Source organism: Algoriphagus chordae, from assembly GCF_003254055.1.
GTDB classification, from domain to species: domain Bacteria; phylum Bacteroidota; class Bacteroidia; order Cytophagales; family Cyclobacteriaceae; genus Algoriphagus; species Algoriphagus chordae.
In genome coordinates this window covers 1-57671 of record NZ_QKZT01000017.1, presented here as the reverse complement: position 1 = coordinate 57671, position 57671 = coordinate 1, and the positions used below count along the sequence as shown (strand labels likewise).

Annotated in this window: 48 protein-coding genes, 1 tRNA gene and 1 other RNA gene (1 of these 50 running past the window's edge); 13 read left to right on the top strand and 37 right to left on the bottom strand. The window is 40.6% G+C overall.

All coding sequences use genetic code 11. The annotated features are described in order from the left end of the window. The 6 genes from LV85_RS16850 to trxA form a co-directional block, all read right to left on the bottom strand. Window positions 1-692, bottom strand: partial view of an acyl-[acyl-carrier-protein] thioesterase gene (locus tag LV85_RS16850; protein ID WP_111321579.1) — the 5' portion only. It extends 25 nt beyond the left edge of the window; 692 of the gene's 717 nt are visible here — the first part of the coding sequence; it begins with the start codon at window positions 690-692; the stop codon falls past the left edge of the window. Next, entirely contained in the window at window positions 689-1864 is a 1176-nt protein-coding gene (locus LV85_RS16845; protein WP_111321577.1) for an MFS transporter, read from the bottom strand. Before LV85_RS16845 ends, LV85_RS16850 begins: the two co-directional genes overlap by 4 nt. A gap of 253 nt (window positions 1865-2117) precedes the next feature. Beyond that, window positions 2118-2603, bottom strand: coding sequence for a DUF6691 family protein (locus tag LV85_RS16840; RefSeq protein WP_111321575.1), 486 nt, complete (start codon window positions 2601-2603; stop codon window positions 2118-2120). 10 nt (window positions 2604-2613) lie between these two features. Next, window positions 2614-3195, bottom strand: a complete 582-nt coding sequence (locus tag LV85_RS16835; protein WP_111321573.1) for a YeeE/YedE family protein — start codon at window positions 3193-3195, stop codon at window positions 2614-2616. Window positions 3196-3334: 139 nt separating this feature from the next. After that, window positions 3335-4756 (bottom strand): MBL fold metallo-hydrolase, encoded by a 1422-nt coding sequence (locus LV85_RS16830; RefSeq protein WP_111321571.1) that lies wholly within the window; start codon window positions 4754-4756, stop codon window positions 3335-3337. 94 nt (window positions 4757-4850) lie between these two features. Beyond that, window positions 4851-5162, bottom strand: coding sequence for a thioredoxin (gene trxA / locus LV85_RS16825; RefSeq protein WP_111321569.1), 312 nt, complete (start codon window positions 5160-5162; stop codon window positions 4851-4853). 168 nt (window positions 5163-5330) lie between these two features. Between trxA and LV85_RS16820 the strand changes: the two genes are divergently transcribed. From LV85_RS16820 to LV85_RS16805, 4 genes are all read left to right on the top strand, one after another. Further along, a complete protein-coding gene (locus LV85_RS16820) occupies window positions 5331-8312 on the top strand; it encodes a glycosyltransferase family 117 protein (protein WP_111321567.1) in 2982 nt (993 codons plus the stop codon). 501 nt (window positions 8313-8813) lie between these two features. Further along, window positions 8814-9641, top strand: a complete 828-nt coding sequence (locus LV85_RS16815; RefSeq protein ID WP_111321565.1) for an AraC family transcriptional regulator — start codon at window positions 8814-8816, stop codon at window positions 9639-9641. 200 nt (window positions 9642-9841) lie between these two features. Beyond that, on the top strand, window positions 9842-11203 hold the full coding sequence (locus LV85_RS16810; protein ID WP_158531197.1) for a vanadium-dependent haloperoxidase: 1362 nt from the start codon (window positions 9842-9844) through the stop codon (window positions 11201-11203). Between the two features lie 327 nt (window positions 11204-11530). Then, entirely contained in the window at window positions 11531-12514 is a 984-nt protein-coding gene (locus LV85_RS16805; protein WP_111321561.1) for a hypothetical protein, read from the top strand. A 23-nt stretch (window positions 12515-12537) separates the two neighbouring features. Here LV85_RS16805 and LV85_RS16800 read toward each other — a convergent pair whose 3' ends face one another. The 21 genes from LV85_RS16800 to LV85_RS16700 all read right to left on the bottom strand — a co-directional run bounded on the left by LV85_RS16800 (window position 12538) and on the right by LV85_RS16700 (window position 39737). Next, window positions 12538-12738 carry a DUF6728 family protein gene (locus tag LV85_RS16800; protein WP_111321559.1) on the bottom strand — a complete coding sequence of 67 codons (201 nt, stop codon included), beginning with the start codon at window positions 12736-12738 and terminating at the stop codon, window positions 12538-12540. Window positions 12739-13173: 435 nt separating this feature from the next. Further along, window positions 13174-15156: a (E)-4-hydroxy-3-methylbut-2-enyl-diphosphate synthase gene (gene ispG / locus LV85_RS16795; protein ID WP_111321556.1), complete on the bottom strand. Its 1983-nt coding sequence runs from the start codon at window positions 15154-15156 to the stop codon at window positions 13174-13176. Between the two features lie 5 nt (window positions 15157-15161). After that, the gene (locus tag LV85_RS16790; protein ID WP_111321554.1) at window positions 15162-15866 is read right to left on the bottom strand and encodes an SDR family oxidoreductase; all 705 of its coding nucleotides are present in this window, start codon (window positions 15864-15866) and stop codon (window positions 15162-15164) included. Window positions 15867-15929: 63 nt separating this feature from the next. Beyond that, a complete protein-coding gene (locus tag LV85_RS16785) occupies window positions 15930-19400 on the bottom strand; it encodes a hypothetical protein (protein ID WP_245942356.1) in 3471 nt (1156 codons plus the stop codon). A 40-nt stretch (window positions 19401-19440) separates the two neighbouring features. Further along, on the bottom strand, window positions 19441-23145 hold the full coding sequence (locus LV85_RS16780; protein WP_111321552.1) for a sensor histidine kinase: 3705 nt from the start codon (window positions 23143-23145) through the stop codon (window positions 19441-19443). A gap of 56 nt (window positions 23146-23201) precedes the next feature. Then, window positions 23202-23453, bottom strand: a complete 252-nt coding sequence (locus tag LV85_RS16775; RefSeq protein WP_111321550.1) for a hypothetical protein — start codon at window positions 23451-23453, stop codon at window positions 23202-23204. Window positions 23454-23487: 34 nt separating this feature from the next. Then, window positions 23488-24042: a DUF420 domain-containing protein gene (locus LV85_RS16770; RefSeq protein WP_111321548.1), complete on the bottom strand. Its 555-nt coding sequence runs from the start codon at window positions 24040-24042 to the stop codon at window positions 23488-23490. Continuing rightward, complete coding sequence (locus LV85_RS16765) at window positions 24023-24697, bottom strand: SCO family protein (protein ID WP_111321546.1); 675 nt, start codon at window positions 24695-24697, stop codon at window positions 24023-24025. Before LV85_RS16765 ends, LV85_RS16770 begins: the two co-directional genes overlap by 20 nt. Window positions 24698-24772: 75 nt before the next feature. Next, complete coding sequence (locus LV85_RS16760) at window positions 24773-25105, bottom strand: cytochrome C oxidase subunit IV family protein (protein WP_111321544.1); 333 nt, start codon at window positions 25103-25105, stop codon at window positions 24773-24775. Between the two features lie 18 nt (window positions 25106-25123). Further along, window positions 25124-25900: a cytochrome c oxidase subunit 3 gene (locus LV85_RS16755; protein WP_111321542.1), complete on the bottom strand. Its 777-nt coding sequence runs from the start codon at window positions 25898-25900 to the stop codon at window positions 25124-25126. Window positions 25901-25927: 27 nt separating this feature from the next. Next, the gene (locus LV85_RS16750) at window positions 25928-26509 is read right to left on the bottom strand and encodes a cytochrome c oxidase subunit 3 (RefSeq protein ID WP_111321540.1); all 582 of its coding nucleotides are present in this window, start codon (window positions 26507-26509) and stop codon (window positions 25928-25930) included. 2 nt (window positions 26510-26511) lie between these two features. Next, the gene (gene cyoE / locus LV85_RS16745) at window positions 26512-27414 is read right to left on the bottom strand and encodes a heme o synthase (RefSeq protein ID WP_111321538.1); all 903 of its coding nucleotides are present in this window, start codon (window positions 27412-27414) and stop codon (window positions 26512-26514) included. Between the two features lie 2 nt (window positions 27415-27416). Beyond that, window positions 27417-28493, bottom strand: a complete 1077-nt coding sequence (locus LV85_RS16740) for a COX15/CtaA family protein (protein WP_111321536.1) — start codon at window positions 28491-28493, stop codon at window positions 27417-27419. After that, a complete protein-coding gene (locus LV85_RS16735) occupies window positions 28477-30360 on the bottom strand; it encodes a cytochrome c oxidase subunit I (RefSeq protein WP_111321534.1) in 1884 nt (627 codons plus the stop codon). Before LV85_RS16735 ends, LV85_RS16740 begins: the two co-directional genes overlap by 17 nt. Window positions 30361-30393: 33 nt before the next feature. Further along, entirely contained in the window at window positions 30394-31410 is a 1017-nt protein-coding gene (locus tag LV85_RS16730) for a cytochrome c oxidase subunit II (RefSeq protein WP_111321532.1), read from the bottom strand. A gap of 22 nt (window positions 31411-31432) precedes the next feature. Beyond that, window positions 31433-32725 (bottom strand): quinol:cytochrome C oxidoreductase, encoded by a 1293-nt coding sequence (locus LV85_RS16725; RefSeq protein WP_111321530.1) that lies wholly within the window; start codon window positions 32723-32725, stop codon window positions 31433-31435. Between the two features lie 2 nt (window positions 32726-32727). Further along, complete coding sequence (locus LV85_RS16720) at window positions 32728-33426, bottom strand: c-type cytochrome (protein ID WP_111321528.1); 699 nt, start codon at window positions 33424-33426, stop codon at window positions 32728-32730. A gap of 13 nt (window positions 33427-33439) precedes the next feature. After that, a complete protein-coding gene (locus LV85_RS16715; protein WP_111321526.1) occupies window positions 33440-33970 on the bottom strand; it encodes a DUF3341 domain-containing protein in 531 nt (176 codons plus the stop codon). 2 nt (window positions 33971-33972) lie between these two features. Further along, window positions 33973-35337, bottom strand: coding sequence for an NrfD/PsrC family molybdoenzyme membrane anchor subunit (gene nrfD, locus LV85_RS16710; RefSeq protein ID WP_111321524.1), 1365 nt, complete (start codon window positions 35335-35337; stop codon window positions 33973-33975). Between the two features lie 17 nt (window positions 35338-35354). After that, window positions 35355-38438, bottom strand: a complete 3084-nt coding sequence (locus LV85_RS16705) for a TAT-variant-translocated molybdopterin oxidoreductase (RefSeq protein WP_111321522.1) — start codon at window positions 38436-38438, stop codon at window positions 35355-35357. Window positions 38439-38474: 36 nt separating this feature from the next. Then, window positions 38475-39737, bottom strand: coding sequence for a c-type cytochrome (locus LV85_RS16700; RefSeq protein WP_111321520.1), 1263 nt, complete (start codon window positions 39735-39737; stop codon window positions 38475-38477). A gap of 365 nt (window positions 39738-40102) precedes the next feature. On the opposite strand from LV85_RS16700, the gene LV85_RS16695 reads away from it, so the two are divergent. After that, a tRNA-Cys gene (locus LV85_RS16695) sits at window positions 40103-40173 on the top strand. 192 nt (window positions 40174-40365) lie between these two features. Here LV85_RS16695 and LV85_RS16690 read toward each other — a convergent pair. Next, complete coding sequence (locus tag LV85_RS16690) at window positions 40366-40959, bottom strand: outer membrane beta-barrel protein (protein WP_111321518.1); 594 nt, start codon at window positions 40957-40959, stop codon at window positions 40366-40368. Window positions 40960-41226: 267 nt separating this feature from the next. Further along, a complete protein-coding gene (gene rpsA / locus LV85_RS16685) occupies window positions 41227-43005 on the bottom strand; it encodes a 30S ribosomal protein S1 (protein WP_111321516.1) in 1779 nt (592 codons plus the stop codon). Between the two features lie 391 nt (window positions 43006-43396). Between rpsA and LV85_RS16680 the strand changes: the two genes are divergently transcribed. Beyond that, window positions 43397-44497: a TolB-like 6-bladed beta-propeller domain-containing protein gene (locus LV85_RS16680; RefSeq protein ID WP_146260492.1), complete on the top strand. Its 1101-nt coding sequence runs from the start codon at window positions 43397-43399 to the stop codon at window positions 44495-44497. 115 nt (window positions 44498-44612) lie between these two features. On the opposite strand, the gene aroF is transcribed toward LV85_RS16680, so the two are convergent. The 8 genes from aroF to LV85_RS16640 all read right to left on the bottom strand — a co-directional run bounded on the left by aroF (window position 44613) and on the right by LV85_RS16640 (window position 52857). Beyond that, window positions 44613-45632 carry a 3-deoxy-7-phosphoheptulonate synthase gene (gene aroF, locus LV85_RS16675; protein ID WP_111321512.1) on the bottom strand — a complete coding sequence of 340 codons (1020 nt, stop codon included), beginning with the start codon at window positions 45630-45632 and terminating at the stop codon, window positions 44613-44615. A gap of 117 nt (window positions 45633-45749) precedes the next feature. Further along, window positions 45750-46523 (bottom strand): tryptophan synthase subunit alpha, encoded by a 774-nt coding sequence (gene trpA / locus LV85_RS16670; RefSeq protein ID WP_111321510.1) that lies wholly within the window; start codon window positions 46521-46523, stop codon window positions 45750-45752. Between the two features lie 396 nt (window positions 46524-46919). Next, entirely contained in the window at window positions 46920-48098 is a 1179-nt protein-coding gene (gene trpB, locus LV85_RS16665; RefSeq protein ID WP_111321508.1) for a tryptophan synthase subunit beta, read from the bottom strand. A gap of 33 nt (window positions 48099-48131) precedes the next feature. Then, window positions 48132-48755, bottom strand: a complete 624-nt coding sequence (locus tag LV85_RS16660) for a phosphoribosylanthranilate isomerase (RefSeq protein WP_111321506.1) — start codon at window positions 48753-48755, stop codon at window positions 48132-48134. Window positions 48756-48801: 46 nt separating this feature from the next. Next, the gene (gene trpC, locus LV85_RS16655; protein WP_111321504.1) at window positions 48802-49602 is read right to left on the bottom strand and encodes an indole-3-glycerol phosphate synthase TrpC; all 801 of its coding nucleotides are present in this window, start codon (window positions 49600-49602) and stop codon (window positions 48802-48804) included. Window positions 49603-49607: 5 nt separating this feature from the next. After that, window positions 49608-50618, bottom strand: coding sequence for an anthranilate phosphoribosyltransferase (gene trpD / locus LV85_RS16650; RefSeq protein WP_111321502.1), 1011 nt, complete (start codon window positions 50616-50618; stop codon window positions 49608-49610). 32 nt (window positions 50619-50650) lie between these two features. Continuing rightward, window positions 50651-51217 (bottom strand): anthranilate synthase component II, encoded by a 567-nt coding sequence (locus tag LV85_RS16645; protein ID WP_111321500.1) that lies wholly within the window; start codon window positions 51215-51217, stop codon window positions 50651-50653. A gap of 227 nt (window positions 51218-51444) precedes the next feature. Then, window positions 51445-52857, bottom strand: a complete 1413-nt coding sequence (locus LV85_RS16640; protein WP_111321498.1) for an anthranilate synthase component I family protein — start codon at window positions 52855-52857, stop codon at window positions 51445-51447. Window positions 52858-53105: 248 nt separating this feature from the next. Here LV85_RS16640 and LV85_RS16635 point away from each other — a divergent pair, with 248 nt between their 5' ends. The 7 genes from LV85_RS16635 (at window position 53106) to LV85_RS16605 (ending at window position 57263) form a co-directional block, all read left to right on the top strand. After that, the gene (locus LV85_RS16635; RefSeq protein ID WP_111321685.1) at window positions 53106-53336 is read left to right on the top strand and encodes a hypothetical protein; all 231 of its coding nucleotides are present in this window, start codon (window positions 53106-53108) and stop codon (window positions 53334-53336) included. A gap of 112 nt (window positions 53337-53448) precedes the next feature. Further along, window positions 53449-53534: signal recognition particle sRNA small type (gene ffs / locus LV85_RS16630), an RNA gene on the top strand. 304 nt (window positions 53535-53838) lie between these two features. Next, window positions 53839-54498, top strand: coding sequence for a fructose-6-phosphate aldolase (gene fsa / locus LV85_RS16625; RefSeq protein WP_111321496.1), 660 nt, complete (start codon window positions 53839-53841; stop codon window positions 54496-54498). A gap of 45 nt (window positions 54499-54543) precedes the next feature. Next, entirely contained in the window at window positions 54544-54747 is a 204-nt protein-coding gene (locus LV85_RS16620) for a fructose-6-phosphate aldolase (RefSeq protein WP_111321494.1), read from the top strand. A gap of 2 nt (window positions 54748-54749) precedes the next feature. Beyond that, window positions 54750-55460: a cell division ATP-binding protein FtsE gene (locus LV85_RS16615; RefSeq protein ID WP_111321492.1), complete on the top strand. Its 711-nt coding sequence runs from the start codon at window positions 54750-54752 to the stop codon at window positions 55458-55460. Window positions 55461-55532: 72 nt separating this feature from the next. Continuing rightward, window positions 55533-56930 (top strand): S41 family peptidase, encoded by a 1398-nt coding sequence (locus LV85_RS16610; protein WP_111321490.1) that lies wholly within the window; start codon window positions 55533-55535, stop codon window positions 56928-56930. Between the two features lie 120 nt (window positions 56931-57050). Beyond that, complete coding sequence (locus tag LV85_RS16605; protein WP_111321488.1) at window positions 57051-57263, top strand: hypothetical protein; 213 nt, start codon at window positions 57051-57053, stop codon at window positions 57261-57263. Window positions 57264-57671: the final 408 nt, after the last annotated feature.

Genomic DNA, 57671 nt, shown 5'->3' with positions numbered 1-57671 from the left:
TGCTTGTCTGCCACTAGTCCTTCTACAATAAAATGTGCCTCTTGCTGGTACAAATGAATAGTCAACTCATCTCCCATACCGCATTCTGCTAGGTAATTAATCAAAAACGGAAGTGTATGGCAGTCATTTTCCCGAAGGATATTTTCCACCCAGCGTACATAGCTGGTATTATTTACATGATTATTCAGATCAAGATCCGAATACCTAACTTTCAATTTCTCGCTTTTTAGCAATTCCCCTTTCAATCGAATCTTTTTGGGTTGCCAATCTGGCTTTTCTTGTGGGTCAAAAAGCTCAGGAGGCAGTGCATTTTCTGGCCTAAATATTCTTTTGCTCTGCACATTCATTAGCACCCAAGAACTCATTGCTCTGGCAAGGACTTCTCCCTCAGGATTGGTAACCAAAAACTCACGAAAAGCAAAAACCTTATCTACTCCTCTCCCAGCAGTATAGACTTTGATCGAATCTCCCCAAGAAGGCAAATTCTCACAGCTAATATCTATTCTTGCCAAAATCCATGACAAATTTTGCTCTTGCAAATTTCTCCCGAAATCAGCAGAATCAGCATGTCTCCAGGCTATTTCCTGAAACAAATTGGACAAGGCTGTCAAGCTCAACTTCCCATCAGGATCGACCTGATAGGAGCGAACTTCAAAATCTTTGTGATACTGAAATGAAGCAGTAGAACTCATTTAACTCGGTTAGGTGAAGCTTTGACTGGAATAAGGAAAACTGCCTTCCTGATACTTGAAAGTACAGTAATTCCCAGGCCACTCACAGCAATTAGCGCAAAAGAGACTTTTAAATTAAATAATTCTGCGATAAATCCGATCAAAGGAGGTCCAAGCAAAAATCCAAAAAAGGAAATAGTAGAAACCAAGGCCAAAGCGACACTCGGAGAATACAACTTAGATCTGCCGGCAATACTATAAGAAAGTGGAATAATCGAGGCTACGCCTAGCCCCACCAGTAAAAATCCAAGTGTAGCAGCCGCTACTGTTGGGAATATTACAGCAATACTCAAGCCTATGAAAATCAAAACTCCACTCACCTGGATCACTTCCACTTTGGTGTATCTAGCAGCTACTTTATCCGTAATAAATCTGCCCGAAGCCATGGCTCCCATAAAAGCAACGTAGCCCAGAGCTATCAAGGATGGATCTGATTGTATCACTTTCTTGAAATAAACCCCAGACCAATCAAACATACATCCTTCAGCCATCATGCCTAGAAATGCAATCAGACTTATCCTTAATAAGAGCGCATCAGGTTTTTTCATCACTAGTCCGCCTCCCCCTTCAGAGACTTTCTTGTCTTTGATAATATACCTCTGAGCAGAAAGAATAATTACTATTGAAATAGCCATTACCACGAAGTAATGTTGGGCTGGAGAAAATCCAAAAAATATCAACAATGCCCCTAGGCCAGCGCCAGAGAACCCTGCCAAACTCCACAAACCATGAAATGAAGCCAGAATACTTTTTCCCATCTCATCTTCCAATCCCAACGCCTGTGTATTCAGCGAGATATTCATCACATTCCCGAGCATCCCATAAAGAATCAATACGGGGATCAAAAACCAGGTAGTAGGGGCCAGACCTATCAAAGGCAAAGTCATGGCATAAGCAAAGGCTCCGAACATAACTACCGTACGGCTGCCAAACTGGTGCACCGCCCAACCTGCAATAGGCAAGCCTATGACAGAGCCCAAAGGCAAGAACAATAACAAGGTTCCCAATTGACCTTCAGACAGATCAAACTTGGCTTGGATATCTGGAATCCTAGCTGCCCATGAGGCAAAGCAAAGCCCGACGAAAAAGAAAAAAGCCCCTAGGGCAACTCGTCTTTTGGAAAGTGTATTCATTTAAATAGGTGGTTTAAGAGGCACACAAAAGTAGGGAACATTCACCCAAAATCATGCGGGATCAAGAACATTGCCTCTGAAAACTAGTTACCTTAGTGGAACAAAATTTACCAAAATAGTCATGGAACTGGTCATAGCAGGAGCCGTAATCGTTACCGCCATATTTATCGTGCGCTTTATAATTAAAAAAATATTTGACTAAAAAAGCCACTCCCTGTTTAGAAAGTGGCTTTAAAAATCAACTTTTTGCGCTTTAACTCGGAAGTTTATCCGAAAACTTGCCATACACCCAGGTCCCAGCAATGGCCGAAAGTAGCGTTACGATCACCACGGTAAACCCAGATCCAATCTGCGCAAATAAAGGCCCTGGACAGGCTCCTGTAATCGCCCAGCCTAATCCGAAGATAAATCCTCCGATCACATTACCCTTAGTGAATTTCTTGGTAGGGATTATGATTTCCTCACCGGCAACAGATTTGATTTTCATCCGCTTGATCAACTGAATGGAAATGATCCCAGTTACGATCGCCGAACCGATCACTCCATACATGTGAAATGAATCCAAACGGAACATTTCCTGAATTCTAAACCAAGAGATTATCTCAGCTTTCACAAACACGATTCCGAACAAAATACCCAGAATCAAATACTTTACTAAGGCCATGCCTCTTTCTCCTGACTCTTGAGAATTTGGCGCATCACAAACCGCCTCCGATATATTGCTTTCTACTTCTTTCATTTTCTTACGATTAAAACCCTACCAATTTCATTAAAGGAGCTAAAAACACCTGCGTCATCAGAAATCCACCAAGCATAAAGAAAATAGTAGCGACTAAGGATGGCCATTGCAGAGAACTGATCCCCATAATCGCATGGCCTGAGGTACATCCGCCTGCGTATCTAGTACCAAAACCAACCAGAAATCCTCCTAAAACAAAGAATACAAATCCTTTTGCGGTAAATAGGTTTTCCCAAGAGAAAATATCCGATGGCATTAGGCCAGAGAAATCAGTAATACCCAAAGCAGCTAAATCAGCTTGTGTTTTTGTAGCAATGACAATTTCATCCGGATTTGACAACAATGAAGTGGCGACAAATCCTCCTACCAACACTCCTAGCACAAATACCAGATTCCACATTTCCTTCCTCCAGTTGTATTGAAAGAAAGGGATTTTGGCAGGAATACACATCGCACAGACATGGCGAAGGGAAGATGAAATCCCAAAGCTCTTATTTCCCAAAATGAGAAGGGATGGCACGGTAAGGCCGATCATAGGGCCAGCCACATACCAAGGCCAGGGCTGGGAAACCCAGTCTATTAATTGATTCATATATTTTGTGTTTGGGTAATTATAAAACAAGTGGTATGTGGGGACACAGACCACGGAGGAAAGACACAGACCAGGGCTTTACCACTATTCTAGATTCTAATGTCTTGAATCTAAGGTCTTATGTTTTGATACTTACTACTTATAATAAAGTAGTTGGACAAACAAATTCTGAAATCTTAAAATCTCCTGATTCCTTAATGTCCTTGAAACCACCTTTAACATCGATCAAATTATCAAAGCCTCTAGCTCTCAGGATAGAATTGAAAACCATAGATCGGTAGCCACCTGCACAATGCACGTAATAGGTTTTATCCTTGTCTATCTTCGTCATGCTTTCATTGATGTAATCAAGGGGAGTGTTTTCTGCATTGAGCACATGCTCAGATTGAAATTCACTTTCTTTCCTCACATCCAAAATGGAAATATCAGGATTTGATTTTTGAATGTCGGAAAGCTCATCTGCACCAATGGACTTGATTTGATCTATCTGTTCACCTGATTTCGCCCAAGACGCAAAACCACCTTTCAAATAGCCAATAGCATAGTCATAGCCCACTCTTGCTAACCTAGTAACTACTTCTTCCTCTCTTCCCTCTTCTGCTACCACCAAAATTTGCTGCTTCAAATCTGGGATCATCGCTCCTACCCATACGGCAAAGCTTCCGTCGATTCCTATATTGATTGAATTTGGCACAAAGCCTTTGGCAAAAACCTGCGGAGCTCTTGTATCCAAGATCAATGCACCTGTCTCATTCGCTGCAGCTTCAAATTCTTTTGGACTTAATGGTTTCACTCCTCTTTCCAGCACCGCATCAATGCTGTCATATCCCTCGATATTCATCATGACGTTTTGAGGGAAATAAGCCGGTGGTGGAGTCAAGCCAGTGATCAGCTGCTTAGTGAATTCTTCCTTACTCATCTCTTGCAATGCATAGTTCGTTTTCTTCTGGTTACCCAAAGAATCGGAAGTCTCCTTACTCATATTTTTGCCGCAGGCAGATCCTGCTCCATGCGCTGGATAGACGATCAAGTCATCCGCAAGAGGCATTATTTTATTACGAAGGGAATCATACAAGTGGCCTGCAAGAATCTCCTGAGTCAAATCAGCAACTACTTTCTGTGCCAAATCCGGTCTTCCCACATCTCCTATAAACAAGGTATCACCGGTGAAGATCGCTTCTTCTTTTCCTTCTTCGTTGAAAAGCAAATAGCAAGAACTCTCCATGGTGTGACCAGGAGTATGTATCAATTTGATTTTGGCTTTGCCGATCTGGAATTCTTCACCGTCTTGCCCGATATGCGCGTCAAAACCTAACTTCATATCCGTAGGCCCATAGACTATTTCAGCACCAGTTTTCTTTGCCAAATCAATATGCCCAGAGACAAAGTCTGCATGGAAATGCGTTTCAAACACGTATTTGATTTTAGCATTTCTGCGCTCAGCCTTTTCGATGTATGGCTGAACTTCTCTTAGCGGATCGATTACCGCTGCTTCTCCGTCCGACTCAATGTAATAAGCTCCTTGCGCTAAGCATCCTGTATATATCTGTTCGATTTTCATATCTCTGTTATCTATTTTCCTTTTAATCTTACCCCAAAAGTACGAATTTGAGTTTTAGCCCTGAATGACTTTTGTCACAGAAGGATTATGCCGTTTATTCAATTGAAGCATTAAGCGTTTTCACCAACTGATGAGCTGGCACCACCCCAGACTCTCTCCAGAGAATTTTTCCTTTTTGGAAAAGAATCAAAGTTGGCACACCACGAACTTGGAATTTACTAGCTGCTAATTGGTTTTTGTCCACATCTACTTTCAAAATCCGCACTTTATCTCCCAGTTGCTTGGCAGTATCCTCCAGAATGGGTTGCATCATTTTACATGGACCGCACCAAGTGGCAAAGAAATCCACCAATACTGCTTGGTCTCCGTCTATTAGTTCTTGGAATGTTTTGGTTTTTGTAGGCATGATTTCCGATTTTTTTGTCAGAACAAAAGTATAGGCAAATTCAGTTCAACTCGGTAATTATTATCACATAGGAATGAACACGAACTCAGCAAAAGTTTTAAAATACCTAAAATCACCCTATTTGGTATTTATTTTTTTTATTTTCGCCAGTCAAATTCTACTTATTAAATGCTCAATTACAAGCAAATCAATAATCTGACCGGTTGGGTCGTTTTTGCGGTAGCTACTCTGGTTTACGTTCTTACGGTCGAACAAACGGCTAGTTTCTGGGATCCAGGAGAGTTTATAGCCGTAGCATACAAGCTACAAGTACCTCACCCTCCGGGAGCTCCATTCTTTCTTTTGGTGTATCGCATGTTCAGTTTTTTCGCTTTCGGGGATCCCCTACAGGTGGCATATTGGATGAATATCGGTAGTGCACTATTCTCTGGTTTCTCGATTTTATTCCTATTCTGGTCCATTACGCTATTTGGAAAAAGACTTTTCAAAGTAAAGGAAGGCCAGGAAAGCAAGGGCGAAACCATCACTTTGATGGGGGCTGGGATCGTTGGAGCACTGGTTTATACCTTCTCAGATAGTTTCTGGTATTCTGCTGTAGAGTCGGAAGTTTATGCCATGTCTTCCTTCTTTACTGCTATTGTGATTTGGGCATTCTTGAAGTGGGATGTGATCAAAGATCCTCGTGAAGAAAATAAGTGGATGATTTTCATCGCTTATTTGGTAGGACTTTCCATTGGTGTTCACTTGCTGAACTTGGTGACTTTGCCAGCTTTGGCACTGATCTACTATTTCAAAAAGTACGAAAACCCTACTTTCAAAGGAGGTATTTTCGCAATGTTCCTCGGTGGCGTTGCGCTGATTATTATCAACAATTTGATTATTCCTGGACTGCCAAGTTTGGCTGGTTCCATGGAGATTTTCTTCGTGAATAGCATTGGCCTTCCTTTTGGATCAGGCATCGTAGTATTTATGCTGTTGTTTTTCGCAGGGGTATTTTATGCTTATAAGTATTCTCGCAAAAAGGGAAATGCCATTCTCAACACAGCGCTTTTATCCTTCATTTTTATTCTAATCGGCTATACGAGTTATGCACTGATTGTAGTGCGTGCAAACCAGGATCCGATTATCAATGAGAATGCGCCAAAAGACATTATAAGCTATGTGTCATACTTGAAGCGTGAGCAATACGGTTACAGACCTTTGCTTCATGGGCAATATTTCACTGCACAATTAGTCTCTCAAGAAGAGGGTGCTCCAGTCTATATGAAGGGCAAGGATAAATACGAGATCGTAGACTATTCTTTGGAAAACACTTACGATCCGACTAAGACAACTATTCTCCCAAGGATATATTCTACGCAGGAAAGTCACAAGAGGCTTTACCGGCAGAAGCTAGGCCTGAGAGAAGGTCAGGATCCTACTTTCGGAGACAATATTTACTTTATGTTCTCGCATCAGTTGGGCAAAATGTACTGGCGTTATTTCATGTGGAATTTCTCTGGCAAAGAATCTGATTTCAGCGATGCTCCATGGGTAGGAATTACAGATGCTTTCAAAGATTACCCTGATTACATTACGGAGAACAAAGGCCATAATAATTATCTAATGCTTCCTCTCTTGCTGGGAATCATAGGTTTATTCTTTCAGGCTAAGGTTGACCCGAAGTCTTTCTATGTGAACTTAATGCTATTCCTGATGATGGGTGTAGTACTAGTCCTCTACCTCAATTCCCCTCCGGTTGAGCCGCGAGAACGTGATTACATCTATGTAGGTAGTTTCTATGCCTTTGCTATTTGGATCGGAATAGGCGTAATGGCAATCGCACATATGATAGGCCGTGCGACAAAGAACCTTGCTACTGCAGGGATTATAGCTACGCTTCTTACTATGCCTGTAGCTGGAATGATGGCTAGCCAAAACTGGAATGACCACAACAGAAAAGGAAGGTATTTCTCAGTAGATTCTGCGAGAAACTTCCTAGCCTCCTGTGCTCCAAACGCCATCCTATTCACCGGTGGCGATAATGATACTTTCCCACTTTGGTATGTACAGGAAGTCGAAGGATTCCGTACCGACGTCAGAGTGATTGTATTGAGTTACTTCGATACGGATTGGTATGTGGAGCAAATGACCAGGCCAGTCAATGAATCTGAAGCATTGCCATTCAGCTTGGATGCTAACCGTTACCAAAAAGGCACTAATGACGTCCTTTATGTGATGGAAAGAGAAGGCTTGAATGCGATCTCTGTCAAAGAATACTTGAAATTGCTCAATTCAGGATCTGACCTTCTGAAGATGGAAACTGGCGGAAAATCTGTCGCCAATATGGTTCCTTCTAGAAATCTAATCCTGGAGGTTGACAGTGCATCTGTAGCAAATAAGGATATTATTCCTACCGAATTCACTCCTCTATTTGCTCCTCAAATGAACCTGCAAGTCAAAGGAAACTATGTCACTAAAGGAACCTTGATGCTGCTAGATCTGATCGCTTCTAATAACTGGGAGCGTCCGATATACTTCAACAATACTTCTCTGGCCTCAATTGGTCTAAATATCCAAGACCATGTCGTGATGGAAGGCTTGACCTACCGCTTATTGCCGGTGCAGAAGCCTGAATATATCCGTGATGAATTGGTAAATTCGGATCTGGCTTACGAGAATTACATGACCAAGTTTGCATTCCGTGGTATGAACGATCCGGATGCCTACTTAGATGAGGAATACAGAAGATTTGCTTCCAATCACCGATCCGCACTCAACAGCATTGTTATTGCTTTGCTAGACAAAGGCGATATGGAAAAAGCTGCTACGCTACTTAACTATGGCTTGGAAATAATGCCAAACGAAGCGATTCCTTATGATCTGTCCAGTGGCCAGTCAGTTCCACTCTTCTTCGAAGTAGGAGAAGATGAGAAAGCGCTAGATATCATCGACAAAGTCTCTAAGAAGTCTCTAGACATGATCGAATTCTATACCAGTGAAAACAGGGAATATGATCGGGAAATGATGATCTCGGTGGAGATGATTAAGTATTTCATTCCGCTACTGGAAGAAAGAGGATACCAAGAAAAAGCCCAAGAGCTTAAGCTAAGAATGGAACAATTCCTCGGCCCACAGCAAAGTGGAAGCGGAGTATTGGATAGGCGATAAAAGTTTGCTACAATTATAGAATTGGGGTTCGAAGATGATTCGAACCCCTTTTTTATGATTTTTAACTGTGGTGATCACAGAGTTTTCGCAGAGGGTGCAGAATTCGATTAGAATAAGTACGTTTACGCTTCGGTCAGAGGCCAGTGGCTATGAGACGTCAGTACACGCAACCTGTATTTTGTTTTATTGAAAAAGCATTTTTCACCTTTAATTAATCTATTGAAAAAGCATTTTTTAGCACTAATTGCTTTATAAATAAAGCAATACTGTCTCCTTCTTAAAACAATCTACTACATTCCTCATTTGATCATTTAGCATTCACTTATTTCCACCCTGATTTGGGGCAAGATTTCACCATTCCCGGACTTGCCAATTTATGACAGTTAGGCTACCTGAAAAAATTCTATTACGCATTGGTGAAATTGAAAATTATATTATAAATTCCATACAATAAGACTTTACACCTTGTGAATCAGACGCTTAAATTTATTTTTTCTTGTTATGATTTTTCAAAACTTTAGCCCCACTCCTCCTCTTAGGCAATTCGTCAAGACTTACCATTTAAGGCATTTTAAATTTAATCCAAGGGACCCGATTCCAGTCAAAACATTTCCACCAAGGCCGGAACAGTATATGTTCTTTTATCCCAGAGGTTTTGAAACCACCACGTTTCTTCATGACAAAATTACTTGCAAGAGAAGCTCCCCGACAATTTCAGGTCAACTTACGCAACGTATAGATCGCTTAGTTTCTCAAGAATTTCTAATTATTCAAGTTGCCTTTCATCCTGGTGCTCTACATCAGTTAACAGGAATACCTTTTCACGAATTGATCAACAAATTTGTAGAACTAGAAAATATTTATCCCATTGAATCTAGCATAATCACTGATCAGCTGGCAGAGGCAAAAAGCTATCAGGAAATGATCAGCTTAGTTGATTCATTTTTATTGGCATTGTTTAATAAAAAGTCAAAAGTAACTGAACGCCCATTTGACAAAGTAATCCCTTTGCTTTATCAGGGATATAATAGTGTAAGTATAGATAAGTTAGCAAGTGATGCATGTCTTTCGATTAGACAATTTGAACGACTTTCGAAAGACTACCTCGGAGTGAGTCCGAAAATGATGCAACGAATAAGTCGATTTACCTCCACCTACATTATGCGAGCTAGACATCCGGAATACTCTTGGTTACAGATAGCTCTTGACTGTGGGTATGAAGATTATCAGCATTTAGTTCGAGACTACAAAGATTTTTCAGAAGTAACCCCCAACCAGCTCGTTCGAGCTGACCAGAATGCGCCAGATCGTGTGCTAGGATTAAGGTAATTCCATATTTAGAGGAATTTATTCAACAAATTAATTAGTTAACTGAGGTACAAAACCCATTGTTTACAATGGGATTGGTAACTCTGAATGTAAGATGTCGGTTTTTTACCACTAAAAAGCAATTATAAGTCTCAACCTTTAAGTAGCAGTTGATGAAGACTTTTGATTGCAAACTTTTCTTTAACCTTAACCATAAAAAAATGAAAAATTTTAAAAGTAAGTCAGATGTTGATCTTCAGAAATTGAAGCTCAAAAGTTTAATTGTAATAATGCCATTTTTTCTTTTAGGCTTTCTACTAAGTTGTGAGCGAAAAGATCATGCAATACCAGTAAAACCACATTCAAGCCCGGAAATGGTATTGAAATGGAATTATCAAATTCAAAAAGCATACACTTTTCAAGGTGCTGGAAGCGGCTTTTCTCCTCCACTTATCGCAAGATTATTTGCTATGTATCACGCAGGAATGCATGACGCCTTAAATGCTATAGATCCTAGATTTGAAACCTATGCATATTTTGAGACTGATCCTAATGCTAACCCTGACGCCGCTGTTGCTCAAGTTGTTTACGATCTTTTTCAAGAAATTGGAGGCACTTTAAAACCTATTTATTCAGATTCATTTGACAGCTTATTACAGGCTAGTTTAGGCAGTATCCCTGACGGCGAGGCCAAAGAAAAAGGAATTGAGCTTGGGAAGAATGTCGCACAAGCTATCAAAGACAAAAGAGCTCTTGATGCTCAATTTATCCAATTAGCTGGATATCCCGGCACTCCGTCCTCTGGAACCGCGTCAGGTATATACCAATATATTCCTCCATTGAATTACGCTTTAGCCGGATTTCATTTACAATCCACTTGGGTAATCAATAGCTCAGATCAATTCCGTCAGGAACCACCCTACCCAACTAATAGTCCCGAATACCTAGCAGATTATAATGAAGTAAAAGATTATGGTGAAAAAAATAGCACTCTCAGAAGTGCTGAGCAAAAGGCATTTGGGATTTTTTGGGCCGAAAATACTTCTAGAGGATGGAATGGGATAGCGAGAGATGTAATGTCAAGAGTACCAGAAAAATTACTTGACAATTGGGAAACTGCCAGACTATTAGCATTAGTCCATATCGGAATTGCCGATGCCTATATTGCTGTTTTTGAATCTAAAATTCACTTTAATTATTGGAGACCAGTTTCGGCCATTCGACAAGGTGACTTTGACGACAATTTAAACACAGTAGGAAATCCAGCTTGGGAATCAACACTTGCCACACCTCCAATTGGAGAATATCCATCGGCGCATGCAATGACAGGAGCTGCAGCAGGTCAAATTTTAATTAGATACCTCAAAAACAAAAAGATACCAATTACCATTGATAGTGGCTATTGGCCAGGAACCAGATCATTTCCAGATATCCCATCTGCTATCAGAGAAAATTCACTTTCAAGAATTTATATAGGGTATCATTTTAGAAAAGCAGTTGATATTGGAGAGGCATCAGGGTATAAAGTTGGTGACTTCGTATTTGAAAATGGTTTACTACCCAAAAAGAAAAAATCTAAATAAGAAATTAGAAACAGCTTCATTTGCAACTATGCATGGATTTCCAGATTGTTCCCATAAATAAAATGGGGACAATCTTGTTTGTAAATCAATTATAATAAAACCAATTTCTACTGAATGGCAGTACGCACAGCTATTTGGTTGGCTAAAATAATTTTCGGATTAAAAAAAAGACAACTTCTATATTGTTTTAAAAATCAAATCTTTGATTTAGACAAAAGATCTTGCTATTACAAAATCCAAATAGATACTTCAGGTAGAAAAGAACTATAGTTTAAGAAATTGTTTCAGCTAGCCTTTAGGCAAATATTCTATTTAAATCATACTGTTATGAAAACTACTGAAAAAAAACTAACTCAATATTTCTTGACAACTCTGATTTTGATTGGAGCTAGCTATTGTAACGAAAAACAAGAATGGTCTCCAAGTACACCAATATATTCTGAAATCAATGAAATTATACAAGTAGGTGGCACTACTGAATTATCTGCCAAAATACTTCGAGGAGGAAATTCAAAAATTATAGAATATGGTTTTTTGATTGCTCAGGATCAAGACCCGGCATTTATCCCATATAAAGCTATAAAAGTCTCAATAACGGGAGATATAAAAGATAATTTTACGATGACGGCAAATCTTGAGGAACCTTCCATGTACTCTGCCCGGGCGTATATCAAATCTAAAACCGGCCATTATTATTCACCAGTGATAGAGTTCTTTTATACTGGATCATCAATAGAGACAAGCATGGAAATAACATCTCCTAAATATGTTTATTTTGGAGATAGTGTGAGGGTTAAGTTCAATTCTACGGATCTTTCTAAATCTCAATATTATGCAGAAATCAATGGGACATCTGCTGAAATCGTCCAAATCGAAGACAACTATTTCAAATTTACTATTCCTGATTCTATTAATTTCAATCTTGAGCAAGACCTAGGAAATATACCTCCCTACAATGATGATGGCATAATAATAAGGATAGCCTACATGACCAAAGATGGTCTAATTACGAAACATAAAAGATTCAATTTTACGGAACCAATATTTTATAATGTTTACGACACCATTCCTGAATTCCCTTTAGATGAGAATTGGGTTATAAAGGGAGACTTCATGAAAGATGCTTTCATCAAGGTCAAAATTACCGATGCAAATGAATACCTAGAGATCGTCAGTGCTACGGATACGCTAATCACTGTGAAACCTAGTGAAGGCTTGGATGCTGAACACCCCAGTTTTACAATCTACATAAGAGGTAAAGAATACGTTAATAACTTTTTGACTTATGATCAAGGGGATGGCTGGTTCTGAAAAAAACTTACAGCATAAGTCAATCAAATAAACCGCTTAACAATCCAAAAAATGATAGCCAGTAGAAATACGACGATGGAAATCTTATTGATACCGTGCATCATACGCAGGTTGTAATTTGACTTTTGGTTGGGATCAGGCTTTTGAAAAACCCTGACGAAGTAATTACCAAAGTCACCCATATTGAAAAGTCCTTTGATTTTTTTGTTTTCTGAATCAGACATGGTTAGGTTTTTTTGTTAATAGAAAGAATGGCCTTTAGTTTACTTTAATCTTTGAGGTGACACCAGTCGACTTCACTACCAATTTAGATTTATGTTTTTCACCGGATACCGTGTCAGTCCGAGTATTAAATATTCTTTGAACATACAAAAATAAAATGACAGTAATTTGGTTTGGAACCATAACCATGGTCACCTTGAGCGAAGTCGAAAGGTTCTCGACTTCGCTCGAACTGACCAGCTTTTGATGTCCTCAAATCAATCTGTCATTGGTAGCGAAGTCGAGGACAATTACTTTATATCTCAAGTGCTCAGGCGGACAAAGTCAGCTCTCTTTTGTTAATACTAAATTTTCTTACTCAGCCTGGCACCTATAAGGATTTAATATCTAATCAAAACCCTTCGAGGATGTAAAAACCTCGAAGGGTTCTATTAAAGTTAGATAATCTCAGGTTCGTTCCACATGCCGTCTTCCTTGATTATTTCTATCAATTTGTCCACCGCTTTTTCGGAAGGAACAGAACGCTTCATCACTTCCTTGCCTTTGTACAGGGTAATTTTCCCTTTCCCGGAACCTACGTATCCGTAATCTGCATCTGCCATTTCTCCTGGGCCATTCACGATACAGCCCATAATTCCGATCTTCACTCCTTTCAGGTGATCAGTTCGCTTACGGATCATCGCTGTAGTTTCTTGTAAATCAAATAAGGTACGACCACAAGATGGGCAAGAAATATATTCTGTCTTGGACATTCGTGTTCTGGCGGCTTGAAGCACACCAAAGCCAACAGAATTATGAAGCTTAATTTGTTCGAGAATCTCCTCACGGGAATGCTCCTCTTCTTTTTCTAAAGACATAAAGATCCCATCTCCCAATCCATCAATCAGCAATCCACCAACATCCGTAGCTGCATAAAGCATGGTTTCATCCTGAGACTGATCTGGATAACTTACTTTCACAACAACAGGAATCTCTGACTTAGCTTCCAACAAACTCACAAATGCTCTCCTCACAGCAGGCATAGTATGTTTGTTTTCAGTTTTCAAGATCAGAACCGTGTCTTTTCTATCTGAAATAAGTGCAATAGCTTCGACTATCTGCGTATCAAATATTTCAAGAAAATTCAATTGTGTATGATATTTCTTAGCTGCAGCAAAACTTTGCAAATCGAAAAGCGGAAACTTGTTTTGCTGATCTGTACCAGAAGTCCAGATCGTAGCATCCTGAATTTCCTTCATGCCATTAGGAAGCATAAATGGTATAAGATTAGAACCTGAATACACAAAATCGCATCCCTGATCGTTCATTTTCCACTTATCCAATTCCGGTAAATAGAAATGACCTACAGTCTTCATTTCCTTTTCGCTGATCTTCTCGATCTTGGAAATATCAGTAATTACTCTTGGGACATTATGTCCACCAAAATTATAAATCTCTTCGCTATGTCGCTTGAAATGCTCATAAGGATTGACTGGATAGTCTTGAATCGGCTTGATCTCAGCATGTCCCGCTCGGTGCGCATAGCGATCAATCAATGCTTTGGCAACTGGCGCTTCAAACTCTGGATCTTCGGTCAAGGAAACACGAACCGTATCACCCAACCCGTCTTCCAACAAAGTCCCGATCCCTACAGCAGATTTGATTCTGCCGTCTTCTGCTTCCCCAGCTTCTGTAACTCCGAGGTGCAAAGGATATGGCTTGAAACCACCTTGATCCAATTTCTCAACCAGCAATCTATAAGCCTGAACCATCACTTGTGTGTTGGATGACTTCATAGAGATGACGATATCGAAGTAATTCTCATCCTCACAAATCCTCAAGAACTCCAATGCTGACTCCACCATTCCTAGCGGAGTATCTCCATATCTACTCATGATACGATCAGAAAGAGAACCGTGATTGGTTCCTATTCTCATCGCAGTACCATGTTCCTTACAGATTTTCACCAAAGGCAAAAAGCGCTCACGAATACGGTCCAACTCATCCTGATAGGTAATATCAGTATATTCTAAAACTTCAAACTTCTTCTTGTCTGCATAATTCCCAGGATTCACACGCACTTTTTCCACGATCCTTGCTGCTACTTCTGCCGCATTGGGAGTAAAGTGAATATCAGCTACCAATGGAGTATTATAGCCTCTTTTGCGAAGCCCATCCTTAATATGCCGAAGGTTTTCTGCCTCTTTAATGCTTGGAGCTGTGATACGTACCAGTTCACAGCCTGCTTCGATCATGCGGATACTTTGCTCTATGGAGCCTTCTGTATCCATAGTGTCCACGGTAGTCATTGATTGAACTACGATAGGATTATCTCCACCTACGATGACATCCCCGATTTTCACCGGAATAGTTTTTCTCCTTGAATAACTCGTCAAGCTATCGCAATAAAGTTGATCTACTGATTTGATAATTGGCTCCATGTGGCTTATATATCTCCTAATTGAGGTCGGATTACTATTTCTTCAACAACTGACTGAGGTGAAAGGTTATAAGCAGACCATACACTTTCCGCTACATCCTCAGGTTTCATAAATCTTTTGACAGGCAAATCAGAACCTTCCCAGCTCGAGGTATAGGTCGCTCCTGCAAGAACAGAAGTTACTTTGATTTGATGAGGCTTCAATTCCTCCCGTAGACATTTGGTCATTCCTAGCATTGCCCATTTAGACACCGCATAACTTCCACCATTTGGATAAGCAGTCAAGCCTGCCACAGATCCCATACTGAAAATATGTCCTGATTTTCGAGCGATCATCTCTTGAGCAAATCCCCTAGTCAGGTAATAAGCAGAGTACAAATTGGTCTCCATCATCATTTCGAAATTCCCATCATCCTCATTATGAATGGCTCCTGGGATAAATACTCCTGTATTGTTCACCAATACATCTGGAATCGCTACTGCCTTGACTTCATTCACAAATCTGCTGACATCGGCTTTTTTAGAAAGGTCTGCCTGAATCGCTAGCACTTTAATATTACTGTATTTCTCTCCTAGAAGAGCTTTCAAACTAGCCAAATCAGCCTCATTCCTCGCGCAAGTAAAGATGTCAAAACCCTCAGCAGCAAATCGTTCGATAATTGCTCTTCCTATTCCTTTGGTACCTCCAGTGACGAGGATGCTTTTGCTCATTTGTTTCGTAGTTTAATAGTTAGTATGACAACTATTTAGCTTACGCAAAGTTACATTTTTTTATCAAAACAGAGCCGAAACTTGCATTCTCCCTACATGGACAATTCTATCCAAACCCTGAGAGTTTCTGCCTTCATACACCAAATTGAGTTGCAAGCCCTCTCCTATTTTCTGTAACCAATTCACATTCCAGGTCACATTAGTCCCTGGTGTCAAGGCTTGGAGCATTTCGTAACCAACCGGTGAATTAACCACACCATTGTAATCTATCTGAATCAGTTTGAGATTGCCAGTAAGCGTAGTTTTCACAGCTCTAGAAAAACGAAGATCCAATCCTACTTGGTTCAATTGAGCTTTTTCTTTATACTCTACATTTTCAGTATTGACTTTTCCAGTAAAAGAGTACATAACCGTAGTTCTAAAATAAGGAGTCGGTTGCCATGAAAACTCTGGCCCAATTTGATTTTGGGAGATTACATAATTCTTATTATCTAGGAAGTCCGAAGCAGAAAGTCGATTCCCTGTTCCAGCCAAAATCCTCAATGTCGTCTGCCCAATGAAATTATAACGAGTATTCAACTTCCAATCTTTTTGAATAAAATCCTCAAAACCACCAGAGAGTAATTGCTTAAACTGGGAATCGAAATAAGATAGGTCAAAACCGTATTTAGCAGAGGACCTATTGAAAAAGAAACTTGAGCGAATCACTTGTCGAAGTGATAGAATATCTTCCCGATTTATGCCTCCTACAAATGGGTTGATCCTATCGATGAAGTCATCTGAAGTCACTTTTTTCTCTACACTCAGACTAGTGGTATTGGAAAACTTATGCAAAAATTCTCTCAAGCCGCCACTCTCCTTCCAGGTATCAGGGAATTTTGCCTGAATTCGATAATTTAAAATACTCGTGTAAGCCTGTATGAAAGTATCCGTAGGTACAAAAATCTTGATATACTGCTTCTCTTCAGGATTAATCGCTAGATAAAATTCATTCAATTGCTGTACTCCATCCCCATTATCATCACGCCAAGTGTGGGTCCCATCTCCATTTGGCGCAGGCAGAAAGACAAACTCACGTTGCAACTCGCGCCCATTACCAATTGCATAGGAGATTTCATTACGAATTAGATTTTTTCCGAAGCTCCCCTGATAGTCCAACTTACCCATTACGGTGAGTTCGGATTGCAAATCGCGCTGCAAATATTCCAATTCCCTATAGGTGAAAGTACTGCTCAAACTGTGCTGAGTCCACTGCTTTCGAAAGGTAAAGTTGGAAGTAAATGCACGTGTATCATTTTCCAATTGCCCTTTATATGGAGCTTTATCCTCGCGCCAAGCAGCATCTGCCAAAAAGGAATAACTAAGCGTGTCATTGCTGCGCAAATAAATCAGATGCTGCTGAAAATTCATGGCAGTACTGACCACAGAATCCGTTTCAGCGTTTTTCATAGCATTCTGATCTAAGGAAAACTGATACCCAGGCACGATGCTTTTGGCATTATAACTCAGATCTCCCAAGTAGCGTATCCAGTCGGATGTAAGTGAATCCTGTTTAGAATTCAATCGAAAAAAATCTTGCCTGAGCCTGATTTTGGATCCCAACTGCAAATTCCAATTAGCAGTATGCTGAGTCCCGTTCAACACATTCTCTCTATTCCTTAGGTAAAAGAGGTAGTTAAAATTATTGAGCAGGTCTTTTTCAAAACCAATTCCTGCCCGGAAAAACTGCTCGGCGGCGGCAGTTTGCAAAGCCTCCGGACTTAGGCCCCAATCCCGATCAAACTCAATATACCTGAATCGATCAATGAAATTAAAATTTGTGGAATTATACTCGTATTCGGTCTGCCCCTTCATGATGTAGCCTTTGAAAAACCTGGATTCTCTACCCTCACTTTGCATACCTACCTTCATTCCCAAGCCTTGATTATCATCATCGTCCAAATTTGAAAAAAGATTTTTATCGACTGATGAAAGCGCCATTTCTGTATAGAACTTTTCATGTTCATTTAGCTTGACTCTGGTGCCCGCTGTTACCATCCGCTTGCTGTCAGGAAGTGGCAATTGTGATAAAATAGAATAGTCACCACGAGAATGACCATTCACTGGCAACACATATTCATAGACCGTTCCATTTGATAATTGATTGGATCTCTGATAATCACCCTGGCCAGTTCCCACTTGAGAAAAGCCCAACTCATAATATGCTTTTTCAGGGTCTGTGGAGTATTTATAATAAACTAATGAATCTCCAAACTCATCAAGCATAGAGATTTTCTCATACAAGATTCTATTCTGATCGTAAGCTACACTGTCAATTCTCGGAATTCTTGCTAGTTCGGAACTATCACCTACGGAAGCCATAAGCCCCAATTCCTCTTGAGAGAAATCGGTAAATAAAGGACGGTTTCGATTATCTTTTTCCTGATAATAATTTAAATACACATCCACTTTCCCATTGGTCTGTGTGTGATTCGCTCCTATAATAGATCTGGAATAATTACGCTCCGCATATTCAAAATCCAATCGCACCCGTGAATACTGAGTAATTAAAACCTTTGGCGTAAAAGTGATTTCAGCCTGATTGTAATCAATCACATAATCTTCGTTGAAACCTCGCTTGAGCTGTTTTCCGTCCAGAAATACGCGTTCGGAATTTGCCATTATAATCACGAAACGCTCATTATTTGGACCTACGACTCGATATGGCCCTAATACTCCTTCTAAAACAGGCAATTGAATCGATGCGAATTTCCCTTTGGCTATGGACGCGAAAGCCTGCGAACTTGCAGACCACTTGTCATTCATTTTATACTTTGAGGTAAACTGTAAACCTTGCACATTCTTGTAATAGCGCAGAAATTCAGACTGTCTTTGCTGCAAAACCACATCTCCCGCAGCCAAGCTAAAATCATCATTGTAGAGCTCTATCAGCACATTATCGAAGTCCTGCACTTGCTGAGTATTTCCCTCAGGTTGGAAAGGAACATTTTGATCCGTGATACTTGCTCGGATTTGCAGGTTGTCAGAAATATCGCCTTCTAGTTGCAGGTTTAAGGCAGAATTAACAAATACATTTTGCGTATTCCCAAAGGAAATTCCTCGTGTCAAACTTCCAGATCTGTAAAGATTTGTGGTTGGGAAAAGCTCCTCTCGAAAGTCATAGGCGGGTAATTCTGCCATTCGATTGTCCTTAAATTGAGCGGTGGAATCGTAATCCGAAAGCAAGGTCCTGCGAGCAATCGGCTGATCAAATCGTATTGCAAAAGTCCTATAGCAAAGCAGCAGAGAATCTGGCTTAATCTCATTGTCAAAAACCAGCTGAAGTTTGTTCGTACTGAGTTCGTATTTGAAACCGTAGCTTTTTCCGTTTTGATCAGTAATTCGAATCGTCTCTTCGAGCAGAGAAAGAGAATCTGGAATACTTGGTTGAATAAAGGTTTCAGTTTTCACCCATCGGCATTTCTCCTGCGCTTTCACCGAAGTGAAAAAGCCAAAAAGTAAAACCCAGAAAAGTAGCCAAATACGCTTTCTCACTCCGAAATGCCTTTTGATTTGAAGATACTAATTAGATGATTTATCCTATCAATGGAAAGGTAAGGTAGAATGTAGTTCCCTTACTCAGATCTGATTCAAACCAGATTTTCCCGCCTGCGGTCTCTACCCCGCTTTTTGCGATAGCCAATCCCAAACCAGAACCAGTGGACTTGGTTGAGAAGTTAGGGATGAAAATCTTATCCTTCAGCTCCTCCGAGATACCTTTGCCGTTGTCAGCTATCTCTAGAAAAACTGCCTGATCCGTCATCCACAGCCAAATTCGGATTACTGGCTTTACGCCTGGCTCTACTGCTTGAATGCCATTGATGATAAGATTTGAGATCACCCTTCCAAACAGCTTATCATCTCCCATTATCGGAATATCCTTGGTAAATGAATCATCCTGAAAAATCAATTCGACCTGCTGATCTCCACTGAACAGCTCCAAAACCTTAATGACAACCGATTTGAAATTCATCAACTCATTATTTGGCAGCGGCATTTTGGCAAAGGTGGAAAAAGAAGAAGCAATTCCACTGAGTGCATCGACCTGATGAATCAAGGTTTCCAGTGACCTTTTCAGCTTCTCTGCATCATCCAATCTTCCTGCATCCTGTAGGCGGATCAAATGCTGCAGCGTGAGTTTCATCGGAGTCAGCGGGTTTTTGATCTCATGAGCAACCTGTTTGGCCATTTCTCGCCATGCAGACTCTTTCTCGGTAGAAGCTAGGACTTTCTTAGAGTTTTCGAGTTTGAAAAGCATGTTGTTGTATTCATTCACCAGCAAGCCAATTTCATCTTTGGAGCCCCAGTACATGGGTTCATTGTTTTCCAAATTGGTAGCCTTGAGTTTTTGAGTCAGCAGCTTAAAAGGAAAGGTGAGGTTCGTTGAGACAAAATAAGACACAAACAAGAACAGGATGAAAATCACCACAAAGGCATTGAATATATTGCTCAGCACATCTGCGATGAGTGTATTCAATTCCGCTTCAGACTCGAAAAAAGGCACCGCCAAAATCCCAAGATTGTCCTGGCTTGCCGTAGCTGGAATGGATAGGTAAACTGTTTTATATCTCAATTTCCCAATTTGCTCTTCTGCCAAATACTGACTTTGGCCCATCTCCTCAATCTCAGCAATTGCTTTGGGATTGATTAGTGGTGCCAAGATTTTCTTATCAAAAATATTTGGGCGATTGGTGGATTCTAGCTTGCCCGCCACATTATAAAGATGAATGTCACTCGCTGTAGTATTGGCGAGCTCGTTAACTTCTTCGTTTAGCTCATCATTATCCACCTCGGCAGGTTTTTGATTATTGAGAAAACTCCCCAAATTCCCTCTGATCAAAGCCGCTTTCTGAATGTACTGACGATCTAGATCTTCCCGATAGCTATTTGCCAAAAGACCAATGGTGATGATACTGATGATAAGTATCGGAAAGAAGAAGGCGAAATTGAGGTAGAGTTGCAGCTTAGTAGAATAGCTAAACTCAAAATTCCGAACTCCAGTAAATAGCGTATTGATCAAAATGGTCAAAAAAGTCATAATCACGAAGAGCACGAAAAACAGCGAAATATTCCCGAAGAAATGAGACAGAGGAACATTTTTGGATGAAATTATTATCAACTCTTCCCCGTTCTTTATCCCAAAATGATGGTAGCCATTTTGATGAACACCTTCTATTTGCAATGCGTTGCGAGTTAAGACGCGCTCAAATCCCTTATTCAGGTAATTGAATGAACCGGAATTCCTGATGAATTCACCTTCCTTGAAAATCGCATAATCGTACAGTACAGGATCAAGCTTGTCATTGTATTTCCTATCCAGCAGCAGCTTAGGATAGACAGAAGTGGGCTGTACTCGTAATTGCCGAAGTTCTAGAAAAATGGTCCCTAGAAAAGAGTCCTCTTTGCTCAGGGGCACGAAAGCGATAAAACGGTTACCTGTATTGGATTCACTGCCACGGATAAAATATAAATCCTTTATACTAGTAGCATAATCACTTCTAATATAATCCGATTGGATCTCCTTGAGTATTTCATCGTCACCGGCTCCTAAAATTTGCTGCCCAGAAGCATTGAAAATCCGAAGCTGCACCTCGAACTGATCAAAGTAATTATCCAGATAAATTCGTCTTATTTTGGTGGCAATAGGTTCTTTCGAGAAAAGTGGATCTGCAATTCTATTTTGAATGAATAAATCATTTTTGATTCTTGCGAAAATCTCACCTAAGAAAAACTCCGTCATCACATCGTTTTCGATAAGGTTTTGATTTGCGAAGCGAGTTTTGGACTGCAGCAACTCCCCTTTTTCAGTCTGAAAAACACTTATCCCAGCAATCCCTCCTGTGACCAAGCAGGCAAAAAAGAAGGTGAGAAAAGTATCTAATCCAAGTTTGAAGGCATTTTTGAAAAGCTCCAATCGGACTATTGTAATTAAAAACGCCAGGTGTAGCAACCAAACTACCGCTCCCCAAATTGTAAAAAAGAACAATAGTCCTGCGACAGGAAGCCCTAGTAGGACGATCCATCGATAATAGAATTGTTTGCGAGAATTGATCTCCAGGAGCAAACTAAACAAAGTCAGCGAAAGCAGTACATACACTGATGCCCACAAGAATAACATCAGGAAGCTTATTCCTTTGAACCACCCAAAAGCGGGGATGGAGCTAATGTCTAAGCCCCATTGAGAATTGATCATCAAATCTCGAGGTAAGGACCATAGCATATACAAACACAGTGAGCTCACCAACATGGAGAAAAAGAAGAATATCAGAAACTCATTCCTGGAGCTTAAGACTTTTATCTTTTCATGCATCCCTTTGGAGGCGAGCTGATAGATCACCATGACCAAGATCAGCACCCCGCACAGCGTATTAATCAATAAATCCCCGAGACTAGGATTGAACCAGGAGGAGGCATAATTCGCAGAATCAAATAGTGCCAGATTCAGGTAATTTCCTGGGAAATCAAGCAGTAACATCATCATCCTGAATGCTCCCAAAACGAAAATCGCGTATCCAATAGACTGCCATCTTCTCCCCGATTTCCATTTGCTCAACACAAAATCTGAGCTCAATAAAAAATATAGCAGGAATACTGAGGTGAAGAAAATCAAAATTGCTGGATTCACTACCCTACCTGCTGGACTGTATCCAAACAAGAAATTTACTCCGAATAATGGGATTCCTGCAGGATTGACAACTACCGAAGTCGCTTCTTCAGGTACTGCAAAAAGCTCGAATCTACCATTTCCAAATATGTTTGGGTTTGCTCCTGTGATCAGATAATTGTTTTCAATATTACCTGGCCAAATCAACCTGAGCACATGCAGCATTACATAGTCAGCCCCATTTCGTTTGACTTTTCGAGTCTTGAGCAATAAAGTGCCATAGGGATCCTCTAAGAGCTGATATTCTTTGGACAGATTTACCTGAGAGAAGTCTAGGCTAAGTGTAAAATCAGACCAATACAATAGCTCTTTCTCTGGACTAAGTATAAAAAAGGGATACCGATGAAATGGCGTAGTTATCTGAGCAAAACTTAGGCTATCATCAGGCCTGACGTCCATAAGAATCTGGATAAAATCCTCATCAAATTCCTTATCGACGGCCTGTACCCGATCCTGCAAGGCTTGCAAATAGGTATCCTGTTCATTTTTCTGGAAGAAAAAGAAATTGAGGATCAACACCGCAAGAAGAGAGAAAATACTGATCAAGATGATCAGGCGACGGGCATCATGCTTCATTTAGATGTAAAATAAAAAAAGCAAAGTCCTCGATCAAACTTTGCTCCTCTATTCGTTTAGTGTAAGGCTATTTTAGCCTTTCTTTTTTTAGCATTTCGGTACCAGAAAAAGCCAAGAACCATTGCTATCAGATAGGGCATAACAAAAAGATACATGATCCCTAGATTCAGTCCAGCTCCAATACTGGTATCTCCATTACTCACATTATTTTCTACGGAAGCACGACACATAGCACACTGAGCGTAGGTAGCTGAGTGAAACAGAAAAGCGACGAAAGTAAAGAATCCTATTTTGAGAGCTTTATTCATAATATCTCCTACGGCTTAGAAAGAACGCAGTTTTTTAATGGACATAATAAGGACTGATCATCAGGTAAACTATCACACCGGTGACAGTTACATAAAGCCAGATCGGATACGCAAATTTAACAACTTTTCTGTGCTTCTCACGCTGATCTGTGTATCCGTAGTAGTATGCAAATAAGATTGGAAGTAGTGCTACAGCAGCAAATACGATATGCGTAAGCAGGAAGAAGTAATAAACAGAACGGATCGTCCCCTCGCCTCCAAATGAGGTGCTCTCAGCGGAGGAATGATAAATAATGTATGACACCAAGAATATAGCTCCTAGTCCAAAGGCTACAGTCATGGAGGCTCGGTGGTAAGGAATATTTCCAGACTTAATAAATATCAACCCAGCTATCAGAGCTACTGTAGCGGCAGAATTGATTACGGCATTCAGATGAGGAAGGAAATAAACCCATTCTACACCCAAATCCAGTTTCGAAGGCATGAATATCAAGATTGCCACTACTACTGGAACAATTACAGAAATGGCAATAATCCATCCCTTCACTTTCCCCTCATTTTTTATCATATTAGTTTCCTTCGCTGGCATGCAATAATACTTTAGTTTCCAACATCAATAAATCTACATCCTCACGAGAAGTACCACTATAATAGCCTCTGATCCTTCCAAGCTCATCTATTAACATAAACTTGTCTGAGTGTGCAAAATCATCAGGAATACCTAAGCCATCTATAGTCGGGATAATGAAGCCACATTTGGCAAGATCATAGGTTTCTTGAACTCCTCCGGTCAAGAAATCCCACTTACCTGCTTTGGCACCATGCTCCTCGGCATATTCTTGCAATACCTCAGGCGTGTCAAACTGCGGATCTATACTGATAGACATGATATGCACCCTATCGTCATCTCGGAACATGTCATTTACACGCTCCATCTCTGCGGACATTTTAGGGCAAATACTTGGGCAGGAAGTAAAGAAAAAGTCCACGATCGTGATCTTCCCTTCCATGTCAGATCTACCTACTTCATCCCCTACTTGATTGGTGAAGGAGAACTCAGGGATATAATGCTGGGTAGTATCAGCAATCGGGCATTCCTGAAATGGGTTATCTACCCCTTTTTCGTAAAAGACCGGTATATCGTAGGTGTTGGTCCCAAAGCTTTTAAGAAATAGAAAAATCAAAATGGGCACCAATAGGATACATACCAACACAAATCCTTGCAATATTCTTATACTTCTCATAGTAGTGGGGTAACAAAAAAGAAGGTTGAAGTGTCCCACTTCAACCTAACTTATTTTATAATTCAGAAAGCAGGATTAATACCAACGCAAAGAGAAAATCTCTGAGCCTTCTTTTAACAGGACGATTATCAGCCAGAACAGGAAAGCGATAGGTACCAAAATAGAATAGATCAATGGCTTCACTTCGTCACCAAGGTGCATGAATTCCATCATGATATACTTAGCTTTCCAAATGGTCAAAGCCATAAATAATGAATAGAGTAGAATCCCTCTAGGCATTGTAAAAGCCATAATAAACTCAGCTCCAGTAATCAAAGCCAATATTAAAGCTGTCTTCCAGATTTTCTTAATCTTATCGTTATTCTTTGGAACAACTGTAAGCGTTGATTTATTTTCTTGAATTTCCATAATTCTAATATTTATAGCTTAGATCAGGTAGAATAAAGTAAATACAAAGACCCAAACAAGGTCAACAAAGTGCCAGTAAAGACCGACTTTTTCCACCATTTCATAGTGACCTCTTCTATCATATACTCCTACTGCAGCCTGATAAAACACCATGAAAAGTAAGACAACACCGATCGTAACGTGGAAGCCGTGGAATCCAGTAATGAAGAAGAACAAATTAGCAAAAGATGCAGGTCCATATTCATTGACAAGCAAATTAGCCCCAAACACTGTTTCGGTTACATTCTGCCCCAAACCATTGATATAATTCAAGGTAGCCCCCATCTCAGATCCGTGGATGAAGTGATTCCACTCCCAAGCCTGACAGCTCAAGAAAGTAATACCTCCTACAAGTGTCCAAAGCATCCATTTCACTACATCGTTTCTGTCATTTCTATGACCAGCCTCTACAGCCAATACCATCGTAACAGAACTAGCGATCAAAATGAAGGTCATCAAACCCACAAATACTAAGGGAGCATGAACTCCATGTACAAATGGAATGGCATCAAACACCAATTCAGGAATTGGCCAATATTCATTTGACCCAACAAACTCCTTGGCAGGTCCAGCATAAGCAGGATAACTGACACGAATTGAAAGGTAAGTAATCAAAAAAGCGGCAAAAGTAAAGATATCCGAAAGAAGGAAAAACCACATCATAAGTTTTCCATAACTGGCCTTGAGTGGTTCGTTACCACCTCCCCAGACGCCTCTTTTCGAGCTTACTCCTATAGCAGTAGAATGCGCAGACATAAGATATTGATTTGTACTTGGTTTATTTTAATGATTCAAAAGCAAAAACATAAATAGATATAACCACAATGCAGCTAGAAAATGCCAGAAAGTAGTAGCCATTTCAAGTGTATCCATTGACTTGGAATGTACTTTATATTTATATGTTGAAATTAATACAATAATCAGAAATATCACACCACTGATCAAGTGAACAGCATGCAATCCGGTGAATATATAGAGAAATGATCCCGAAGGATTTCCTACGAAAAACACATTTTCATCTACTAATGCTACCCAGCTATACCACTGTCCCACGAGGAAAGCGATACCAGATAGCACAGCTAGGCTCAACCCAATCCGAAGACCTGCAAGATTGTCCTTTTTAGCAGCTGAATAAGCGTATTGTAGACAAATGCTACTTAAGATGACTATTCCGGAAGTATACCAGAAAATAGTTGGCAAGTCATATTCTAGCCAATTCCCTTCAGATTGTCTCACAATATAGGCACTGGTAAGTGCTGCAAAGATCATAACGATCGTCACCAAGAAAAGCCATAATGCAAACTTCTTAGGATGCATAGCGATCGGCTGATCTACTAAATCGACGTATTTAAGTTCTTTTTCCATCCTTAGGGTAATTTATCCAATAGGTAAGCTATCTGCACGATAGGTAGGTACAAAAAGGACCCAAACATTATTCTCAAGGCTGATTTGCGCGAGCAATCCTTCATCAAGGAGAAGGTCTGTGCTAGAAACAAAACACCACATACTGTAGCGACTATTCCTGATGTCATTCCAGTAAGCCCAAAATAACTTGGTAACAAGCCTAGTGGCAAAAGGAATAAGGTGTAAATCATAATCTGAATAGCCGTGTTGAGATCTTTCCCACCACCACTTGGCAAAAGCTTAAAACCTGCTGCCTTATAATCTTCATCTCCTACCCATGCAATAGCCCAAAAGTGAGGGAACTGCCAGATAAATTGAATACCGAAAATAATCAATGCTTCATGCGTGATTGCTCCAGTTGCTGCTGTCCAGCCCAAAAGCGGAGGCAAGGCACCTGGAATAGCACCTACAAAAACTGCTATCGGTCCTACTCTCTTCAATGGGGTATAAACAAATACATAAAGCACCATACTCAACACACCCAACCAGGTAGTCAGAGGATTGGTAAAGTACCAAAGCAAACCAACTCCTATGATAGCTACTAGGGATGTAACCCAAAGTGCTTCTTGAAGTGAGATAAGCTTCATTGGCAGTGGACGGTTTTTGGTACGCTTCATCAGCTTATCCAAATCACGCTCCAAGATCTCATTTGCAGCGCAAGATGCGCCAGAGATCAGGAATCCACCCAGTGCTAGACCTATAAAGCCAGACCAGCCAAAACTTGCTCCTCGATCACCAAGTATATAGCCAAATACTGCTGAGAAAGTCACCAAAGCCGAAAGCCTCAATTTAATCAACTCAGCGTAAGCTTTGATCTTGCTTACTACTAGACTACTAAAATGGTCAGTTACTTCAACTGTCCTCATGATCAATTTGTATTTAATCGAAACTGAATGTTTTCTCTGATTTCAAGCAGCAAGATGACTTGCACGCCTATTATCAAAGAACCTAATAAGAGATGGATAGGCTGGAGAAATGCTGGGATACCAAAGTATGCCATTCCCATTCCTGTAGCTATTTCCAGTATAATCAGAATCATCAAGACCTGAGACCAAAGATTTACTTGAGATTTCCTAAGGGTATATCTAAATGCCCAAAAGAAGTATAACACATGAATTCCTAGTAGAACTATAGAAAAGGATCTGTGAATAAGGAATTCTATACCGATCCTACCTATCCACTCTTCTCTAAGCATGTCGCCAAGAGAAGCTGAGATAATATCAATCTGCTCTCGAACCTGAGTGCCTAAGACAATCTGAATCAGCATTAGGATAGTTCCTATCAATAATACCAGTTCAATTCTTTTAGGCACAAGCATCTTCACTCCTTTGCTTTGGATCAACCTACCCGATCTGTGATATACATAGATCAGTAATGAGACCAGCAATAAAGCCAGCATCATATGGAAGGTGATCATCCAGTGCAGAAGATTGGTAGAAACTACAATAGAACCTATCCAACCTATGAAGATGACAAGGAGAAGGTTGCAGACGGACAAGATTGGAATCCATTTATCTTTCTTACGAAGTGGAAATGATTTCCAAACAGTAAGAATTATCAATAGTCCAATCACTACTCCAGCCAATCTATTGAGGTATTCAATCCAAGTTTTCACCGGGTTGAATTCCTGCTCAATAAGTATAGACTTATCGTTGGCTATTTCCTTTGCCTTTTCTGTGAATCCTAATTTTTCAAGTGTTGCCACGAACCGTTCGTTCTTGGCTAATCTTTTATTGAGATAAATCTCCTGATAATTTGCTGGTAGCTGATCCACACTAGTCGGTGGAATCATACTGCCAAAGCATTTCGGCCAATCGGGACAGCCCATTCCAGAACCGGAACTTCTAACTATCCCGCCGATAAGAATCAGCAAATAAACAGCCACCACCGTGATTACACTCACAGAACGGAAGCTGCTTATAGATTTATTAATGCTTTGCGTCATTAGAAACCAAAACTTCCTCTTCTTCCTTCATAATCTCTAATTCTACTTTAACCAATTCCTGCTCATGCGGAAGGTTTGATTCTGGTGTAGCAGAAAGTGGAACTGTCTGAGGGATGAAATCATCTTCAGCACCTGGCTTAGAGTAATCGTAAGGCCATCTATATACTGCAGGAATTTCACCTGGCCAGTTGCCATGACCTGGATGTAGAGGTGTAGTCCACTCCAATGTATTAGACTGCCAAGGGTTCAATGTTGCCTTTCTTCCTTTATACATAGAATAGAAGAAGTTAAACAAGAAGATAAACTGAGCAAGGAAAGTAATGATAGCCGCCACAGATACGAACATGTTCAAATCTGTGTACATATTGGTGAACTCGAAGTTCGTGAAGGAATAATATCTTCTAGGGAATCCAGCAATACCGATGTAGTGCATAGGGAAGAACACCATGTAAACGCCCACGAAACTTAACCAGAAGTGAATGTAGCCTAATTTGGCATCCATCATTCTTCCAAACATCTTCGGGAACCAATGGTAAACACCTGCCAACATTCCGAAGAAAGAAGCCGATCCCATAACTAGGTGAAAGTGTGCTACTACGAAGTATGTATCATGCAATTGAATATCAATCGCTGAGCTACCTAAGAAAATACCCGTCAATCCTCCTGATATAAAGAAGGAAACTAGTCCTATCGAGAACAACATCGCCGGAGTGAAGATCAAGTTACCTCTCCAAAGTGTCGTCAGGTAGTTAAATACTTTAACTGCTGAAGGAACTGCAATGATCAGCGTCAAGAACATAAAGATAGATCCCAAGAAAGGATTCATACCTGACACGAACATATGGTGAGCCCACACTACAAAAGAAAGAACTGTAATTCCAAGCAAGGAGATAATCATTGCCTTGTAACCAAAGATTGGCTTTCTAGAGTTAGTAGAAATCACTTCAGAAGTGATACCTAAAGCAGGTAGTAATACAATGTAAACTTCAGGGTGACCTAAGAACCAGAATAAATGCTGATACAATACTGGGCTACCACCTGTGTTAGGAAGAGCTTCTCCACCGATATAGATATCAGATAGGTAGAAAGATGTACCAAAGCTTCTATCAAAAACAAGTAATAATGCCGCAGCAAACAATACAGGGAAAGACAAAAGACCGATAACTGCAGTCAAGAAGAAAGCCCAGATTGTCAAAGGAAGCTTAGAGAAAGACATTCCACGTGTTCTCAAGTTGATTACCGTGGTAATGTAGTTGATACCTCCCATCAGAGAGGAGGCGATAAAGAATGTCATCGCTACCAACCAAAGTGTCATACCAAGACCAGAACCTGGAATAGCCTGTTCCAAAGCTGAAAGCGGTGGATAAACCACCCAACCACCAGAAGCTGGACCAGTTTTAATGAACAAGGATATAAACATGATAACCCCTGATATGAAAAACAACCAGTAGGAAAGCATATTCATAAAGCCGGAAGCCATATCTCTAGCACCGATCTGTAATGGAATCAGGAAATTCGAAAAAGTACCACTCAGACCTGCCGTCAATACAAAGAATACCATGATGGTACCGTGCATTGTAACAAGTGCTAGGTAAAAGGTAGGATCCAAATGCCCTGTCTCATCAATCCATCCTCCTAAGATCGGACGAAGAAAAGACATGTCCATATCAGGAAAACCTAATTGAAGTCTGAAAAGAACAGATAGAAAACCACCTAAAAGAGCCCAAAACATACCTGTTACCAAGTACTGCTTTGCGATCATTTTGTGATCCTGAGAGAATATATATTTTGTTACAAAATTATCATGATGCTCATGATCACCGTGATCGTGTGCTGCGTCATGATTTGCGACAGATGCTGTAGACATAATCTATAATTTTGTTTGTTACTTTTCGCTTAATTAATTTTCTGCAAGCTTATTCATCTCAGAAGAATGACCCGCTGCTAAAGCAGGATTCATCTGGATATAAGATTTTTGCTCAGCATACCACTTCTGATATTCCTCTGGCTCTACCACTTCGATGATTTTCTTCATACTAAAGTGTCCATTTCCACAAACTTCAGTACAAGCAATCTCATATTGAAACTCTGGATTTCCAGTTTCCTCTCTCATCTCTGCAGTAGTCTTGGTAGGGACAAACCAGAATCGAGTTGGCATACCTGGAACAGCATCCATTTTCAGTCTCATGTGCGGCGCAAATACAGAGTGAAGTACATCTCTAGCTCTGATTTTGAATAGAACTGGCTCACCCTTTGGTATTTTTACCACTGGAGAAGGAAAATCATCAATCGCATTCTTATCAGTGAAATCAATTCCATGGGAATTAGTAGCTGTAATCAATCGATAATCATAATCTCCTAGTACTTGATCTTTGCCAGGATATCTAACTTCCCAGGCAAATTGATAGCCCATGATTTCTATAACATGTGCATTCTCAGGAGCTGGTGCTGTGATATCAGACCATGCCATCCATCCTGAGATCACCAATCCTGTAAGAACAAGACCTGGAACTGCCGTCCAGATAATCTCAAGTTTATTATTGTCAGGATAGAAAGATGCTTTACGTTTCACGTCATATCGGTACATATATGGGAAAATGAAAAGCAATACGTGCGTTACCAAGAATACAATCCCAGTAATACCCATCGTCCACCAAAATAATGCATCAGTAACTACACCGTGCTCAGATGCTATTGGCAATTGATAATTGTGGAATTCTTTGATCGAATACCAGAACATCAAAATGCCGGTACCCACCAAGAAAACAATAAACAAAATTGCATTTATTTTATTACTCCCTGAAGCGATCTTCTTATCAGATCCTTTTACCACAGAGACTAACGTTTGGATTCGATATACCATCCATATTATGGAAAATATCAAAAGAACCCCTACTCCAATCAGAAATCCGTACATACCTTAATTATTTCGGCTAATATTAAATGTGATGATGATAGCTTTCCTCAAGCATTGGGTGATTTTTAGGAACCAAATTCCCTTTCGCCAATCCAGAAAGAACTACAAAGGTGAAGGCTGCGCCATATATTAGGAACATCCCTACTTCCATAAATCCAACGCCACCGTTATGTCCTAAAGTGCCAGGCTGAACCATAAGGAAGAAATCTACCCAGTGACCAGCAATGATCAAAGCACAAACTAGTTTCAAGAATACTCCATGTCTCTTAGAATCTCTTGTCATTAACAAAAGAAAAGGAAGCACAAAGTTCATCGCTAAATTTACAAAGATATATGGACCATAGATGTCGCTAGACAATCTTTCTATGAAATATACCGTCTCCTCAGGGATGTTGGCATAATAGATCAATAAGAACTGAGAAAACCATAGGTATGCCCAAAAGATGGTGAATCCAAAGATGAATTTACCCAAGTCATGTACATGATTCTCGTTCACCATTTCTAGAAGACCTTTGCCTTTCAAGAACATCACAATCAAAGTCATGGCAGAAAGACCTGCTACGAACCAAGATGAGAAAACATACCAACCGAATAGGGTAGAGAACCAGTGTGTGTCAATTGACATCACCCAATCCCAAGCGGCGATAGAAGAGGAAACTGCAAAGAAGATTAAGAAAAAAGCAGACCAGCTTCTGATTTTGTACCAGGAAGAAGTTCCACCAATCACATCTTCGTTGTATGTAAATTGTTGGAATTTCTTGAAAAAGAATACCCAGAAACCAAAGAACAAGACCATTCTGAAAATATAGAATATTGGGAATGTTCCTTTTGCCATAGGCCAATAGAAGAAAGATCCCTTTCCATCTATGATGCTATCATATTCTGGAGATGCTTTATCAAAAAGATAAGCATGCGTCCAGTGAAACAAATCATGATTTGCTATAAAGAATGTTACGATCATCAATACCCCAGCAATTGGCAACCAGTTACCAAGGGAGAGCATTACTCTAATGATAGCCGTGGACCATCCTGCTTGAGCAGCGTATTGAATAGCAAAGAAGAATACACCTATGATGGCAATACCAGTGAAATACACATTGTTGATCCATAAGTTGGCATATACACGCTCATACCAATGAAACGCATGTCCTTCTGCTGCCGCAGCCTCATCATGACTACCTCCAAACATCGCCATAACGATACCTAGAACTAGTAATGCTGCACCGATCCCCAAAACCGTAAAAATAGATTTTTTAGTCGCTGCGGTGAAATCAAATTTTTGATCCAGATTATAGTGTTGTACGTCGTGAGCCATAATTAATTAGCTGGAGTTTCTACTTGTGTAACATCTTGGTCAACTACTGCTGCTACTGCATTGTCAGCATTCTGACCACCTTGGAGATCTTGCTTCACATAATGAACAATTTTCCATCTGTTTTCAGGAGTAATCTGAGAACCATGAGCTCCCATTCTTCCTTTACCCTTTGTGATCACATGATAAATATGACCTTCTGATAGACCGGTATATGCGCCACCTGTAAGATTGGCAACACCACCGATAATATCACCTACTTTACCGTCTCCAGCTCCGCCAGTTCCATGACAAGGGGTGCAATAAAGTCCATAAAGTCTTTTGCCTTCATCCAAAACCTCATCAGAAAGTTTGACAGGATTTTTCACAGCAGCAGCTTCTTCTATTTCAAAAGCTTTATATCTATGAGGCAGGTAACCTTGCTTATTTCTAGGAACAGTATTGGCAACAGGCTCTCTCATATTCATATTATGAGGGTTGTTGATATTACTATTGAAGAATTCACCCTTCCCATCCTCACGGGTCGAGATAAGATTCCCCTTAGTCTCAGAATCCATGACCTGAGTCAGGGGTTCGTAAGCTACCGAGTGATACATCTGAGGCGCAAATTCCAAGCCTTGATTCTCTCCTCCGGCTCTACAACCAGCTAGGGAAATCCCAGCTACTGCAATCCCTAAAATACTTAGTGTTTTAGCAATCTTCATTTTTCCAGATTTACTATTCAAAACTTTTTTTATTAACCTCTGATGCTCCAGAAGATTTCAATATCTCTTCAATCTTAGCCAACTCAACAGCTGAATTATTAGCTATATCGATTGCCATCACATGCTTATCATCAGTGATTCTCAAATCGAAGATTCTAGGCTGTGCCCAAGGCTTCAGATTGGTACTTACCATAAACACGCCTACCATACCAAATGAAGCTAACAGTACAGTTAATTCAAATGTAACAGGAATGAAATCTGGGAAAGCACCATAGTCTTTACCACCAATGATCATTGGCCAGTCAAATTTCATCATATAGAACTGCATGGTCAATGCCAAGGTGGTCCCAAGCAATCCAAACAAAAATGCTGCGATTGGCAATCTACTTCTCTTATATCCGAGGTAATCATCTATCCCGTGAACAGGATATGGTGAATAGACCTCATGGATTTTGATGCCTGAAGATCTTACTTGCGTGATTGCTTGAAGTAAAACATCCTCATCTTCATAAACTCCAGTAACAAAATGTGTATCTCTTTCCATGATTATTTATTCACTTTATCAGATGAAGACTTCAATACCGCTTTCACTTCAGCCATGTTGATTACCGGGAAGAATTTGGCAAACAAGAAGAACAATGTGAAGAACAATCCAAATGTAAATAGGTAAACCCCAACATCTGTGATTGATGGATAGAACATCGCCCATGAAGATGGCAGGTAATCTCTGTGAAGAGATGTTACGATGATCACAAATCTCTCAAACCACATCCCGATATTCACCACGATTGACAATGCAAAAGTAGCAACGATGGATGTACGGATTTTCTTAAACCAGAATAACTGAGGAGAAATCACGTTACATGTCATCATAGATGCATATGCCCACCAGTAAGGTCCAGTAGCACGGTTGATAAATGCATATTGCTCAGCTTCTACGCCTGAGTACCAAGCGATGAAAAACTCCGTGATATAGGCAATACCTACTATAGAACCTGTGATGATGATTACAATATTCATCAACTCGATGTGACCAATTGTAATGTAATCTTCCAGTTTGTAAACCTTACGTGTTACGATCATCAAGGTCAATACCATGGCGAAACCAGAGAAAATTGCACCTGCCACAAAGTATGGAGGGAAGATTGTCGTGTGCCATCCTGGTATTACAGAGGTTGCAAAGTCAAAGGATACAATCGTGTGTACAGAAAGTACCAATGGTGTAGCTAGACCTGCAAGGATCAAAGAAACTGATTCGTATCTGCTCCAAGATTTTGCTGCGCCATCCCAACCGAATGAAAGAGCTCCGTAAATAATCTTTCTAAGACCAGTAGCTCTATCTCTAATAGTCGCGAAATCAGGAATCAAACCAATGTACCAGAATACTAATGATACAGAGAAGTAAGTTGATATCGCAAACACATCCCAAAGAAGCGGGGAGTTAAAGTTTACCCAAAGTGATCCAAAAACGTTTGGAAGTGGAAGTGCCCAATAAGCTCCTAACCATGGACGTCCCATGTGTAGTACTGGGAACATTGCCGCACAGATAACCGCGAAAATGGTCATCGCTTCAGCAGCACGGTTAATAGATGTTCTCCACTTCTGTCTGAAAAGTAATAATACTGCTGAGATAAGTGTACCAGCGTGACCGATACCTACCCACCAAACGAAGTTGGTAATATCCCAAGCCCAGCCTACGGTTTTGTTAAGACCCCACATACCGATGCCTTCCCAAACGGTGGCAACTACAGCAATAGATCCAATAGCCAAAACCCCAACGGACGTAAGGAAAGCAAGAAACCATCTGATATTTGGCTTTGCTTCTACATGGCGCGACACATCATTTGTCACGTCATGGTAGGTTTTGCCCCCAGTAACTAACGGATCGCGAACGGATGAAGTAACCTGCATAGTTTAATAATTTTTGATTACGCTTCGTTTATGTCTTTATTTCTGATTTTGGTAAAATACCAAACGTTTGGACTAACGTTGATCTCTTCCAATACATGGTATGCTCTTTCTTCATTCACTTCCTTCAAGGCTGAAGTCGTGTTCTCCTTAATTTTTAGAAGCTGAGAAACCTGACTTTGTGAATCATTCATATCTCCGAATACCAAAGCGTCAGTAGGACAAGCCACAGCACAAGCTACATTGATGTCTCCATCTTTCACTTTGCGTTTTTCACGCTTAGCCTCTAGCTTACCTGCTTGGATTCTTTGCACACACATGGAGCATTTTTCCATTACACCACGCGCACGAACGGTTACGTCTGGATTCAAGACCATTTTACCCAAATCATCGTTTTGAGCTACATTGACTCCAGCGAAGTCTTTGTTATCGTGGTATTTGAACCAGTTGAATCGACGCACTTTATACGGACAGTTGTTTGCACAATATCTAGTACCAATACATCTGTTGTATGTCATTTGATTAAGTCCCTCAGAAGAGTGAGTTGTAGCAGCAACAGGACAAACAGTCTCACATGGAGCGTTGTTACACTGCTGACACATCATAGGCTGGAAAGTAACCTCAGGGTTATTGGCAGCTACTTCCATAGCACTCAAATCATCAGCTGGAGCATCAGAAGAATAATAGCGGTCAATTCTGATCCAAGCCATCTCTCTTCTATTCAATACTTCCTGCTTTCCTACTACCGCCACGTTGTTTTCAACCTGACATGCAATAGAACATGCTGAGCAACCAATACAAGAGTTCATATCGATAGCCAAACCCCAGTGATGCTGAGAATACTGGTGTCCTGACCAAAGAGAAATCTTAGAAGGTTTTACAAATTCACCATCCTTGTAAATCTTAGGATGATATCTACCTGCAGAGGCATCTTTTTGATATTCACTCAATACAGATTCTTGGATCACGTTCTCACGTCCCATGAAGGTCTGATGCGTCTGCGTACGAGCCAATCTATAAGAATCGCCAGTAGCTTTCACCTCTACTCCACTTATTATATCGAAATTAACAAAGCCTTTAGAAGCATCTAGCAATTCGTAAGCGTTAACACCTACGCCATTTGCTACACGTCCAGCTTTTGTTCTACCATATCCCAGTGCCAAACCGAAAGTACCATCTGCCTGACCTGGCTGTATCATGATCGGTACGATCAGTGATTTACCATTTACTGAGATAGAAGCTTTACTTGTCTCACCTTCCGACTGAGTGACACCATTGTCATTAGCCCATTTCTGAGAAACTGTCAAGTAGTTATCCCAAGTTGCCTTAGAGATAGGATCTGACAATTCTTGAAGCCAAGGAATATTTGCATAGGTACCGTTACCGATACCTACTTTCGTATACATTATTAATTCAGCACCCGCATTATCAGCCGTGTAAGCACTTGCTACTGCAGAGGCCGCAGCACTTACATCACCTACTGGAGCCAAAGCTTCAGAAGTTGCGTTGATTGCTAAAACACCATTGTATAAGGTCTGATCCCAGAATTCCTGGAAAGTCCCGCCAGTCTCAACCTGAGTGAATACATCACCTTGCCAGTTGGCCTGAAGGAAATCATAATAGGAAGTAGAATCACCAGCCCAAACCAAGAATGAGTCTTGAGCTTGTCTAGTATCAAAAAGTGGAGTAATGGTAGGCTGAGCCAAAGAGAAGTGACCTTTCTTTGGTTCGAAGTCATTCCAAGACTCTAGGAAATGGTGATCTGGAGCTACTATTTGTACCAAAGATGAAGTCTCATCCAGTGTACCATTCGTAGATATGCTCACATTCGCTTTGGTAATACCAGCAGCGATTTCAGCACCTCTTGCGAAATCATAAACAGGGTTACAGTTGTAGAAAATAACTCCTCCTACTTTCCCTGCATTCAAATCAGTTACAAACTGATTCATTTTGGCATCATCACCTTTTCTATAGTAAGCAGGATTTGCAAAATCTACAGTAGTTCCGTTACTTCCAAGCAATTCGTTAATCGCATTGATCACAACTTGAACGTTTGGATCATTTGATCCAGAGATCACTAGAGAAGCTCCTTTGCTAGCCCAAAGGTCATTTGCTGCTTTTTCCAAGTATGCAACCTCAACTGCTGGAGCTGAAACTGTAGCTGCCCCTGCTTTCTTAGCGATTGCATTATAAAGAGCCAAAACTGCCAAACCACTTTGAGAAGCTCTGATTGGTGTTCTGTAATCAGCATTTGCTCCTGCTAGAGAAAGCGTAGACTCAAACTGATAATGTCTAGACATTTCAGGTTTCTGCTTACTGATTTTTCTAGTCTGAGCATATTGACGAGCAAATTCAATAGGAGAAATCCATGATCCTAAGAAGTCAGCTCCGAAGGATACGATTGTTTTTGCCTTGTCAAAAGAATAAGAAGGAAGTACTGCAGTGCCATAATAAGTCTCTGCAGCCTTAGTAATACCATAATTAGATAGCGGATCATACATGATCAGATCTACATTACCATTCGTATCAGCTAGCTGCTGAATGGCCTGCATGGTAGATGGTGACATAATCGTATTAGCTACGATTTTCACAGATCCAGCAGTAGCTAAAGCAGACTTTGCTTGCGCATCTACTGTCGCCCAATCAGATGGTTGACCACCGCTGTAAGGAACAGCAATTCTTTCTTTATCGTAAAGAGAAAGAATAGATGCCTCTACGATCGCATTTACTTTTCCTTTATTTATAGGAGATAGTTCGTTTCCGTCAATTTTGATCGGACGACCTTCTCTTGTCTTTACTACGATAGAAGCATAATCTCCACCTGTAGAATAGGTAGAAGCGTAATAATTAGGGATAGATGGGTTGATATCAACCGGCTTATTCACATAAGGAATCATCTTTCTTACAGGAGCCTCACATGCTGCCAAAGAAGCTGCTGCTAAGCTGAATCCCATAACTTTCAGAAAATCTCTTCTGGAAGCACTACCCTCTTCGTTGAGTGTAGAAGGAAGCTCAGGAAATTCCCTGTCGGCGTTCTTTACAAACTCTGGATCGTTGTTGAGCTGCTCAAGCCCTTTCCAGTACGTTTTTTTATTTTCCTTCATTTTATGATATAATGAATTTGCGAAAAGAATAATGAATTAATAGTGGCACTTAGCACACTCCAAACCTCCGATGTCTTTTACTTTCAAAGCATCTTTAGAATCAGAGTGAACCTGAACCAACTTATCATAATAGGCATTGCCTTCAGTGGTGATTTCTGTCTGTCTGTGACAATCAATACACCAACCCATGGTAAGCGCACTATGCTGCCCTACTACTTCCATCTCCTGGATAGGACCATGACAAGTCTGACACTCAACTTCACCCACAACTACGTGCTGAGAGTGGTTGAAATATGCCAAATCAGGAAGGTTGTGGACTCTTACCCACTCGATAGGCTGATTATTATCTACTGCATCGTAGATTTTCTGAATTTCTGGGGAAACACCTTCTTTACCCTGTACATTCTGCACATGTGTATGACAGTTCATACAGATGTTGGCTGAAGGGATATTGGCAGATCTTCCGATCTCTACACCAGTATGACAATACTGACATTCGATCTCTAAAGTACCTGCGTGAAGTGCGTGTGAATAAGCGATAGGCTGCTCAGGTGCATAGCCTTGCTGAATACCTACTGAGTACAAGCCATCCAAAGCCGTCTTAGCTACTAAGGCAATAACAAGTGCAGTCACAATCACTACAAACATGTCACTCTTGAATACCTTGCCAAGGTTAGTCTTTTGATTGACAAACTCCTGATCATCTTCATCAAGATCTTGCTTGGATAGGTACTTGGTCAATACCGAGATAATCAATCCCAACACCACTAAGATCAAAAGTAAAACTACTACCAATACTCCTAGTATGACGGTTAGATATTCGTTCGGGATTCCACCACCACCTGCTACTGCAGCGCCATCTCCACCTGCTGTGGCGGCTGCGGCTGCTGGATCTGCCGTATCTCCAAACTCTATATAAGAGATCAAGTGATTCAAGTCTTCATCACTCAAAAACTCATGAGAGATCATCACCGTATTATTGAACTCCTTGAAAAGGTCATTGGCAACTTTATCTCCCGAAGCAATTAGTGCTGAAGAATTCTTGATAAAAGACTTAATCCATGGGATATCTCTCCTATCAGAAACCCCTCTAAGGGCAGGACCAATTAACTTCTGGTCTAGTTTGTGGCATGTTTTACAATTTGCATTGAATACAGCCTTACCTGCTGCTACTGCTTCGTCGCTACTATCAACTGCCGGATCTGCAGCAAAAGCCTGCATACCGATCAGCATGAAAAACAGCACTGCCAGTGTGTGGAAATTCATTCGAACCCCTACTAACGAGCGTTTGGATAACATATTAGAGCTAATTAAATAGTTTATGTGGTTGTTTATAACCCTTGCAAAGGTACTACCCGAAGCCAATTTTTCAAACTTGTATTGATGGATGGGAGATCGTACACGTGAGCTCTATTTGATTTCATATATCATTGTATCACAGTTAATTAAGGTTAATTCTGTAATTAAAAATTAATTTAGAATCTTTATAAATAGAATGTATTTCGCAACCTTTTCTAAGTTAGGTTGAAATCCCACGATACAAGGCTCTGTATTATTGAATTCAAATTAATGAAGAAGCTGTTTTGGCCACAAAGATTTAAAAAAACTAGACCCTTCATTGCATAGAAAAAGATAATAACTACATTTGCATTCCAATTCTGATTGGTCGAGTGGCCGAGTGGCTAGGCAGAGGTCTGCAAAACCTTCTACAGCGGTTCGAATCCGCTCTCGACCTCAATACAAAAGCATCCTGAGAAGGGTGCTTTTTTTGTTGCCTATACATTCCCCAAATTCTTATACAAAACCGTTGAATCTGTCTACCGGAGGGAGGCATGTCTACCGCTTAGGTAGTCCGCTCTCGACCTAATTAAAAAAGCATCCGCCAGAGCGAATGCTTTTTTAATTTATTAGTCAGTCTATCGTTTCTCTAAAACAAATATCCAACTCCAAACTGAACCCCAAGCTCTTGCAAGACTTGTTTATAGTTGCCCTCTTTTTCAAAAGAAATCGTATTATGCCTCTTGTAATTAGGAAAAATAGAGAAGACAAGTTTTTCAGTTTTCAATTTTGCCCCCATCCCTACTAGGAAACCAAGGCCACTTTGGTCAGAGAAATTATTCCCTTCTGATAGCTGAAAATCTAAGACCGGCCCAGCTGCAACATAAAAAATCTTTCCTAAGGTATATTCTGCATAGATAGGAATGGAGAGCATCTTAAAATCCTGATTGTAAGGATAAGGCAGGCCAGTCTCATTGCACAATGGACAACTGTTAATTTCAACCTTAGCAAAAGTGTAATTCAGGCCTCCGCTTAGGGAGAATTTTTCACCAATTCTGTTCGAAAGCAAAACACCTACTTCCATCAAATTCTCAATATCCACAGAGCTAGCTCCATCGAGATCTTCGTTCCAATTGGCCATAGCTCCCGAAGCACCAAAATAGCCTTTCACTACTAACCCAGATTGTGCAGTGACCGAAAAACTAATTAGAAGGATAAATGATAGTAAAAGTGAATATTTCATAGGATCGAAATTAATTATAAAAATAGTTTAGTCAAGACGGAAGAAGTAGCCGAAGCGCAACAATTCCATTTCATAAAAGAATACATTTTCTAGATACATGTCCAGCTTCTGGAGAAGCAGGACAACAGTGAATGCCAATAAGGCTTCGACTTCGCTCAGCCTGACAACTACGCCCTCTACCCTCTTTGTGGTTAAATTTTGACACAAAAAAACGCCGACTTTTCAGCCGGCGTTTTCAATATGAAATTTCAAACTTTAAATCTGAAATTATTTTTTGCCTTCCATTTGCTCTTTCAATTGAGTCAATGCGTCCAAGTCACCTAGGGTAGACTTCTCAGCTGGAGTAGAAGGAGTAGAAGAACCAGAACCTGAATCAGATTTCTTCTTCGCATCTTTCTTAGCTGGCTTAGCAGACGTATCTTCTCTGAACATAGCAGTGTGAGAAAGTACAATTCTCTTATCATCTTTAGAGAATTCAGATACTTTGAAATCCAAAGACTCACCAACCTCTACTTGAGATCCGTCTTCTTTTTCCAAGTTCTTCACAGTAGCAAATCCTTCAAGACCGTATGGCAATTCAAGAACTGCACCTTTATCGTTTTTAGAAACTACAGTACACTTATGAACAGATCCGATTGGGAAAACATTCTCGAAAGTATCCCATGGATTCTCTTCCAATTGCTTGTGACCAAGAGCCAATCTTCTGTTGTCTACGTCAAGCTCAAGAACAGCTACTTCTAGCTCGTCTCCTACCTTCACAAACTCAGATGGATGCTTGATTTTCTTAGTCCAAGAAAGGTCAGATACGTGAACCAAACCGTCAATACCTTCTTCCAACTCAAGGAATAGGCCGAAGTTAGTCAAGTTTCTTACTACACCTGTATGCTTAGAACCTACAGCGTACTTAGTACCCATGTCATTCTTAGTCCATGGATCTTCAGTCAATTGCTTGATACCAAGAGACATTTTTCTGTCGTCTTTGTCCAAAGTCAATACTACAGCTTCGATTTCGTCACCAACTTTCACGAAGTCAGCAGGGTTTCTCAAATGCTGAGACCAGCTCATTTCAGAAACGTGAATCAAACCTTCAACACCTGGAGCAAGCTCAAGGAACGCACCGTAGTCAGCTACGTTTACGATCTTACCTTTAACTCTAGATCCGATTTCAAGGCTAGAAGCCAAAGAATCCCAAGGATGAGCAGTAAGCTGCTTCATACCCAAAGAAATTCTCTTCTTATCATCATCAAAGTCAAGAACCACAATCTGAACTTTCTGATCAAGTTGCAATACTTCTTCTGGATGATTGATACGTCCCCAAGAGATATCTGTAATGTGAAGTAGACCATCCACACCACCTAGATCGATGAATACACCGAAGTTGGTCATGTTCTTGATCACACCTTCCAATACTTGACCTTTCTCAAGGTTATTCAAGATCTCAGCTTTTTGCTTCTCAAGATCCTTCTCGATCAACACTTTGTGAGATACTACTACGTTATCATTTGCGTGGTTGATTTTCACCACTTTCACTTCCATTTTCTTACCTACATAGATATCGAAATCTCTGATAGGCTTCACGTCGATCTGAGAACCTGGCAAGAATGCTTCTACACCGTAGATATCTACGATCAAACCACCTTTAGTTCTTCTTTTCACCAAACCTTCGATCACGTTATCATGCTCAAGGGCATCTTCGATGTCCTGCCATGCACGTACGATCTTAGCCTTCTTACGGGAAAGGATCAACTGACCAAGCGCGTTTTCTTGCTCTTCGATGAATACTTCTACCGTATCACCTGGCTTGATGCCATCAAGATCTCTGAATTCAGAAAGAGGAACCAATCCATCAGATTTGAAACCGATGTTGATGATAACGTCCTTGTCATTCACACCTACTACAGTGCCTTTGATTACTTCTTTCTCAGTGATCTCGCCCAATGTACCTTCGTACATTGCAGCCATCTGCTCACGCTCTTCTTTGGAATAGCCATCACCAAAACCTTTGGTTTCGACGTTGTCCCAGTTAAAATCTTCTTGTTTAGACATAATAGTAAAAACCCTGAATAGCAATAGTCCTCGGGTCAACGGACTATCGTTTTTAGTTGTAAATCAATGCGTTAGGCTAGCCAAACACAAGCCATTCACTCGAACGGACTGCAAAGGTAGGGAATTATTGACAAATGAGGAATTTCTGGGAAAAATTTGAATTAGGCTTATTGCAAAAGAACAATCACATTATCCTCTCTTTCTATCACAAGTCAAATCTCGGTATAAGATCCTTTCTTTATCATGTTTTATGGTGGAGATTTTATAATCCATCACAGATACTGCATGTCTCGTCACATTTTCCGAATGAAAATTTAACCCATTCCTATATTTAACCTTCTATAAGTCGAGTCCCTAAAATCACTCCCCATAAAGTTTGTTTCGATAAAACATGAAGTCAATTAACCTCTCCCTGATAGTATTATTATTAGTAACCAGCTGCACAAAATCTGATTCTCCTCCTGTTTTCATGGGAAAGCCTCCAACCTACATTCAATTTAATAAGTCAGTAGAATTAGTTGGAGAATTGTTGCCTATCGAAGTTATTGCTGCAAAAAACATTTTCATAATTGACACATTAATGATCTTCCCAACTCCGGCTCTTGATACGCTCTACCATGCTATATCCACTCGAGATCATAAATGGGACAGAAGTTTTATAGCCAAAGGAGAAGGACCTAATCAATTTGACAATGCCCTATCCCCGCTTTCGGCTAAAAAAATGGAAGGGGATTTACTTATCTCATTTTACCACAAAGCAAGGCAAGGTATTTTCCATTATAACCTTACACGATCCTTCCATCAAGGAAATGATTTTTTTCAAGACACTATTCCATTGGGAATATTGACAGATATATATCGCGCTTATCAAATCAACGATTATGAAGTGTTTGTTGACAACATGGATTTCATTAACATAAACCAGCAGTACTCCATTTACGATAGGAAATCTAAACAGCTTATTCGCAATGACAACGCGATGATATCTAGCCTCAAAAGTCACGGGGACACCTATTTACTGGCGACGAATACAATATTTAGTAATCCCCAACTCAAATATGCAGGAGCAATGGTGTTTGCAGATCAATTGAATATCTTTGATTTAGCAAATCCGGAAAAATCCTTTGCAATTTCCGCAAGCAAAAAACCTACTTCCTTGATGGATGTGTCCCGAACACTTATGCCTTTCAAGAAAGAATACTACCTTGATCTTAGAGAATCGAATAACCTACTCTTTGGACTATATGCCAATTTTGGCCGGAAAGAATGGGTAAATGGAGACATTCCGGCTGTAATCCATGTAATCGACTGGGACGGTAATCCCATATGCAAACTTTCAACTAAAGAAAAGTTAGTAAATTTTGATATCGATCCAGAAAACAACATCCTATATGGATTGACCGAAAAGCAGGAAGTCTATAAGTATGACCTTAAACCTATCCCAGAGTTAGCACCAAGAAATCCCACAATAGCTGTTAAAACTATAAACTAAGCTTGGCTTCTGGAGAAGCAGAACAAAGTTGCGCACTCTGCGAAAAACTCAGCGTGCACTGCGGTTAATAAAAGTTATGAACTAAAAAAACCAGTGTTTCCACTGGTCCTAAAGTTTATAGTAAATCAAATCCCTTTCTCATCTCAAAACTCTCTCTGATCCAGCTTGCGAGTCGTGCACTCTGAGCGAAGTCAAGTGTCTGCTGCCCATCTGAGTAGGCTTTCTCCGGAACTTCATGAGATTCATAGATAATCCCGTCTGCACCTGCCATTACCCCTGCCAAAGCCATTTGAGGGACATACGCTCTGATACCTATACCGTGTGAAGGATCCACGATCACAGGCAAATGGGACTTGGCTTTCAAAATCGGAATAGCATTCAGATCCAAGGTATTTCTAGAAGCTCTCTCATAAGTTCTGATTCCTCTTTCGCAGAGAATCAGTTTTTCATTTCCTCCAGAGAACACATATTCGGCAGATTGCAAAAGCTCTTCGATCGTACCTGAAATCCCACGTTTGATCATCACCGCTTTGTCGACTTTCCCGAGTTCATCGAGCAAGTTGAAGTTCTGGGAATTTCTAGCGCCTACCTGATAGACATCCACGTAAGGGTACATTTCTTCGATCTGGGAAGTTTGCATCACTTCAGTGACGATCTTAATTCCAGCTTCACTCGCAATCTCGTGCCACAGCTTCAAGCCATCCAAACCCAAACCACGGAACGCGTACGGGCTACTTCTTGGTTTGAATACACCGCCACGCATCATCTTAATATCATTCTCTATACAGTGCGCCACTACAGCTCGTATTTGCTCTTCTGTCTCTATGGAGCATGGACCAGTAATCACTGCCATTTCCCCCTCTTTGATAAAAACATTATCACCTAGATCAATGGAAGTGGGCTTGACTTTCCACTTTTTGGACACCAACTTGTATTCGTCAGAGACGATATGAATATCGATAATACCGTCCAATTGGCCGATTTTACGGATATCGAATTCCTTTTTACCAATTCCGATCAGGTAGGAACCTAATTGGGTTTTTACCTCTGTGGTTTTGTAGCCGATACCATTGACTTTGAGAATCAAATTCTCCTTTTGGCTATCGGAAATATCGGGTTGAAGTTGGATAATCATTTTGAGTTACGATTTACGATTTATGATATGCGAGGCAGACTTAGAGTTATGCCAATTGGTGTATTGTTAATTTTGGGATAAGAAAATTCTTCAATCAGCCACAGCGTACAAGTTTTTTCAATTAATGACTGATTGAATGTATTTCTGAATATCCTCAGTAAGATTTTTAGAATCCTTTACGGTCTTGATGAAAGCCGAACCAATGATGGCTCCATTGCTATATTCAGAAGCTTTTGAAAATGTCTCCGAATCGGAAATCCCAAAACCAATCAGCCTAGGATTCTTTAGATTCATCGCTTTTACTCGCTCGAAATAAGCAATCTGCTCCTCGCTAATTCCCGTTTTGGCACCTGTGATGCTATGCGAGGAAACCATGTAAATGAAGCCAGAGGTATTTTCGTCGATTTCACGGATACGCTCTTCGCTGGTTTGTGGAGAAATCAAGAAGGTATTCACCAAACCATACTGCTCGAAAAGCCCCTTGTAATCATCCTGGTATTGCTGCATAGGAAGATCGGGTAAGATCAAGCCATCCACTCCTACCTCCTTGCATTTCTTGCAGAATTCTTCCATCCCGTATTGCATAATTGGGTTTAGATAGCCCATCATCACCACTGGAATATGAATTTTTGCACGAAAACCCTTCAACTGATCAAAGATCTTTTTGAGAGATATGCCATTTTCTAAGGCTATCATATTGCTATCCTGAATGGTAGGACCATCAGCCACCGGATCAGAATACGGCACGCCAATCTCAATTATATCCGCTCCACCAGCTTGTGCAGCTTCCATAATCGACATGGTGTCCTCCAGCGCTGGAAAACCAGCAGTGAAGTAGATCGACAGTACGCGAGCTTTTTTGGTTTCAAATAAGGTATGTATTCGGTTCATTTGTGTTTACGATTTACGAAGTACGATTTACGAGGCTCCCTCTAGGATTTAAGTTTCTTGCCTTTTCAATTGTCATTTTTATTTAGAGGACGCCTGACTTCATTATTTAGTATTCGGTATTCAGCGTTCAGTATTATTTGAAACATTTATAGTTGAATCCCTTCAGGATTATATATTTGAACAAGGATGTCAAATTCATTATTCAAAATTCGATGTTCATCATTCGTTATTTTTCAAAATATTAAAGGCGAACATTCAAAGTCAGTACTCTATGAGGTCTAAGCATAACAATTTCGATTGAGGTTCAATTTGATCTCGTACCTTGAGCTATCGGAGCAAACTGCTTAATTCCCAAATTATTTTGACACTTTTTACTTGTCACCTGATACTTCACACCTAATATCCTCCCCACTTAATATAAGTATCCAAATCCTTGTCTCCTCTCCCTGAGAGATTGACTACTATCACATCATCTTTGGAATATTCGATCATATTCAATGCATGGAGTGCATGAGCTGATTCTATCGCAGGAATAATTCCCTCCATCTTGCTCAACTCAATTCCCGCTGCCATGGCATCTTTATCCTCCACTGCTACGAACTCGCCTCTTCCCACATCGAATAAATGTGCATGAACTGGCCCAATTCCAGGATAATCCAAACCTGCGGAAATTGAATGTGGCTCGACTACTTGCCCATCTTCTGTTTGCATCAGAATAGTCTTGGATCCATGCAAAATCCCTGGAGTACCAAGAGCTGTAGTAGCAGCAGATTTCCCAGATGCTATTCCCAAACCAGCAGCTTCCGCAGCTACCAATCGAACTTCAGGAGTATTATAATAATGGTAAAAAGCTCCCGCAGCATTTGATCCTCCACCTACACAGGCGATCACAATATCTGGGTTTTCTCTACCTTCTTTTTCTTTCAGCTGCCATTTCATTTCCTCCGAAATCACGGATTGAAATCTCGCTACCATCTCAGGATATGGATGTGGGCCTACCACCGAACCGATGATATAATGCGTATCCACAGGATTATTGATCCAAGCACGCATGGCTTCGTTGGTCGCATCTTTGAGGGTTTTAGAACCTGAAACCGCAGGTATGACTGTCGCCCCCAAAATCTTCATTCTCTCCACATTTGGATGCTGACGCGCAATGTCGATTTCGCCCATATATACGGTGCATTCCATTCCCATCAGCGCACAAACCGTAGCCGTAGCCACGCCATGCTGACCAGCGCCAGTCTCAGCGATAATTCGCTTTTTGCCAAGTTTTTTGGCCAGGATGATCTGCCCAATCGTATTGTTCACCTTATGAGCGCCGGTATGACAAAGATCCTCGCGCTTGAGGTATATTTTAGCACCATGCTTTTCCGAAAGTCGGGAAGCAAAATACAAAGGAGTAGGTCTGCCCACGTAATCTTTCAGCAATCCTCTGAATTCATCCTGAAATTCCTTTGAAGCCATGATGGCCTCGTAGTTTTCTTTCAGTTCCTCGACATTCGGGTGTAGCATTTCGGGGATGTAAGCTCCGCCAAACTTGCCGTAAAAACCCTTTTCATCTACTTTGATCATCTCTTGTTGTTAGTTATCGGTTGTTGGTTATTCTTACTGACCAAGCAACCTTTTCTTAAAACTCTTCAGTTTTTCAATATTCTTCAATGCTGGCTCATCCTCAAACTTGGAGTTCAAATCCACTCCTTCCAGCTGTGGGATTGTTTCTGCCAAAGCCAAAACCTCATCTGCACTTGACTCATCCAATCCTCCACTGAGAAAAAAGCCCTTGTCGAAAGGATAGGATTCCAATACGCTCCAATCAAACTTCTTCCCAGAACCTCCATGTGCGACTGTGGCTGTATCGAAAAGAAACTTGCTGATAAATGGCAAATATCCGCTCAATGATTCCCAATCAATCCTGTCTTTCACAGAGATGACTTTCCAGATTTCCTTATCTGTTTTCTGCGCGAGGCCTTTCACAAAGTCCACTGACTCTTTACCATGTAATTGAATCGCTGAAAGGCCATATTCCTCCACTTTCTTCAGTATCTCCTCTTCACTTTCATTGACAAAAACGCCAACTCTCCGAAGCTTTGTCTCTGGTAACGATTCTGCCTTAGAAACAAAGCGAGCAGAATTGGGATAGAAAATCAAGCCCATCCAATCCGGCGCAATTTCTCGCTCCAGTGCCAGGATATTCTCCCGCTCACGCATGCCACAGACTTTGATTTGCATATGGTTATCGTTTGTTTTTCAATGGATCAATAGTATCCAGTGCGGGTTATTTTGCCAGCAACTTTTTATACTCTTTGATGAAAGTGTAGGCTGCCTGTTCTGGTCTAGAGGATTTCATAAAACTCTCTCCGATCAAGAAGCCATCGAAACCTGCTTTTTTCAAGCTCACCAAAGTCTCTGGTTTGGAGATCCCAGATTCAGAGATTTTCACAAAATCAGCAGGAATTCGATCCGCCAATTCCATAGAAATATCTAGTGACACCTCGAAGGTTTTGAGGTTACGATTGTTCACTCCTACCAGATCCAAATCTTCACAAAGACTTCTTTCCAATTCCTCCCCGTCATGCACTTCCATCAAAACTTCCAGTCCAAGGCTTTTTGCGAAAGCAGCCAATTCTTTCAGTCTAGCTGGCTCTAAAGACGCAGCTATTAAAAGAATACAGTCTGCTCCAATGGATTTCGCTTCCAAGATTTGGTATTCATCCACCACAAAATCCTTTCGAAGGATCGGGCAGAAATTAAATTTTCGAGCTTCTTTCAAATCCGCATTGCTTCCTCCGAAGAAATCAGTATCCGTCAAAATCGATAAGGCCGAAGCTCCAGCCTGCATGTAGCCAATACTTACAGCCTCCACCGATGCAGCACCATTGATCAGCCCCTTGGATGGAGACTTTCTTTTGAATTCGGAGATAATTCCTGACTTTTCAGGATCACAGACGTACTTCTTCATGGAAACCACTTTTCCTTCGAAAAAGGCACTTTTCTCCAAAAGCTTCACTGGCACCAAACTGCTTCTCTCGGCGACTTCAATCTGCTTTTGAGCAATAATTTTATCTAGAATGTTCATAATTTTTAAGCTAAAGAGATGCTGGTTTTCGGATTGACAAGACCTTCAAATACTGCTAAAGCTTTGCCCGAAAGCAATACTTCTTCTGCTTTGGCTACAGCATCTGGAAAGGAAAGTCCCTCTTGGGCAGTGACCAAAGCCGCTGCTGAATTGGCGAGTACCACAGAATTTTGACTCTTGGTTCCTTTGCCTTTCAGGATGTTCTCAAAGATTCTGGCAGATTCCTGAATAGTATCGCCTCCTTTTATAGACTTTGCAGTGAGTTTCTGAAGACCCAAATTCTCCGGTTTCAATACTTTTTCTCCGGCATTGGAAATCATCTTGAAATCTCCCGTCAATGAAATCTCATCATAGCCATCCAAGGCATGCAGGATGGAGAACCTGCCTTGCATTTCCTGGTATAAGTATCCGTAGAGTCTAGCAAGCTCTAAGCTAAACACACCTACCAACTGCTTTTTTGGAAAACTTGGATTCACCATCGGACCCAGCATATTGAAAAAGGTTTTTACCCCCAGATCTTTTCGGATTGGCCCTACATGTTTCATTGCAGGATGGAAAAGTGGCGCATGCAAAAAGCAGATCCCTACCTCGTCCAAACCTTGACGGATTTTATCGATATCAGAGGTGAATTCATAGCCGAAATACGCTAGTAGGTTGGAAGAGCCACAGATTGAAGAAACACCGGTATTGCCATGCTTAGCCACATTTTGGCCTGCTCCTGCTACTATGAAAGAAGACAGGGTGGATATATTAAAGGTGTCTTTTCCATCTCCGCCGGTTCCACATAGATCCATCGCATCATATTCCGCGATATTCACAGGAATACAACGCTCTAGCATGGCATCACGAAATCCTGAAAGCTCCTCCACAGTAATACTTCGCATCATATACACGGTCATAAAGGCCGCAATTTGACTCTGATTGTAGGTGCCAGCTGTAATGTTTTTGAGCACCTCTCGAGCGTCTTCACGGGTAAGCGTTCGGTGCTCGATGAGATGGTTTAATATATCCTTCATAATATGGTAGGTCTGTTGTTGGGGTTCTGTTTTTAGTTTTCTAACCAGTTCTTGATGATTTGAACACCATTTTCTGTCAGGATACTTTCAGGGTGAAATTGCAATCCTCTGACATCATATTGCTTGTGCCTTAGCGCCATAATCTGCTGATCGGCGCTTCGTGCGATCACTTCTAAATCTGGAGAAAGGTTGCTTTCATCTACAACCCAAGAGTGGTATCTGCCAATATTAAAAGTATCGGGAACCTCTTTGAAAAGCAAATCAGGCTCCACTTTCACGGAAGATTCCACGCCATGAAGCACTTCCGAAAGATTGATCAGGCTACCACCAAAAGCTTCCCCAATCGCTTGATTTCCCAGGCAAACTCCCAAAATAGATTTGGTAGCAGCATATTTCTTGAGCAGCTCAGGCATAATACCCGCATCTGCCGGAACACCTGGGCCTGGAGAAAGAATGATTTTATCATATTTCCCCACATCCTCCAAGCTGATCTTATCATTTCGGATCACATCCATATCTGCTCCATAACCCAATTGGCGGACGATATAAACCAAGTTGTAGGTAAAGGAATCGTAATTATCTAGGACGAGTATTTTCATTTTAATTAATTGAAAGATTGGAAGATTGAAAAATTGGAAGATTCAACAGAGTCATCAACTTTTCTTTTTCTTGTCTTCAAATTCATTTAAGTATTTAATTAAGCCTTTTAATCCATCTGAAAAATCAACTAGATCTAGGTAATTTTCTTGGTAGGCATTTTCATTTATTTTTCGAGCTGAAAGAAGTAAGAAAAGCTGACTTCTAAGCTCAGCTGCAGACCTTAAATTCAAATCTCCTCTGCCGCTCTCAGTGCTACCCTAAGCGCTTCCAACTTATTGGCAACTTCCTGCAGTTCGGATGGAATGGTGGATTTGGCAACTACCCCTGCTCCTGCTTGGAATCGGAGTTGATTGTTTTCAGAGACAAAGGATCGGATCAATATTGCATGGTTGAAATCTCCATTGAATCCCAAATAACCGATTGCGCCTCCATAGAAAGTTCTTGAAATATTCTCAAGCTCATCGATCAATTGCATCGCTCGATATTTTGGCGCTCCTGAAAGCGTCCCCGCAGGGAAAGTATCCGCTACTAATTGGAGAGGATTGGTGTTTGCCTGAAGTTCTCCCGTCACTTTCGAAACCAAGTGAATCACATGCGAGTAATATTGAATCTCCTTGAACACATCTACAGAGACTTTTTCGGAAGATCTACTTAGGTCATTTCTGGCCAGATCCACAAGCATCACATGCTCAGAATTCTCCTTAGGATCGTCGTAGAGCATTCTGGCAAGCTTAGCATCTTCTTGATCATTACCTGTTCGTCGGAATGTTCCAGCTATAGGGTAAATCGTAGCTACTTTATCCTTCACTACTATCTGAGCCTCTGGCGAACTCCCAAAAACTTTGAAGGAACCGTAATCGAAGTAGAACAAATATGGGGATGGATTGACTGATCTAAGTGCACGATACACATTGAATTCATCTCCTTTGAAAGCAGTAGTGAATCGACGTGAAAGCACGATTTGGAATACATCTCCCTTGAAGCAATGCTCTCGTCCCTGATTCAAAATCTTCAAGAACTCTTCATCTGTATAGTTTGATTCCTCTTCGCCAACACGTTGGAAAGAATAGCTAGGGATATTCTTATTATTCAGGAGACGTTCGATCTCCTCCATCATCTCAGCATTTTCGGCTCCAGCTACCCTATGCTCCAGCAGATGAAGTTCATTCTTATAATGATCCACCACGATGACATTCTGATAAACCGAATACTGCATCATCGGAACCTCATTTGGATCGGAATTCTGCAGCTTGATATCCTCGAAATAGGCTACGGTATCGTATTGTATATACCCAAAGAGCCCATTGGAACTGAATTTGAAATTATCAGGAGCCACGTCAAACTTCCTTCCGAAGGCGCGCAAACACTGCATCAGCTTCTGATCTGAACTCACTTCGTAAGACTCTTTTTTGCCAGAAGGGAGGTCTTCCACTACTTTACCCGCATTGAAAGTAAAGGTCGCCAGTGGATTAAAGCAGATGTAAGAATAGCTGTTTTCCTGCCCGTGATAATCCGAACTCTCAAGCAAGATTGGATTGGCAAAACGGTCTCTGATCTGCAAATAAATGCTTACCGGCGTGATGGTATCTGCCAATCTCTTCCGGTAGGTAGTTAGTATGGGGAATTTCACTTGAGTCATTTTGTTAATATTTTATCATGAAAAAAGGCTTACCGGAAATCCAGTAAGCCTTTTATACTATGTCGTAACGCAAAATTAAATGCAGGGGCTTTCTAAACTTCCTTTTGGAAAGAGTAAGAATGCCACCACCAGTATTTGTTTGCGATTGTTTTCATAAGAACGAGGGCAAATTTAGACAGGGAATGTTAAGGACAAAACATCTTTTCAATTATTTCAGTATAATTTTAAAAAAACTTAATAAAACAGCCATGGCTAAATCATTTCCACAATATTTCAAGCGAGTTTTTGACGATTACCAAGTTTTGGTCCAGGTAAACCCCGAAACACTGACAGGAATTGAATTGATCCTACATCCGGACGGGAAAATAGAAAAAACCGAGATGGAGTTTGACGAGGAGATTTTTGAAGATCTAGCAGCGGATGAATTCATTCACTGTAATGTGCTGGAATTCCAGATGCAACTGGCGAAAACAAAGTAATTTGAGATTTGAGATTTGAAATTAATGTCCCTCATTGTCAGCGGTAAAAGTGGCTGATTCTGCAATCCCGAGTAAGATTATTGTAAAGAATGATTTTCTCCTTACTTTTGCACCGGCGGCACGACCAGCTCCTGCTGAATCCCCCAGGTCCGGAAGGAAGCAAGGGTAGGTGGTTGAGCGGTGCGATGCCGCTTCTTTTTTTCCTTTCTATATTTTTTAGACACAAAGGATCTACGCTTGAAAAGCTTATCGAGCATTCGCTACTACTAACCACTTACAATTTTTACTCTTTCTAGACTGAAAACTACCTGTTAATTCTTCTATGTTTTTTTTCTACATACTCTAATCAAGTTCCAAATCTTGATTAATCTTCTAACTTTGTTTCCCACAATCAAATCCATTTGGAATCGCCCTTTCGATAGCTTTTACTCTCTACTAAAAATAAGAGCTGTATAACAAAGCCTAAGATCTGTCGTTTCCATACCTATTAAACAATTCAATCATGAAATTCTTTATTGACACAGCCAATCTAGGTGACATTCGCGAAGCTTATGACCTAGGCGTTTTAGACGGAGTAACTACCAACCCTTCCTTGATGGCCAAAGAAGGCATCAGTGGGGACGAAAAAGTAAAAGCCCACTATAAAGCGATCTGTGATATCGTAGATAATAATGTAAGTGCTGAGGTGATCTCAACCGACTTTGACAATATGATCAAAGAAGGTAAGGAATTGGCTAAACTCGATGACAAAATCGTAGTAAAGATTCCTATGATCAAAGATGGTGTAAAAGCATTGAAATATTTCAGCAGCGAAGGTATTCGTACCAATTGCACCTTGGTGTTTTCTGCTGGCCAGGCTCTTTTGGCAGCTAAAGCCGGAGCCAGTTATGTATCTCCATTTATTGGAAGATTAGACGACATTTCCTTCGATGGAATGGAACTGATCGAGCAGATCGTACATATTTATGGTAACTACGGCTACGAAACTGAAGTACTAGCTGCTTCAGTTCGTCACAGCATGCACTTATTGAAATGTGCTGAAGTAGGCGCTGATGTAGTGACTTGCCCATTGAAAGTAATCACCAGTTTGCTCAATCATCCATTGACTGATTCTGGTTTGGCAACGTTTTTGGCAGATCATGCCAAAGCAGCTGGTAAATAACAACTGAAAGACCGGCTTTTGTCGGTCTTTTTTTTAATTCCCCCTATGTATATCATCAAAGTAAAAGGCAAAGCAAAAATCCCTGATTACATTCAGATCAGAGATGAGAACTTTGTATTAGTAGCCTATTTCAGGGCTGACAGACCACTCAAGAAAGTTGAGAAATTTGGTTTGGAGGGAAAGGAAAAAGAACTTGAAGCCTTAATCCAAGGTCTTCCTTTTGGGAAATTGCAAAAATTAGATTTATAAGAATGGATTTCAGTACTCAGCCTGTACTTCAGGTAAATCAAGCGACGATCTTTCAGGGCATAGACCCTATATTGACTGATGTCAACTTTTCGGTGGAACAACATGAATTTGTGTTTCTAATAGGTAGAACGGGAAGCGGAAAAAGCTCCTTGCTCAAAACTCTCTATGCAGATCTTGAACTGAAAAGTGGTAGTGCAGAGGTCGCTGGTTTCAATTTGGAAAACATCAAAACCAAGGAAATCCCTTTTCTTCGAAGAAAAATTGGAATTATTTTCCAAGATTTCCAACTCTTCAACGATCGCTCAGTAGCTGAAAACCTCGCGTTTGTCATGAGAGCTACCGGCTGGAAAGATAAGTCCAAAATAAATGCCCGTATGGCGGAGGTTCTGCTATTGGTAGGTTTGAATAATGCCTCCTCCAAGATGCCTCATCAGCTTTCTGGCGGTGAGCAGCAGCGTGTGGTAATAGCGCGTGCATTACTCAATGAGCCATCTATTTTGCTTGCTGATGAGCCTACTGGAAACCTAGATCCAGATGTGGCAGATGGCATCTTCAAGTTATTCCAAGAGATAAATAAAAAAGGAACTGCTATATTGATGGCAACCCATAATTATGATTTACTTCGTAAGTACCCATATAGGGTGCTGAAATGTGAAAATGGAGAACTTAAGGATAGTCAAACACATGATGTTTCTTATGGTTCAACTTATTAAATTGTAAGCGATTAACAATTATTGCCCTATATGCGTTAATCAAGCATTAGAAATTATCCTAAATTCCCAAATATGAAATCTCCCCTATTAATAAGAACGGCGTTCTTTTTGATCCTAAGTGGATTAATATGGAGCTGCAAAGATGACGACAAGGATCCTGTAGTAGAGCCTGAAGCTACACTAGAGGAGGAAATAAACAATTGGATTTACGATGTGATGGATGAGGTATACTACTGGAGATTGAATCTAGGAACTCCTGTAGCTGCCACTTCTGATCCAACGGAGTATTTCAATTCCTTACTTTACACTCAAGAAGACCGTTTTTCGGTGATTTACCCAGATTACCAAGAATTGATTAATTCCCTTCAAGGTATCTCTTTAGACCCTGGGTATGAATTCAAATTATATAGAGATGGTGATTCCGACAATGTATTTGCCGAAGTACTCTATGTCAAGAAAAACAGCCCTGCTTCTAAAGAAGATTTGAAACGAGGAGATGCGATCGTTGCTATTAACGGAACTCAGATCACAATTAACAACTACAGAGAGCTACTCGACCAAACTGAAGAATCTCATACTATCAGTCCACTGAGGTATAATCCTGAAACCGAAGTGTATGAAAGATTGGAAGAAATCTCACTTACCCCAGTAGAATTATCTGAAGACCCTAATTTCATAGACTCAGTGTATACGATCAATAATCAAAAGATTGGTTATGTAGTATATAACTTTTTCGCACCGGGAACTTCTGCCGATGGGACAAAGTATGATAGAGAAATGGATGCAGCATTTGCAAAAATGAAGTCTGAAAACATCACTGACCTAGTGCTCGATCTTCGCTACAATGGTGGTGGATATGTGACCTCCGCTGTTAACCTAGCCAGCTTAATCGGGCCTGGAGTAACCAGTTCAGATATTTTCTCCAAAACGAAATACAACAATTATCTAGCTTCAGAGATACCTGCCTTGAGCAGTGTGAAAACTGCATTTCTGGATAAGGCTGAAAACCTCGGCAATACGCTTTCCGGAAATCGTCTTTACGTACTTACCTCTACCGGTACTGCATCTGCATCTGAACTGATCATCAATGGCCTGAAGCCTTATATGGATGTCTTCCTAATTGGAGATGTCACATATGGCAAAAATGTAGGCTCGATTGCAATTGAAGATGAAGAAAATCCAGAAAATGCTTATGGCCTACTCCCTATCGTAACTCAAAGTTTCAATAGCCTAGACCAATCTGATTACAGCACAGGTTTTATTCCAAATATTGCTGTGAATGAAAACGAGGAGCGCCTTAGACCACTCGGTGATATCACTGAGATTATGCTGAGAACAGCGATCGAGCAGATCACTGGAGAAGCTTCATCAGCTAGAGTGACGAAGTTGAACAGAGTAGAGCTAGCAAATACACTAGATAAGAAAATCAGGACTGGAAAAATGATTGAAGAACCTATCGAAAAACAATAAATACAAGCCCCGCTAGTTCGGGGCTTTTTTATGCCTTTTATTATCAAATTGTTAAGTTTATCCTTTCCTAAAAGATTGCTTTAGAATTGCTGTTAAATTGGACTCTCAACTCAGCAATACATGGAAATCGCAGCAAGTTTCGTCTTGATCTTATCGATCTACTTCTTAGGTTCTCTGGCATTAGTCCAGGACATCATACGACCACAGAAAGAAATGGTACTTGAAAGGGAAACAAGCAAGCAGCAGTCAGTGACCAATTACCCCCAAATCCTCTCTTTGAGCTTTGGGATCTCACTTTTCACCACTCTCATCGCATACTACCTTTTCCTCTAAGGGAAAGCTATTTATAACAAACTCAAACTAAGAAAGGCTATCAATTGATTTTGATAGCCTTTCTTAGTTTTTCAACATTCTAGTAGAGTTCTCTCCCCGACAATGAGAATTTACAAAAGAGTGATGACGGTGTCTGCCTGAGCGCCTGCCTGTCCTGAAGACAGGAAGTCGAAGGCTCCTTAAAAAAAGTAAGTGAAGTTATTGTCTTCGAACCTCTAGACTCCCGTATCTCGGATGCTACCAATGACAGATTGATTTGAGGACATCAAAAGCTGGTCAGTTCGAGCGAAGTCGAGAACCTTTCGAATTCGAGACTCTCGTCTCTCAAGCGCTCAAGGTGACCATGGTTATGGTTCCAAACCAAATTACTGTCATTTCATTTTTGTATGTTCAAAGAATATTTAATAC

Excerpts from the sequence above, each read along its gene's own strand:
- ispG (WP_111321556.1), bottom strand. The coding sequence starts at position 15,156 with ATGGAGCCAATTATCAAATCAGTAGATCAACTTTATTGCGATAGCTTG.
- LV85_RS16660 (WP_111321506.1), bottom strand. The coding sequence starts at position 48,755 with ATGCAAATCAAAGTCTGTGGCATGCGTGAGCGGGAGAATATCCTGGCA.
- trpA (WP_111321510.1), bottom strand. The coding sequence starts at position 46,523 with ATGAACCGAATACATACCTTATTTGAAACCAAAAAAGCTCGCGTACTG.
- LV85_RS16645 (WP_111321500.1), bottom strand. The coding sequence starts at position 51,217 with ATGAAAATACTCGTCCTAGATAATTACGATTCCTTTACCTACAACTTG.
- LV85_RS16780 (WP_111321552.1), bottom strand. The coding sequence starts at position 23,145 with ATGAAGCATGATGCCCGTCGCCTGATCATCTTGATCAGTATTTTCTCT.
- LV85_RS16735 (WP_111321534.1), bottom strand. The coding sequence starts at position 30,360 with ATGTCTACAGCATCTGTCGCAAATCATGACGCAGCACACGATCACGGT.
- trpC (WP_111321504.1), bottom strand. The coding sequence starts at position 49,602 with ATGAACATTCTAGATAAAATTATTGCTCAAAAGCAGATTGAAGTCGCC.
- LV85_RS16830 (WP_111321571.1), bottom strand. The coding sequence starts at position 4,756 with ATGAAAATCGAACAGATATATACAGGATGCTTAGCGCAAGGAGCTTAT.
- LV85_RS16760 (WP_111321544.1), bottom strand. The coding sequence starts at position 25,105 with ATGGAAATTCAAGAAAATAAATCAACGCTTACAGTTGTTCCAAAGAAT.
- cyoE (WP_111321538.1), bottom strand. The coding sequence starts at position 27,414 with ATGAGGACAGTTGAAGTAACTGACCATTTTAGTAGTCTAGTAGTAAGC.
- LV85_RS16610 (WP_111321490.1), top strand. The coding sequence starts at position 55,533 with ATGAAATCTCCCCTATTAATAAGAACGGCGTTCTTTTTGATCCTAAGT.
- LV85_RS16605 (WP_111321488.1), top strand. The coding sequence starts at position 57,051 with ATGGAAATCGCAGCAAGTTTCGTCTTGATCTTATCGATCTACTTCTTA.
- LV85_RS16680 (WP_146260492.1), top strand. The coding sequence starts at position 43,397 with ATGAAGTCAATTAACCTCTCCCTGATAGTATTATTATTAGTAACCAGC.
- LV85_RS16770 (WP_111321548.1), bottom strand. The coding sequence starts at position 24,042 with ATGCCAGCGAAGGAAACTAATATGATAAAAAATGAGGGGAAAGTGAAG.
- LV85_RS16815 (WP_111321565.1), top strand. The coding sequence starts at position 8,814 with ATGATTTTTCAAAACTTTAGCCCCACTCCTCCTCTTAGGCAATTCGTC.
- LV85_RS16700 (WP_111321520.1), bottom strand. The coding sequence starts at position 39,737 with ATGTTATCCAAACGCTCGTTAGTAGGGGTTCGAATGAATTTCCACACA.
- LV85_RS16840 (WP_111321575.1), bottom strand. The coding sequence starts at position 2,603 with ATGAAAGAAGTAGAAAGCAATATATCGGAGGCGGTTTGTGATGCGCCA.
- LV85_RS16725 (WP_111321530.1), bottom strand. The coding sequence starts at position 32,725 with ATGGCTCACGACGTACAACACTATAATCTGGATCAAAAATTTGATTTC.
- LV85_RS16690 (WP_111321518.1), bottom strand. The coding sequence starts at position 40,959 with ATGAAATATTCACTTTTACTATCATTTATCCTTCTAATTAGTTTTTCG.
- LV85_RS16750 (WP_111321540.1), bottom strand. The coding sequence starts at position 26,509 with ATGGAAAAAGAACTTAAATACGTCGATTTAGTAGATCAGCCGATCGCT.
- fsa (WP_111321496.1), top strand. The coding sequence starts at position 53,839 with ATGAAATTCTTTATTGACACAGCCAATCTAGGTGACATTCGCGAAGCT.
- nrfD (WP_111321524.1), bottom strand. The coding sequence starts at position 35,337 with ATGCAGGTTACTTCATCCGTTCGCGATCCGTTAGTTACTGGGGGCAAA.
- aroF (WP_111321512.1), bottom strand. The coding sequence starts at position 45,632 with ATGATTATCCAACTTCAACCCGATATTTCCGATAGCCAAAAGGAGAAT.
- trpD (WP_111321502.1), bottom strand. The coding sequence starts at position 50,618 with ATGAAGGATATATTAAACCATCTCATCGAGCACCGAACGCTTACCCGT.
- LV85_RS16705 (WP_111321522.1), bottom strand. The coding sequence starts at position 38,438 with ATGAAGGAAAATAAAAAAACGTACTGGAAAGGGCTTGAGCAGCTCAAC.
- trxA (WP_111321569.1), bottom strand. The coding sequence starts at position 5,162 with ATGCCTACAAAAACCAAAACATTCCAAGAACTAATAGACGGAGACCAA.
- LV85_RS16730 (WP_111321532.1), bottom strand. The coding sequence starts at position 31,410 with ATGTACGGATTTCTGATTGGAGTAGGGGTTCTTTTGATATTTTCCATA.
- LV85_RS16835 (WP_111321573.1), bottom strand. The coding sequence starts at position 3,195 with ATGAATCAATTAATAGACTGGGTTTCCCAGCCCTGGCCTTGGTATGTG.
- LV85_RS16620 (WP_111321494.1), top strand. The coding sequence starts at position 54,544 with ATGTATATCATCAAAGTAAAAGGCAAAGCAAAAATCCCTGATTACATT.
- LV85_RS16635 (WP_111321685.1), top strand. The coding sequence starts at position 53,106 with ATGGCTAAATCATTTCCACAATATTTCAAGCGAGTTTTTGACGATTAC.
- LV85_RS16715 (WP_111321526.1), bottom strand. The coding sequence starts at position 33,970 with ATGGAAAGAGATACACATTTTGTTACTGGAGTTTATGAAGATGAGGAT.
- LV85_RS16640 (WP_111321498.1), bottom strand. The coding sequence starts at position 52,857 with ATGACTCAAGTGAAATTCCCCATACTAACTACCTACCGGAAGAGATTG.
- LV85_RS16720 (WP_111321528.1), bottom strand. The coding sequence starts at position 33,426 with ATGAAGATTGCTAAAACACTAAGTATTTTAGGGATTGCAGTAGCTGGG.
- LV85_RS16805 (WP_111321561.1), top strand. The coding sequence starts at position 11,531 with ATGAAAACTACTGAAAAAAAACTAACTCAATATTTCTTGACAACTCTG.
- LV85_RS16820 (WP_111321567.1), top strand. The coding sequence starts at position 5,331 with ATGCTCAATTACAAGCAAATCAATAATCTGACCGGTTGGGTCGTTTTT.
- LV85_RS16800 (WP_111321559.1), bottom strand. The coding sequence starts at position 12,738 with ATGTCTGATTCAGAAAACAAAAAAATCAAAGGACTTTTCAATATGGGT.
- trpB (WP_111321508.1), bottom strand. The coding sequence starts at position 48,098 with ATGATCAAAGTAGATGAAAAGGGTTTTTACGGCAAGTTTGGCGGAGCT.
- LV85_RS16615 (WP_111321492.1), top strand. The coding sequence starts at position 54,750 with ATGGATTTCAGTACTCAGCCTGTACTTCAGGTAAATCAAGCGACGATC.
- LV85_RS16765 (WP_111321546.1), bottom strand. The coding sequence starts at position 24,697 with ATGAGAAGTATAAGAATATTGCAAGGATTTGTGTTGGTATGTATCCTA.
- LV85_RS16790 (WP_111321554.1), bottom strand. The coding sequence starts at position 15,866 with ATGAGCAAAAGCATCCTCGTCACTGGAGGTACCAAAGGAATAGGAAGA.
- LV85_RS16775 (WP_111321550.1), bottom strand. The coding sequence starts at position 23,453 with ATGAATAAAGCTCTCAAAATAGGATTCTTTACTTTCGTCGCTTTTCTG.
- LV85_RS16755 (WP_111321542.1), bottom strand. The coding sequence starts at position 25,900 with ATGTCTGCGCATTCTACTGCTATAGGAGTAAGCTCGAAAAGAGGCGTC.
- LV85_RS16810 (WP_158531197.1), top strand. The coding sequence starts at position 9,842 with ATGAAAAATTTTAAAAGTAAGTCAGATGTTGATCTTCAGAAATTGAAG.
- LV85_RS16845 (WP_111321577.1), bottom strand. The coding sequence starts at position 1,864 with ATGAATACACTTTCCAAAAGACGAGTTGCCCTAGGGGCTTTTTTCTTT.
- rpsA (WP_111321516.1), bottom strand. The coding sequence starts at position 43,005 with ATGTCTAAACAAGAAGATTTTAACTGGGACAACGTCGAAACCAAAGGT.
- LV85_RS16740 (WP_111321536.1), bottom strand. The coding sequence starts at position 28,493 with ATGACGCAAAGCATTAATAAATCTATAAGCAGCTTCCGTTCTGTGAGT.